This window comes from Bacillus sp. TH19, from assembly GCF_016651075.1.
GTDB lineage: Bacteria > Bacillota > Bacilli > Bacillales > Bacillaceae_G > Bacillus_A > Bacillus_A mycoides.
In genome coordinates, this window is the sequence record NZ_JAEKEO010000008.1 from 1 (window position 1) to 57,671 (window position 57,671).

The 57,671-nt window shown below is 32.5% G+C and carries 56 protein-coding genes, 9 pseudogenes and 1 other annotated feature (1 of these 66 running past the window's edge); of the genes and pseudogenes, 40 read left to right on the forward strand and 25 right to left on the reverse strand.

Going from position 1 to position 57,671, the window contains the following annotated elements; translation table 11 throughout:
* Together JFU54_RS17160 and JFU54_RS17165 are read left to right on the forward strand one after the other, a co-directional pair.
* A partial coding sequence (locus JFU54_RS17160; RefSeq protein WP_201065651.1) for an energy-coupling factor transporter transmembrane component T family protein occupies positions 1–339 on the forward strand: 339 nt, incomplete at its 5' end.
* Between the two features lie 135 nt (positions 340–474).
* Positions 475–573, forward strand: coding sequence for a YjcZ family sporulation protein (locus JFU54_RS17165; RefSeq protein ID WP_000007808.1), 99 nt, complete (start codon positions 475–477; stop codon positions 571–573).
* 99 nt (positions 574–672) lie between these two features.
* Here JFU54_RS17165 and JFU54_RS17170 read toward each other — a convergent pair whose 3' ends face one another.
* The gene (locus JFU54_RS17170; RefSeq protein ID WP_201065653.1) at positions 673–1,992 is read right to left on the reverse strand and encodes a sensor histidine kinase; all 1,320 of its coding nucleotides are present in this window, start codon (positions 1,990–1,992) and stop codon (positions 673–675) included.
* Positions 1,993–2,038: 46 nt separating this feature from the next.
* Positions 2,039–2,920 carry a serine/threonine protein kinase gene (locus tag JFU54_RS17175; protein WP_201065655.1) on the reverse strand — a complete coding sequence of 294 codons (882 nt, stop codon included), beginning with the start codon at positions 2,918–2,920 and terminating at the stop codon, positions 2,039–2,041.
* 126 nt (positions 2,921–3,046) lie between these two features.
* Between JFU54_RS17175 and JFU54_RS17180 the strand changes: the two genes are divergently transcribed.
* From JFU54_RS17180 to JFU54_RS17250, 16 genes and pseudogenes are all read left to right on the forward strand, one after another.
* Positions 3,047–3,565, forward strand: coding sequence for a GrpB family protein (locus JFU54_RS17180; protein ID WP_012261022.1), 519 nt, complete (start codon positions 3,047–3,049; stop codon positions 3,563–3,565).
* A 108-nt stretch (positions 3,566–3,673) separates the two neighbouring features.
* On the forward strand, positions 3,674–4,204 hold the full coding sequence (locus JFU54_RS17185) for a hypothetical protein (RefSeq protein WP_002032426.1): 531 nt from the start codon (positions 3,674–3,676) through the stop codon (positions 4,202–4,204).
* A gap of 12 nt (positions 4,205–4,216) precedes the next feature.
* Positions 4,217–4,891, forward strand: a complete 675-nt coding sequence (locus JFU54_RS17190) for a response regulator transcription factor (RefSeq protein WP_002032425.1) — start codon at positions 4,217–4,219, stop codon at positions 4,889–4,891.
* Positions 4,888–6,306 (forward strand): HAMP domain-containing histidine kinase, encoded by a 1,419-nt coding sequence (locus JFU54_RS17195; protein ID WP_002189762.1) that lies wholly within the window; start codon positions 4,888–4,890, stop codon positions 6,304–6,306. The genes JFU54_RS17190 and JFU54_RS17195 overlap by 4 nt, the downstream gene beginning before the upstream one ends.
* 145 nt (positions 6,307–6,451) lie before the next feature.
* Positions 6,452–7,441, forward strand: a complete 990-nt coding sequence (locus JFU54_RS17200) for a zinc-binding dehydrogenase (protein ID WP_002032421.1) — start codon at positions 6,452–6,454, stop codon at positions 7,439–7,441.
* Positions 7,442–7,714: 273 nt separating this feature from the next.
* Positions 7,715–8,314: an undecaprenyl-diphosphatase gene (locus JFU54_RS17205; protein ID WP_012261019.1), complete on the forward strand. Its 600-nt coding sequence runs from the start codon at positions 7,715–7,717 to the stop codon at positions 8,312–8,314.
* A 224-nt stretch (positions 8,315–8,538) separates the two neighbouring features.
* On the forward strand, positions 8,539–10,677 hold the full coding sequence (locus JFU54_RS17210) for a penicillin-binding protein (protein ID WP_002141977.1): 2,139 nt from the start codon (positions 8,539–8,541) through the stop codon (positions 10,675–10,677).
* Positions 10,678–10,852: 175 nt separating this feature from the next.
* Positions 10,853–11,110: a binding site (T-box leader), on the forward strand.
* 65 nt (positions 11,111–11,175) lie between these two features.
* Positions 11,176–12,413: pseudogene (locus JFU54_RS17215) on the forward strand (MFS transporter).
* A 113-nt stretch (positions 12,414–12,526) separates the two neighbouring features.
* Positions 12,527–12,730: pseudogene (locus JFU54_RS17220) on the forward strand (penicillin-binding protein); the annotation flags it as partial.
* 68 nt (positions 12,731–12,798) lie between these two features.
* Positions 12,799–12,924 (forward strand): annotated as a pseudogene (locus JFU54_RS29810) (GNAT family N-acetyltransferase); the annotation flags it as partial.
* A gap of 121 nt (positions 12,925–13,045) precedes the next feature.
* A pseudogene (locus JFU54_RS17225) lies at positions 13,046–13,677 on the forward strand (VanZ family protein).
* 212 nt (positions 13,678–13,889) lie between these two features.
* Positions 13,890–14,345, forward strand: coding sequence for a DUF1453 family protein (locus tag JFU54_RS17230; protein ID WP_063219001.1), 456 nt, complete (start codon positions 13,890–13,892; stop codon positions 14,343–14,345).
* Positions 14,346–14,424: 79 nt separating this feature from the next.
* Positions 14,425–14,931 carry a DUF3189 family protein gene (locus JFU54_RS17235; RefSeq protein WP_002141972.1) on the forward strand — a complete coding sequence of 169 codons (507 nt, stop codon included), beginning with the start codon at positions 14,425–14,427 and terminating at the stop codon, positions 14,929–14,931.
* 191 nt (positions 14,932–15,122) lie between these two features.
* Entirely contained in the window at positions 15,123–15,929 is an 807-nt protein-coding gene (locus JFU54_RS17240; protein WP_002141971.1) for a DegV family protein, read from the forward strand.
* Between the two features lie 151 nt (positions 15,930–16,080).
* The gene (locus JFU54_RS17245; RefSeq protein WP_201065658.1) at positions 16,081–17,304 is read left to right on the forward strand and encodes a methyltransferase domain-containing protein; all 1,224 of its coding nucleotides are present in this window, start codon (positions 16,081–16,083) and stop codon (positions 17,302–17,304) included.
* A gap of 113 nt (positions 17,305–17,417) precedes the next feature.
* Positions 17,418–18,721 (forward strand): annotated as a pseudogene (locus JFU54_RS17250) (MFS transporter).
* A gap of 205 nt (positions 18,722–18,926) precedes the next feature.
* Here the strand turns inward: JFU54_RS17250 and JFU54_RS17255 are convergent.
* Positions 18,927–19,796 (reverse strand): SDR family oxidoreductase, encoded by an 870-nt coding sequence (locus JFU54_RS17255; RefSeq protein ID WP_201065660.1) that lies wholly within the window; start codon positions 19,794–19,796, stop codon positions 18,927–18,929.
* Positions 19,797–19,939: 143 nt separating this feature from the next.
* On the opposite strand from JFU54_RS17255, the gene JFU54_RS17260 reads away from it, so the two are divergent.
* Positions 19,940–20,323, forward strand: coding sequence for a winged helix-turn-helix transcriptional regulator (locus tag JFU54_RS17260; protein WP_012261013.1), 384 nt, complete (start codon positions 19,940–19,942; stop codon positions 20,321–20,323).
* 91 nt (positions 20,324–20,414) lie between these two features.
* On the opposite strand, the gene JFU54_RS17265 is transcribed toward JFU54_RS17260, so the two are convergent.
* On the reverse strand, positions 20,415–21,113 hold the full coding sequence (locus tag JFU54_RS17265) for a hypothetical protein (protein WP_012261012.1): 699 nt from the start codon (positions 21,111–21,113) through the stop codon (positions 20,415–20,417).
* Between the two features lie 506 nt (positions 21,114–21,619).
* Between JFU54_RS17265 and JFU54_RS17270 the strand changes: the two genes are divergently transcribed.
* Both JFU54_RS17270 and JFU54_RS17275 read left to right on the forward strand, forming a co-directional pair.
* The gene (locus JFU54_RS17270) at positions 21,620–22,420 is read left to right on the forward strand and encodes a GNAT family N-acetyltransferase (RefSeq protein ID WP_002189753.1); all 801 of its coding nucleotides are present in this window, start codon (positions 21,620–21,622) and stop codon (positions 22,418–22,420) included.
* Between the two features lie 60 nt (positions 22,421–22,480).
* Positions 22,481–23,341, forward strand: a complete 861-nt coding sequence (locus tag JFU54_RS17275; protein ID WP_201065713.1) for a glycerophosphodiester phosphodiesterase — start codon at positions 22,481–22,483, stop codon at positions 23,339–23,341.
* Between the two features lie 146 nt (positions 23,342–23,487).
* Here the strand turns inward: JFU54_RS17275 and JFU54_RS17280 are convergent.
* A pseudogene (locus JFU54_RS17280) lies at positions 23,488–23,954 on the reverse strand (DUF2306 domain-containing protein).
* 175 nt (positions 23,955–24,129) lie between these two features.
* Here JFU54_RS17280 and JFU54_RS17285 point away from each other — a divergent pair.
* Positions 24,130–24,660 (forward strand): DUF4269 domain-containing protein, encoded by a 531-nt coding sequence (locus tag JFU54_RS17285; protein ID WP_201065664.1) that lies wholly within the window; start codon positions 24,130–24,132, stop codon positions 24,658–24,660.
* A 45-nt stretch (positions 24,661–24,705) separates the two neighbouring features.
* Here JFU54_RS17285 and pdxR read toward each other — a convergent pair whose 3' ends face one another.
* Positions 24,706–26,139, reverse strand: coding sequence for a MocR-like pyridoxine biosynthesis transcription factor PdxR (gene pdxR, locus JFU54_RS17290; RefSeq protein WP_088039477.1), 1,434 nt, complete (start codon positions 26,137–26,139; stop codon positions 24,706–24,708).
* Between the two features lie 153 nt (positions 26,140–26,292).
* On the opposite strand from pdxR, the gene JFU54_RS17295 reads away from it, so the two are divergent.
* The 14 genes and pseudogenes from JFU54_RS17295 (at position 26,293) to JFU54_RS17360 (ending at position 36,993) form a co-directional block, all read left to right on the forward strand.
* Complete coding sequence (locus tag JFU54_RS17295) at positions 26,293–27,204, forward strand: DMT family transporter (RefSeq protein ID WP_201065666.1); 912 nt, start codon at positions 26,293–26,295, stop codon at positions 27,202–27,204.
* A 283-nt stretch (positions 27,205–27,487) separates the two neighbouring features.
* A complete protein-coding gene (locus tag JFU54_RS17300; RefSeq protein ID WP_113734968.1) occupies positions 27,488–28,411 on the forward strand; it encodes a nucleoside hydrolase in 924 nt (307 codons plus the stop codon).
* Between the two features lie 77 nt (positions 28,412–28,488).
* Complete coding sequence (locus JFU54_RS17305; RefSeq protein ID WP_002032392.1) at positions 28,489–28,953, forward strand: GNAT family N-acetyltransferase; 465 nt, start codon at positions 28,489–28,491, stop codon at positions 28,951–28,953.
* Between the two features lie 183 nt (positions 28,954–29,136).
* Positions 29,137–29,706, forward strand: coding sequence for a DUF4256 domain-containing protein (locus tag JFU54_RS17310; protein ID WP_012261004.1), 570 nt, complete (start codon positions 29,137–29,139; stop codon positions 29,704–29,706).
* Between the two features lie 372 nt (positions 29,707–30,078).
* Positions 30,079–30,525, forward strand: coding sequence for an NUDIX domain-containing protein (locus JFU54_RS17315; RefSeq protein WP_088039474.1), 447 nt, complete (start codon positions 30,079–30,081; stop codon positions 30,523–30,525).
* Between the two features lie 199 nt (positions 30,526–30,724).
* Positions 30,725–31,000, forward strand: a complete 276-nt coding sequence (locus JFU54_RS17320) for a heterocycloanthracin/sonorensin family bacteriocin (RefSeq protein ID WP_002032388.1) — start codon at positions 30,725–30,727, stop codon at positions 30,998–31,000.
* A gap of 113 nt (positions 31,001–31,113) precedes the next feature.
* Positions 31,114–32,142 (forward strand): serine hydrolase domain-containing protein, encoded by a 1,029-nt coding sequence (locus tag JFU54_RS17325; protein ID WP_201065668.1) that lies wholly within the window; start codon positions 31,114–31,116, stop codon positions 32,140–32,142.
* A 31-nt stretch (positions 32,143–32,173) separates the two neighbouring features.
* A complete protein-coding gene (locus JFU54_RS17330; RefSeq protein ID WP_201065670.1) occupies positions 32,174–32,317 on the forward strand; it encodes a hypothetical protein in 144 nt (47 codons plus the stop codon).
* A gap of 278 nt (positions 32,318–32,595) precedes the next feature.
* Positions 32,596–33,804, forward strand: a complete 1,209-nt coding sequence (locus tag JFU54_RS17335) for an L-lactate MFS transporter (RefSeq protein WP_002032385.1) — start codon at positions 32,596–32,598, stop codon at positions 33,802–33,804.
* Between the two features lie 179 nt (positions 33,805–33,983).
* Entirely contained in the window at positions 33,984–34,400 is a 417-nt protein-coding gene (locus JFU54_RS17340) for a GNAT family N-acetyltransferase (protein ID WP_201065672.1), read from the forward strand.
* Between the two features lie 184 nt (positions 34,401–34,584).
* The gene (locus tag JFU54_RS17345) at positions 34,585–35,028 is read left to right on the forward strand and encodes an NUDIX hydrolase (protein WP_002147574.1); all 444 of its coding nucleotides are present in this window, start codon (positions 34,585–34,587) and stop codon (positions 35,026–35,028) included.
* Between the two features lie 30 nt (positions 35,029–35,058).
* Positions 35,059–36,188, forward strand: a pseudogene (gene dnaN / locus JFU54_RS17350) (DNA polymerase III subunit beta).
* A gap of 22 nt (positions 36,189–36,210) precedes the next feature.
* Complete coding sequence (locus JFU54_RS17355; RefSeq protein WP_201065674.1) at positions 36,211–36,708, forward strand: NUDIX hydrolase; 498 nt, start codon at positions 36,211–36,213, stop codon at positions 36,706–36,708.
* Positions 36,709–36,747: 39 nt separating this feature from the next.
* Positions 36,748–36,993 (forward strand): hypothetical protein, encoded by a 246-nt coding sequence (locus tag JFU54_RS17360; protein ID WP_201065676.1) that lies wholly within the window; start codon positions 36,748–36,750, stop codon positions 36,991–36,993.
* Between the two features lie 58 nt (positions 36,994–37,051).
* Here JFU54_RS17360 and JFU54_RS17365 read toward each other — a convergent pair.
* Positions 37,052–38,013 (reverse strand): annotated as a pseudogene (locus tag JFU54_RS17365) (MBL fold metallo-hydrolase).
* 505 nt (positions 38,014–38,518) lie between these two features.
* On the opposite strand from JFU54_RS17365, the pseudogene JFU54_RS17370 reads away from it, so the two are divergent.
* Positions 38,519–39,508 (forward strand): annotated as a pseudogene (locus tag JFU54_RS17370) (hypothetical protein).
* 15 nt (positions 39,509–39,523) lie between these two features.
* Positions 39,524–39,919, forward strand: coding sequence for a RidA family protein (locus JFU54_RS17375; RefSeq protein ID WP_201065678.1), 396 nt, complete (start codon positions 39,524–39,526; stop codon positions 39,917–39,919).
* 711 nt (positions 39,920–40,630) lie between these two features.
* On the opposite strand, the gene JFU54_RS17380 is transcribed toward JFU54_RS17375, so the two are convergent.
* The 6 genes from JFU54_RS17380 to JFU54_RS17400 form a co-directional block, all read right to left on the reverse strand.
* Positions 40,631–41,446, reverse strand: coding sequence for a YwqG family protein (locus tag JFU54_RS17380; protein WP_201065680.1), 816 nt, complete (start codon positions 41,444–41,446; stop codon positions 40,631–40,633).
* Positions 41,447–41,524: 78 nt separating this feature from the next.
* A complete protein-coding gene (locus tag JFU54_RS29455; protein WP_207192678.1) occupies positions 41,525–41,932 on the reverse strand; it encodes a DnaJ family domain-containing protein in 408 nt (135 codons plus the stop codon).
* Between the two features lie 21 nt (positions 41,933–41,953).
* Positions 41,954–43,138 carry an alpha/beta hydrolase-fold protein gene (locus JFU54_RS17385; RefSeq protein WP_307838309.1) on the reverse strand — a complete coding sequence of 395 codons (1,185 nt, stop codon included), beginning with the start codon at positions 43,136–43,138 and terminating at the stop codon, positions 41,954–41,956.
* Positions 43,139–43,225: 87 nt separating this feature from the next.
* On the reverse strand, positions 43,226–43,588 hold the full coding sequence (locus JFU54_RS17390; RefSeq protein WP_201065682.1) for a hypothetical protein: 363 nt from the start codon (positions 43,586–43,588) through the stop codon (positions 43,226–43,228).
* A 270-nt stretch (positions 43,589–43,858) separates the two neighbouring features.
* The gene (locus tag JFU54_RS17395) at positions 43,859–44,230 is read right to left on the reverse strand and encodes a YxiJ-like family protein (protein ID WP_201065684.1); all 372 of its coding nucleotides are present in this window, start codon (positions 44,228–44,230) and stop codon (positions 43,859–43,861) included.
* A gap of 12 nt (positions 44,231–44,242) precedes the next feature.
* The gene (locus tag JFU54_RS17400) at positions 44,243–45,094 is read right to left on the reverse strand and encodes a patatin-like phospholipase family protein (RefSeq protein ID WP_201065686.1); all 852 of its coding nucleotides are present in this window, start codon (positions 45,092–45,094) and stop codon (positions 44,243–44,245) included.
* Between the two features lie 179 nt (positions 45,095–45,273).
* On the opposite strand from JFU54_RS17400, the gene JFU54_RS17405 reads away from it, so the two are divergent.
* Positions 45,274–45,651 (forward strand): PH domain-containing protein, encoded by a 378-nt coding sequence (locus JFU54_RS17405; protein ID WP_002065713.1) that lies wholly within the window; start codon positions 45,274–45,276, stop codon positions 45,649–45,651.
* A 120-nt stretch (positions 45,652–45,771) separates the two neighbouring features.
* Here the strand turns inward: JFU54_RS17405 and JFU54_RS17410 are convergent, their stop codons facing one another.
* From JFU54_RS17410 to JFU54_RS17430, 5 genes are all read right to left on the reverse strand, one after another.
* On the reverse strand, positions 45,772–46,296 hold the full coding sequence (locus tag JFU54_RS17410; protein WP_002085328.1) for a GNAT family N-acetyltransferase: 525 nt from the start codon (positions 46,294–46,296) through the stop codon (positions 45,772–45,774).
* On the reverse strand, positions 46,236–46,757 hold the full coding sequence (locus JFU54_RS17415) for a YfiT family bacillithiol transferase (RefSeq protein ID WP_201065696.1): 522 nt from the start codon (positions 46,755–46,757) through the stop codon (positions 46,236–46,238). The genes JFU54_RS17410 and JFU54_RS17415 overlap by 61 nt, the downstream gene beginning before the upstream one ends.
* 23 nt (positions 46,758–46,780) lie before the next feature.
* On the reverse strand, positions 46,781–47,302 hold the full coding sequence (locus JFU54_RS17420; RefSeq protein ID WP_002013256.1) for a GNAT family N-acetyltransferase: 522 nt from the start codon (positions 47,300–47,302) through the stop codon (positions 46,781–46,783).
* A gap of 63 nt (positions 47,303–47,365) precedes the next feature.
* A complete protein-coding gene (locus tag JFU54_RS17425; protein WP_002013257.1) occupies positions 47,366–48,688 on the reverse strand; it encodes an FAD-dependent oxidoreductase in 1,323 nt (440 codons plus the stop codon).
* 80 nt (positions 48,689–48,768) lie between these two features.
* Positions 48,769–49,548 (reverse strand): undecaprenyl-diphosphate phosphatase, encoded by a 780-nt coding sequence (locus JFU54_RS17430; RefSeq protein WP_002013258.1) that lies wholly within the window; start codon positions 49,546–49,548, stop codon positions 48,769–48,771.
* 155 nt (positions 49,549–49,703) lie between these two features.
* Here JFU54_RS17430 and JFU54_RS17435 point away from each other — a divergent pair, with 155 nt between their 5' ends.
* Positions 49,704–49,910: a hypothetical protein gene (locus JFU54_RS17435; RefSeq protein WP_002127593.1), complete on the forward strand. Its 207-nt coding sequence runs from the start codon at positions 49,704–49,706 to the stop codon at positions 49,908–49,910.
* A gap of 126 nt (positions 49,911–50,036) precedes the next feature.
* Here the strand turns inward: JFU54_RS17435 and JFU54_RS17440 are convergent, their stop codons facing one another.
* The 7 genes from JFU54_RS17440 to JFU54_RS17465 form a co-directional block, all read right to left on the reverse strand.
* Entirely contained in the window at positions 50,037–50,417 is a 381-nt protein-coding gene (locus tag JFU54_RS17440; protein WP_002013261.1) for a nucleotide excision repair endonuclease, read from the reverse strand.
* 77 nt (positions 50,418–50,494) lie between these two features.
* Positions 50,495–51,058, reverse strand: coding sequence for a GNAT family N-acetyltransferase (locus JFU54_RS17445; protein ID WP_002013262.1), 564 nt, complete (start codon positions 51,056–51,058; stop codon positions 50,495–50,497).
* A gap of 68 nt (positions 51,059–51,126) precedes the next feature.
* Positions 51,127–51,699 carry a YybS family protein gene (locus JFU54_RS17450; protein ID WP_201065698.1) on the reverse strand — a complete coding sequence of 191 codons (573 nt, stop codon included), beginning with the start codon at positions 51,697–51,699 and terminating at the stop codon, positions 51,127–51,129.
* A gap of 198 nt (positions 51,700–51,897) precedes the next feature.
* Positions 51,898–53,328 carry a PQQ-dependent sugar dehydrogenase gene (locus JFU54_RS17455; RefSeq protein ID WP_201065700.1) on the reverse strand — a complete coding sequence of 477 codons (1,431 nt, stop codon included), beginning with the start codon at positions 53,326–53,328 and terminating at the stop codon, positions 51,898–51,900.
* A gap of 91 nt (positions 53,329–53,419) precedes the next feature.
* Positions 53,420–55,138: an alpha-keto acid decarboxylase family protein gene (locus tag JFU54_RS17460; RefSeq protein ID WP_201065701.1), complete on the reverse strand. Its 1,719-nt coding sequence runs from the start codon at positions 55,136–55,138 to the stop codon at positions 53,420–53,422.
* A 225-nt stretch (positions 55,139–55,363) separates the two neighbouring features.
* Complete coding sequence (locus JFU54_RS29815; protein ID WP_002141916.1) at positions 55,364–55,558, reverse strand: hypothetical protein; 195 nt, start codon at positions 55,556–55,558, stop codon at positions 55,364–55,366.
* A gap of 493 nt (positions 55,559–56,051) precedes the next feature.
* Positions 56,052–57,671, reverse strand: partial view of an ABC transporter ATP-binding protein gene (locus JFU54_RS17465; protein WP_159146716.1) — the 3' portion only. 255 nt of this gene lie beyond the right edge of the window; 1,620 of the gene's 1,875 nt are visible here — the last part of the coding sequence; the start codon falls outside the window, past its right edge — the gene reads right to left on this strand; it ends in the stop codon at positions 56,052–56,054.

Genomic DNA, 57,671 nt, shown 5'->3' on the forward strand with positions numbered 1-57,671 from the left:
CGTTATATACCAAGTATTCAATCTGAATATATAATCATTAGACACGCGCAGGAAGCAAGAGGCGTACCTTTTGAAAAAGGAGAAGCGAGCTTGTGGATTCGTATGAAAAACCGTGTTTTAATTTTTTGGCCACTTATTATTCATTCATTAGAAAGGATTGATACTGTTTCAAATGCAATGGATTTAAGAGGTTTTGGAAAAAAGGATAAACGAACGTGGTACTATGCAAAAGACGCACAAAAGGAGGATTACATCACACTTTTTGTTGGTATTATCATTTTGATTATTGCAGTTTACTTAAAGCTGAATGTATTCCAAAGCTTCTGGTACCCATTTTAAAGCACTCTCAATAGAGTGCTTTTACTAATTTTTATAAAGACATGCTCAAAAAAGGGAGATATACATACTGTATAATACGAACCAGTTAAAATGATCAACTACCTATTAGTTTTCAAACCAAAAGGAGGAAAAAATATGAGTTTCGGCGGTTCTTGTGGTTTTGGTGGAGGTTTCGCTTTATTAGTTGTGTTATTTATTTTATTAATTATTGTTGGATGTAGCTGTTGGAGCTAAGGGTACTAATTTCTAATTAGTCTCTTCTAAATGTAAATTAAAAAAACATAGCAGATACTTTTTGTATCGAAATAAAAAAGGAGCCATTATGCTCCTTTTTTATTTATTATGCAACGTGCTCTCATTATTATATTTTGGGAATGTAATAGTTAAAGTAGTTCCTTTATTAACGATACTTCGGATTTTTAAACTGCCTCGCATCGTTTCAATAATTTTAACAGCAACCATCGTGCCTAAACCAGTACCTTTCGTTTTTGTACTAAAATATGGTTCGCCAAATCGATTAATTTGCTCTTGCGACATTCCAACTCCACTATCTTGAATCCTTATTATGACCTTATTATTGCTAACAGTTGCAGAAATAATTAGATTACCGCCACATGGCATTGCTTCTATACTGTTTTTTATTAAATTTAAAAAACATTGATGGAAGTGCTGTGTATTACCAATAATTGTTCCCTCTGAGAACTCTTTTGTAATATTAATAGTATTCATGTTACAAAAAGGCAACATCATATTAATAACTCGATTTAACTCGTGCTCCACTGAAATATGATCTAGTTTTTCTGAAGCCGGTTTGGCAAAAGTTAAGTAATCATCAATAATTGCTTGTGCACGATTTAATTCTTCAAGAATATGTTCAATATACTCATCTTTGGATTGTTGAGTTATATTGGGTGTTTTTAAAAGTTGTGTAAATCCTTTTACAACAGTCAATGGATTCCTTACTTCATGTGAAATACTTGCAGCGAGTTGGCTGACAATCTCCATTTTTTCAACTTTTATTAATTTTGATCGCATAAATATTGCATCTTTTAAAACCTCATTAAAATAGACCATAAATAATATTAAAATAGTTGGTAATAGAATGAAATAAATAATGTACAAATTATTCACTTCAAAATCTGATAGAGTTAAAACAATTACTGTTGTAAATATTGCAAGGAAAAAAGTTAAAAACATAGATGAAGTTACTTTTATTTTCCTATTGTATGTATTAAATTTTGATGATACGAATGCTGTAATTATTAACATCGTTCCATAAACAATGATTGTTAACAGGCTAAAACCATAAAACATAAAACGTATTATTAATAAAATCATGAGTAATGCAATACCGACTGGAAATCCACCATAAAGTGTACCAATTAAAAAGGGGATTTGTCTTAAATCGTGAATATAATTTTCATCCATATAGATGGGATACCGCATACATAAAATTAGTGGGATACTCGTACAAAGAATGATAAGTAGTTTCTTATATTTCTTCCCGAAGTACCCACTATCATAAATAAAATAAAAAACAAATATACTGCTTAAAATATAAAGAAGATTATTTAAAACATTTTGATTAATGTAAACAAAGTTCATAATACATGCCCCGTTATCCTGAATTTCAATCCCATATGTATTATACATTATAAAAGTACAAGTTTTACATGTACTTTTACAATGTATTTAGTTTTTATAGATTTTCAGTGTTATAGGCTTTTAACCATGCATTATTAAACTCTTCCATTGACGCATAGCGCTCACTACGATTTTCATTTACAGCACGGTATGCTACTTCATATAAGCCTGCACTAGCTTCCCATTTCATAAAGGAACGATCTTGCCCGCCACCTAATAGTGCGAAAGCTATAGCCCCCATATTAAATACATTAGTTTTCCCGTCTATCATAGCATTAAGTTGAAACTCTTCAGGTGACATAAAACGAGATGACCCCCACATTCGTCCCATCTTATTTACATACGGTTTGTTACTGTATAAATCAATATCACAAATTTTTGTTTCATTAGTTTTAAAGTTGTACAAAATACTACCGTCATAAAAATCAATAGCTACATAGTTTTTGTGTTCAACGTGAGTATGGAAATTAAAAATAGAATTTAATGAAACTAGCCTATTTTTAACGGATAATTTTTTATATTTATAAAATGGTGAGTTAGGATCATTATATTTTGCTGGGGGTGGGAAACTCCAGTGCGAGTGAAGACATTCACCGTCAAACCAATCGAAAATTAAAACATATCCATGCTGTACAGGGTAGTGATCAATTAAATTTATAAGAGAAACGTGTTTTAATTCATTGTATATAGTAACTGAGCTTTTTAATCTTTGTATAGCTTCATTTGTAGAAGCATTATATGCGAGTGTTTGTGCCCCTGCATATTTTATAAAGTTCTTTTTCCCATTCTTTTCAACACCAAAACTTATATTACCGGAATCTTGTTGGTCAAAAACCGCAAATACTGTACCTAGTTTTGTAAGCCAATCAAAATTATGATGTTTTTTTAGTTGGAATGTTATAGTATCTAACTGAATTTTAACTGGAATATCTTTCATAATTCACCTCAAATTTAATATAATTAAGTTGTCCATTACAGTATTCGACATATTTTGTGAAATCCCTATATTTATAAACTTAAATTTTATAAATATAATAATATATAGTTATAAGGAGGAAAGCAAATGGATGGAAAAATCATAATTAAACCGTACCAACAATATTGGCATACAGAGTTTTTAAATGAAAAAAATAAACTTGTGCCGTTACTCCATGAAGAAATTATTGCTATTGAACATATAGGAAGCACAGCCGTAGAAGGGTTAGGGGCTAAACCTCTTATTGATATGATGATCGGCGTAACAAATTTACAAATTACCGAAAATTGGAGGGAAGCCCTAGAAGAAATTGGCTATGAATATGTTCCTAAAAAAACACCTAATTGGCGTTTTTTTAGAAAAGGTAAATGGAGAGCTGGTACCCACCATTTACATGTTTATATTTATAATAACGAGGAATGGAGGAACAACCTTTTATTTCGAGACTTTCTAATAAATCATGAGTGGGCACGTGAAGAATATAGAGTATTAAAAGAGATGCTTGCTGCTGCATATCCTTTTGATCGTGTTTCATATACAAATGCAAAAGCACCGTTTATTTGCAACATATTAGAATTGGCCAAAAAGGAGATAAATAAAATATAAGTAGTTTGCAGATTCTCATTTTATTTTAATCTTTCTCTCATGTTATTCTCTCTTTACTTGATACACTGCTGATTATAGAGCTTTTGAGTCAAAAGGAGATTATATAAAATGAAGAAAATACTTAGAAATAAATGTTTCCATATATATGTTAAAATAATCGGTATTACTTTTATTGTTTGTAGTGTAGAATTGCTATTTATTAATGTTTTGTACGGGAATGTATTAAATGTACAATGGCTAAATAAGAAATTAGGTTCTTTAGGTGAATACGGGGTAATTATAGCTGCATCATTATGGTTCTTACGTCATATATGGTTATTTTTAAAGAAGAAACATATTCACAGATTTAAAATAATTAAAGAGCTATATCTTTTTATAAAACATTTTCACGTATTAATTGGATACGCTGTAATAGCTGTTGCGACTACTCACGGTGTTTACTTTTTAATAAAAGGAAGTCGGCATATTATGCTAGTATACAGTGGTATATTTTCTCTTTTAACCTTAATAGCATTAGGGATTGCGGGATTTGTTTTACAACAAACTAATAAGAAAACGAAATTGATAATGTATCGAAAAACACATCAAATCGTTGCAATTATATTCGGAATAGAATTACTTATTCATTTAATCGTATAGGAGGAAGTATCGTTGCAACATATACTAATTATTGAGGATGAGGAAAGCTTAGCAGATTTTTTAGAATTAGAATTAAAGTATGAAGGATATATAGTAGATATACAACTTGATGGAAGAAAGGGATTAGAAGCAGCACTTGAAAAGAATTACGATCTCATATTACTTGATTTAATGTTACCAGGATTAAACGGACTGGAAGTATGTCGTCGACTAAGAGCAACTAAAAGTACACCTATTATTATGTTGACTGCTCGTGATAGTATTATGGACCGTGTGACAGGGTTAGATAGTGGAGCTGATGATTATCTTCCAAAACCGTTTGCAATTGAAGAACTTTTAGCACGTATGAGAGTGATTTTTAGGAGAGAAGAAAATACAGAGCAAAAGCACGCATCATTTCTTTCGTTTAAAGATCTACAGCTTCAGATTGAATCTCGAACTATAACTAAAGGAAATGAAGAAATTGAACTTACAAATAAAGAATTCGAGCTACTGCTTATGTTTATGAAAAATATTAATCGAGTTCTTACCCGTGATATTTTACTGGACCAAGTATGGGGTTATGATGCAATGGTTGAGACGAATATAGTCGATGTATATGTTCGTTATTTACGTAATAAGTTACATAGTGTGGATAAGGAGGAGTATATCCAAACAGTTCGCGGTGCTGGATATATAATGAAATGATAAAAAACATTGTGCACCGAATTCGAAATTTACCTATAAAGTGGAAATTAACACTTTGGTCCACTACACTAGTATTCATTTTGTTTATTTTGTATAGCACGTTACAATTCATTGTAATTAATAAGTGGACTATAGATTATGAACAGAAACAAATAAACAGACAATTGACAGAAATAGCGGCATATTTTCAAGATAAAAACGAAATGCTCTCGAGCAAAACATTTGAAAATAGTAAAGAATTTCTAAATAATATGATTGATAAACATCAAATGATTCGTATTATCGGAAATGATGGAAAGCCCATTGTTACTGTTTCTCGAGATTTTAATGAAGCTTGGATAAAACCAAAACAGGTTACCCAAGATGAATCCTTAATAAAAAGACATATAGAAGATCGAATATTAGTTGAGCGCATACCAATTCAAACAAAAAAATTCACGGGAACTATTGAACTTACGAAAAACTTAGAGACATTTGATCATTTATTAAAAATTATCTTAGTGGTAATGGTCTTTGCAGGGATATGTGGATTAGTGTTTAGTTTTTTAGGCGGAATACTTATAACGAAAAAGCTTTTATCAAGTGTTCAAAACATAACGGATACGATGAAGCGTATTAAGAAAAACGGACTAAATGAAAGAGTTCCAGTACGAGAAAATAATGATGAACTCGCAAAATTATCGATTCTTTTTAATGAAATGATGGATGAAGTGGAAACTTCTTTTACACAGCAAAAACAGTTTGTAGAAGACGCATCGCATGAATTAAGAACACCATTAACAATTATTCAAGGGCACTTATCAATGCTGAATCGATGGGGGAAAAATGATCCAGCTATATTGGATAAATCTCTTCAATCCAGTTTAAAAGAAGTAGATCGATTAAATAAATTAGTTTCAGAATTGCTAGAGCTATCAAGGGCTGAATCAGAACAGATACATCCAATAGCAGCTGAACGAGTCCATGTTAATAGCGTATTAAAACAAGTTACACAAAACTTTGCAATACTGCAAACTGACTTTCAATTTGATATGAAATTGGATGCAGATGAAGCGTATGTTTCAATACCATCATCTTACTTAGAACAAATAATTATTATTGTAATGGATAATGCAGTGAAATATACAAAAGAAGCTAATAAGTATATTTGCATTGAATCAAGTATGCGGTCAGGAAAAATTAAAATCCGCATAATAGATCATGGGGCAGGAATACCTGAAGCAGATTTACCATTTGTTCTTAACCGTTTTTATAGAGTTGATAAAGCGAGAAGCCGAAAACAAGGTGGAAATGGGCTAGGTTTATCAATTGCAAAAAGGCTTGTAGAAAAATATAACGGAGCTATTCAATTAGAGAGTAAAGAAAACGAAGGAACAATTGTTACAATTACATTTCCTGATACTACACATGAATAGTTAAAGGTAAAAAATTCTTTTTGAAAATACTCTTTAAAAGGAGGAATACATTTTGTATTTCCTCCTTTTTTGATGCTTAGTAATCAAATTATTTTATTTATTTCGATATTTAAAGTACATTGAAAGGATTAAGGGGGAATAATTAATGAAAGCTATTGTACATCAACATAAAAAAGGGTTAGAAGGTTTAGAATATAAATTATCACCGGAGATAACTCCTAATGTGGGGGAAGTTAAAGTGAAATTAAGAGCAGCAGGTTTAAATCATCGTGATTTATTTATAATGAATAATAGAAAAGAAATGGAACTACCATTAGTTTTAGGGTCAGATGGTGCAGGTATTGTTATAGAACTAGGAGAAGGAGTTTCAAATATTTCACTACATACCGAGGTTATTATTAACCCTAGTATTGGATGGAATAATACTCATGAAATACCAGAGTTACCTGAAGTACTAGGTGGACCAGCCGATGGAACGTTTGCTGAATATGTTATTGTACCAGCAGAAAATGTAGTGGAAAAGCCATCATATCTTACGTGGGAAGAATCTGGCGTTTTATCTTTATCGGCATTAACTGCATATAGAGCGCTTTTTACAAAAGGTAGATTAAAACCTGAAGAACATGTCCTAATTCCGGGAATCGGCGGTGGTGTAGCTACTTATGCTATGTTATTTGCTAAAGCAATTGGAGCAAAGGTGAGTGTTACTTCAAGGATAGAGGGAAAAAGAAAGGCTGCTGAAAAATATGGTGCAGACTTTTCTTTTAATAGTTCTGGTAATTGGGAAGAGTGCCTACATGGAGAAAAAGTGGATTTAATTATAGATAGTATAGGTCCGGCGACTTTCTTAAAATATTTTGATATATTAAAACCAAATGGAAGAATCGTTAACTTTGGTGCAAGTTCAGGAGATAAAATCGAATTACCGTTACGAGCATTATTTTATAATCAAATTGATATTATGGGAACATCAATGGGAAGCCGTGAAGAATTTAATGAGATGGTTCATTTTATAGAGAAACATAATATTAAACCAATTATTGATAAAGTATATCCATTAGAAGAAGCAATCCAAGCTTTAAATCGAATGCAGCAAGGAGAACAATTCGGTAATATTGCCCTTCGTATGGAATAAGAATATGATTTCGTAACTAATATATTTAAATGAATATGTTATGTATTATATTCATGCATAGAGTGTTCACCATACTATTTAAAATGGTTTACAACCTTTATACATATTTAGCTCGTGTAAATAGTTACGCCATTGTCAAATGAATAGTAGCAAAATGAGAATTAGATGAGAAAAGTTTAAGTCCATTTTCATATTGATGTTGTATACTGTGTAAATCAAGAACACTTGTATCTTTATTTAAAGTACAATGAGTAATAATAAGGAGAGAGTAATATGAATTACACAGTATTTCAATGGATTAATAACTTTGCTGGATCATCCAAGCTATTAGATACGCTAATGATCGCTATTACAAATAGTGCTGCATATGTAGCAATACTATTTATGCTTATCCTATGGTTCAATAATGGAAAGAAAGAGAATGCAATTAGAAAACAATATACAGTGTTATATACGACACTTTCAGTTAGTATTGCATTATTAGTAAATGTCCTTATACATGCGGTATATTACCATCCGCGTCCTTTTATAACACATCATGTAAATCAATTAGTACCGCATGCAGCAGATTCATCATTTGTAAGTGATCATTCTGTACTCGTATTTTCGATTGCTTTCGTATTTATTCTAAGAGGAGAAAAACTTAAATATATCGCGTTAATATGGGCAATATTAGTCGGTGTATCACGCATGTACGTAGGCGTTCATTATCCTCTAGATATACTTGGTGCTGCGTTCTTAACATTTATTACAAGTGGATTAGTGATGCAAAGCGCACGTATATTTGAACCGTTAGCAAGTTTTATTTTCAAAATGTATTCACTAGTAGCAAAACGAGTTCCTTTTTTAGCGAAATATAACCACATAGCGTAAACTTAAGAACCTACCAAAAAGTAGGTTCTTTTTATTTGAAGATTCGAAAAATTTCACTCACCGTATTTAATATTTAAAAACATAAACAATCAGAAACAAATAGCAACTTAGATTGTTTTCTTATCGTTTTAGAGGAATTCACTGAAAAAACTACGAAAAATATAGTATCTAAAATAAAAAAGTGCATCTTCGCATTAATGCATTGTAAAGGAAAGGAGATTAGTATGCATAAACTTCAAACGAATAAAGGCGCTCGATATATGATGATTGCTTTTATTGTTTTGTTTCTTACTATGCTTTTACGTATATTTTATATTCAAGCAGTAGGAGTCGTGCATAATGTTAATGTAAAGGATCTTGCGAAGGAACAACAAAACAAAAATGGAGTTTTAGAGGCAAATCGCGGGACAATTTATGATCAAAACGGTAAAGTATTAGTCCAAGACTCAACGACATATCGCATCGTTGTAAACCTAAAAGGAAAAGATAAATTAAAAGATAAAGAAGATACCGCACAACGTTTAGCAGATGCGCTTGAAGTTGATAAAGAGGAGATCATGAAAAATTTTCACGAAGGACGTACGCAAGTTGAAATTGGTAAAATTGGACGTAACTTATCTAGAGAAGCGAAGGAAGAGATTAATAATTTGAAAATACCAGGTGTATCTTTCACAACAGAAAAAGCCAGAGTATACCCAAATGAAGATTTCGCCTCGTATATACTTGGTTTTGCAAGACCAGACGATAAAGGTAATGCGGTGGGGAAGTTTGGGCTTGAAGAAAGTTTGGATAAATATTTGCGCTCTACAAATGGTAATGTTTCATATGTAGGTTCAAGAAAAGGAATCCCACTTACAAATGATATAGGAAAAGTAGAACCTGCTAAAAATGGAAATAACGTATACCTTACGCTTGATAAACAAATTAATAGTTTTTTAGAAGACGCGATGAATAAAGCGGCGCAACACTATGACCCTTCTATGTTAGTAGGAATTATTGCAGATCCAAAAACAGGTAAGATTTTAGCAATGTCTAGTAAGCCTAGTTATAATCCTAACAAGGGAGACATTGAATATTTTTTAAACGATCCAATTGCGAATGCATTCGAACCAGGGTCTACAATGAAAGTTTTTACATTAGCTTCTGCAATTAATGAAGGTGTATATAACGGGAAAGAATATTTCCAATCAGGAAAATACGCAGTTGGTTCAGCAGAGATTAAAGATCATAATGGCGGCTATGGATGGGGCTCAATTACATTTGATGAAGGGTTTGAACGGTCATCGAACGTTGCTTTTTCTATTTTAGAAGACCAGTTACTGAAACCAAATAAATTCAAGCAATATATGAATAAATTTGGTTTCAATCAAAAAACAGGGATAGATTTACCTGGAGAAAGTAAAAATACATTATTGTTAAATACTCAAATTCAACAAGTTACTACTTCTTTCGGCCAAGGCTCAACTGTAACTCCTATTCAAATCGTACAAGCGGCCACAGCTATAGCAAATGACGGGAAAATGATGCAACCTTATATTGTTGATAAGGTTGTAAATCCAACAAATAAACAAGTTATTATGGAAAATCAACCTAAAGAAATAGGGAATCCGATTAAAAAAGAAACTGCAGAAGAGGTAAGAAACTTAATGGAGCGAGTTATTACTTCATCAAAAGGAACGGGAACGATGTATAAAATTGATGGCTATCCGATTGGTGGTAAAACAGGGACAGCGCAAATTCCGAATCCTGAAAATGGACGATATATGGAAGGGAAAGATAATTATATTTTTTCATTCTTAGGAATGGCTCCAATTGATGATCCACAATTAGTCGTATATTTAGCCATTAAGCAACCTAAATTAAAGGGGAATGAATACGGTGCTCAGCCTCTTGCTGAAATTTTTAAACCAGTTATGAAAAATAGTCTAGAATATTTAAAAGTGAAACCATATACAGAAAAGCAAATGGTAGATGCAACAAAGCAATCTGAAATAAAAGTACAAAATTATGTAAATCAAACAATGGATACTGTAAAAAATATTGCAGAAAAAGAGAAACTTCAGCCGGTATTATTAGGAGAAGGAAAGATAATAAAACAATATCCACAGACTAGCGAAGTAATGAGTGAAGGAGATCGCATACTTCTAGTAGGAAGTAATGTGAAAATGCCTAACCTAAAAGGTTGGTCAATGCGTGATGTTATGTATTTCTCCAAGCTATTAAAATTAGATTTAAAAACTTCAGGTATGGGCTATGTAACGAGTCAAAGTATTGAAAAAGGACAAGATTTACAAGAGGGTGACACTTTAGAACTAGAATTAGAACCACCGCTACAACCGTTAGTAGAGGCAAACACGAATTAATTTGGAAATTTTGAAGGGCCTATATATAATTGGCTCTTTTTTTTGAGATTCAACTAATTTCACGCACCGTAATTTTTAGAAAAAATAATAAATAAGACTATTAACATTGGCATAGCTTAAAATATCTGATTATTTATTATTTACAGTTAAATAGTTATGTGATAATATGGAAAAACCAAATGCAGTGAAGAGAAGAGTAGATAAAATGAATTTTTCACAGAGAGCTCCATTTAGCTGAAAAGGAGCAAAAATTCTTTATTGAATCAAGCCTCTGAGCAGCACATCGGAACCTTTTAAAAGTGGATGGTGTGACGGGAGCTCCCGTTATAGAGCTAAGGTATAAGCATGAAAATAGTGCAGTACCTGATAAGGTTAATATGGCGACATATTAACAAACTAGGGTGGCACCGCGATGATAAATCTCGTCCCTAAGACTAAAAGTCTTGGGGGTGGGATTTTTTTGTTTTTTTAAAACAATTTAGAAAGTGGGTGCCTAAAGTGAAAAAATTACTTAAAGATTGGAAATATCCTTTATTACTATTGTCCGGAGTTGGTATTGCGAATTTAGGTGCATGGATTTATTTAATCGCACTGAATGTACTTGTCTATAATATGGGTGGCTCAGCCTTAGCTGTCGCTACTTTATATGTGATAAAACCATTAGCCACTTTATTTACAAACGCGTGGTCAGGAAGTATGATAGATCGTTTAAATAAACGAAAGTTAATGATTCACCTCGATATATATCGAGTAGTATTTATCGCTATTTTACCCTTGGTTCCATCCCTTTGGATTGTCTATCTCTTAGTATTTTTTATAAGCATGGCCAGTGCGATTTATGAACCCACTGCTATGACATATATGACGAAATTAATTCCAGTAGAGCAAAGACAACGTTTCAACTCACTACGTAGTTTAATAGGATCTGGTGCATTTTTAATTGGTCCAGCAGTAGCGGGGATATTATTAATAACTGGTACACCAGAGTTTGCTATATATATGAATGCTATAGCATTTCTGTTATCAGGGTTCATTACATTACTTTTACCTAATCTTGATAAAAAGACGATTCTAATACATCCAATGATAAATTTTCACTAACTGTATTAAAGAAAGATTGGAACATAGTTTTAAATTTTAGTAAAAAATCTATGTATATTGTTTGTGTTTACTTCTTATTTCAAGGGATGATGGTTTTAGCTACCGCTATAGATTCACTTGAACTATCGTTTGCGAAAGAAGTTTTATTGTTAACAGATAGTGAGTATGGCTTCCTAGTTAGTATCGCTGGAGCGGGTTTTATTTTAGGAGCCATAACAAATACAATTTTATCAAAAAAATTAGCACCTTCATTTCTAATTGGGATAGGATCATTATTCATTGCAATCGGATATTTGATTTATGCTTTTTCAAGTGAGTTTTTAATAGCTGCTATCGGATTCTTTATTCTATCTTTCTCTATGGCATATGCAAATACAGGATTTTACACATTTTATCAAAATAACGTTCCGGTTCATATGATGGGACGAATCGGGAGTATATACGGGCTCATTATAGCTGTTTTAACAATTTTTATAACGATTCTGTTCGGCGTTGCAACTCAATTCACTTCTATGCAACTTGTGGTCATTGTAGGAGTACTGGTAATGCTACTTATTACTATCATATTGTGCGTGTTTACCTTATTACCATCGCAGTCTAAGAAATATTCCGCTGAATCCATAAAATCGAAATAGTTACCTTGATTTTTATTTGAAACTAAAGGGTGGGTGAATAGGAGGTTTCTTTACCCTATATATGGAAAAATAATAAGGGGAAAGAACAATACCAATAAACAAGGGTGGTTATTATGATAAAAACAAAAGATCAAATAGAGAAAATTGTAAAAGAAATACATCAGAATATAGATTTTTCTGGGGTAGTCTTAATAAAAAAAGATGATGATATTATCTATGAAAATTCATTTGGATATGCTAACCGAAGTGAATGTATAAACAATACACTACAAACAAGATTTGGAATTGCCTCAGGATGCAAATTATTTACTGCTATCATAAAGGGGCAGGACCTGAAAAACTAATGGTAGAAATAGAAGGAGCTTTTTAATTACATGGATATAAAATTAGTGCATATAAAAAAGAAGACGAAATAGGCTAGGTACGTTGCCGTGCGTTATCTTTTTTAGATACAGCATATTATGACAATGTACTTAGAGAGAAAGAAAAATATGAAAATCCCGCAATTGAAGGCTTTTCTTTAATGAATTTACAATAATATAAAGATGCATTATTCCGTATGACAAAACCATCCTGCGAAAAGTCCTATAGAATAGAAGCGAATAATTAAGATAAAGGGATGTGTTAGCGATTTGCATATGATTAACGGTAGTTTATTTATTATTTTTGGGGTTATCTGTTATTTATTTGTCCGAAGTATATTAATTGGGTTCAAAAATAAAAGCATGTGAATTGGTGGAAAGAATTAATTAGTTTTCTATTTGCAGTATACATTTGTATGGTTGTTGCAGTAACCTTATTCCCTTTACCAATCGGGTTTCCTTCTAGTGTTGAAAATCTTAATCGGTCAGTCAATATTATTCCTTTTGCATCAATTATTAAAGATATCGGTCAAATAGGGAGTACTTATGATGGTGATGTCCTATTTATGATTGGTCTAATCGTAAGAAATGTAGGCAGGAATGTTTTATTATTAATGCCTTTAGGGTTTTTAGCACCACTTATATGGAATAAATTCAAAAAAGTTAAAAATACTATTTTATTAGGTTTTATCATATCGGTTAGTATAGAATTGTTACAATTAATCGAGTCATTAGTTAGTGGAGGGGGACGTATTACCGATATTGATGATGTAATCTGTAACGTTCTAGGTTCTATAATTGGATATTCCATTTATAAAATCACTTTAAAATTAGCTGCTACATTTAACATTCAAGTATTAGATAAAACTAACTCTAAAGGTGTAGAATTTATTGATAAATAAAAAGTTTAAACCAGTTTAGGAATGTACTAATAAATCTACTAAAGACGTATGAGTAAAAAGTACGTCTTTTTACTTTTATAAATTATGCTTAAGGCTGATGGGAGATCACATTCCCTATTATACAAATTAAAGTAGCTATCGTATTTCAAGTATGATATGAACAGAGACAAATATAATTTTCAAAGGTAAACAAGTATATAGGAGGACTCTAAATGGATATTCTATTTGTTATTCTTATAATTGTATTAATTCAAGGTAAGGAATACAAAGTGAATATTAATCGTATTTGGCTCATTCCGGCTTTGCTGTGCTTTGTAACAATCCAGTCCATTATTCATATGGGACAATTTAATATATTGCAAGGACTTCTCTTCGTTGCAATGCTTGGAATTGGATTGGGTCTTGGAGTTATTAGGGGAAAAGCTTTAACATTTCGATTAGATAGTGAAACAGGTCATGTATTACGAAAAGGAAATTGGTTAAGTACAATTATTCTCCTTGTTATTTTAGGTGCAAAAATCGTGATTAAGCAAAGTATGTTTCCTGGCAGTACTCACCACACATTAATGGTTGTAACGAATGCCTTTTTATGTATTACATTAGGTACCGTAATTAGTAGACGCTATTATATTTGGAAAAAATATAATGAATTAACACAAAAAGCGTAAATACATTCGTCCCTTGTTTAACAACGATGTGAACGGTAATACTAAATAATATTGAACTTTTACAACAAGGGATGATAATATGATATTCATTTACACAGATTTCGGTGGAACGCATTCAACTGCACTCGCTGCAGCTTATCATTTAAATAAATTACCAACAGATCGTAAGTTAACGAAAGAAGAAATATTAAATGTAGATTACTTTAATAAATTGAAAACAGAGGATATGGGAAAGATTATTTTTCATGGACAAGATGAATATGAAAATCCTGTATATACAATTGGGTGCGGGGCATCCAAAGTCGTTGTACCTGCGATGAAGCATTTAGGAGAGATTCTGCAAAAACATTATCATAGCCATGAAAAGATTATCTTTTCTAATACATCACCAACAGTTCCTTTACCAATGACTTTCGGTGGTCTGTTTTCTAGAAGGTTCCACATCGACTTTATCGGCGTACCATTACTCGTATGGGGAGCAAAACTTAGCTGTGATAACATACAAAGGCTTGTTAATTATACGAAAGAAGCTGGCCGATTGACGAATGATTATGTTGTAATTTTAGATAACGAAACATTTAAGTAATGTTAAAAGAAGGCCGGGAAATTTTGTGGTTTTCTTTTTTTGATTAATAGACAAAAAACATTCACATTTATTATTACATCTACTATAGCCAAAATAATAAAGTCCTGTTACTATTACAGGGGATATTCTCTTTTCGTAAGATAAATATATAGAAAAGTCAGAAAAGAGGAACAGGATAAGGGAGGAACAACATGAAGCGTGTTGCTTGGTTTACTGATAGTACAACTGCGAGTTTTACAACAGATGGTGATAACTTTGTTATCCCAATTGAAGTTATTATTGATGGAGTGTCTTATAAGGATTGTGAAGAAGGAGTTCATAAACGTCTTTATGAAGCGTTAAATGATGGAAGAACAGTTACTACTTCGCAACCTAACATAGGGGAAATGGTAGAATTATTTACTAAATGCAAAGAAGAATATGAAGAAGGCTTTGCAGTTGCTATTAGCGGAAAAGTAAGTGGGACCTATCAAAATATGAAGTTAGCTGCTGATATGGCAGGTTTCCCTTTAACTGTATTAGATAGTGAAACGACAAGTTATCCAATGGATGAACTTTTGAGAAAAGCTAAAACGTTATACAATGATGGTATGACTTTACAAGATATACATAAAACATTAGTAGATGAAAAAAGAAGGCCTTTTTATGTATTTCCAAAAAGCTTAAAAGGTTTATATGCAAGTGGTCGAGTAAAGGGAGTTCAATTTTTACTTGGAAGTTTATTAAGTGTCAACTTAATCTTAGAAGTAAAAGGCGGGGAACTTTTACTTGAAAAGAAAGTGCGTAAAATCCAAAAATGTAGAGAATACATTAAAAATGAGCTTGAAAAAGAATTACCAAAAGTACTTCATATGTTCTATGCTAACGATAAAGATGGAGCTGAAGAATGGATTTTAGATATTAAACAAGCATTCCCTGAAATGGATTTCAAGCTTTATCCATTGCCGATTTCATTTGCTGTTCATGCAGGTGAAGGAACAATAGCAATTAGTTATTAAGAGGAAAACCCGTGAATAATTCGCGGGTTTTTTTATTATATAAAAGCTTCATTACATCATTCTCGTATCATAAATAATAATGTATAGATAAAAGGATTTTCTACTAAAAAAAGAAGTATGTATAAACAAATATTATAATGGTAGTGATATTATGAAAATCGGAAAGTTTGGAGAAAAAAACAATATAAGTATAGATACAATTAGACATTATATGGATCTCGGACTAATTATTCCTGAAAAGAAGGGTAGCCATTATTTTTTTGATGAGTATTGTCAAAAAGATATAGAGCTTATATTAGAGTACAAATGGCTAGGTTTTAGTTTGAATGAAATTAAAGAACTTTTTCTTTATCAAAATTTAGCAAAATCTATGAATTACGAAAAAGATACTCTTTACCAATCTTTATTTAAATCGAAATACGAAATGTTTGAACAAGAAATACAAATTTTAGAGGAGAGAAGGGATAAATTAAAAGAAGTGTTAAATGATTTATCGCTAACAAATGAAACTCCGAATTCTATTATTGGGATAGATTTAAGCGTACTTCATTTACTTACATGTTCTAAGTGTAGCAAAAACCTAATTCTTCAAAATGGAATTATTAATTGCAATCAAATTACAGAGGGAAAGTTAATTTGTAACTGTGGGGAAGAATACATTATTACTTCAGGTATTCTAACAGCTGGCAATTTATTTAAAGCATATGAGCGATCTTCACTTGAAAGTTCTATTTCAGATTATATTCATGAAACTGATACTGCATATTTGGAAAATATGCATAGAGAAGGAGAATGGGCGAAAAAGAAACTAATGCAATTAGATTTAAATAACAAAATACTACTTGATTTAGGATCGGGTCTTGGGTTCTTTTTACGAAATATTTATGAAGAACTACCAGAAGATTGTTTATATATTGCTGTTGATCGAGATTTGAATAAACTTCTATTTTTAAAAGATGTAATTGAAAAAAGAAATTCCAAAAGAAACATTCTTTTTATTTGCGCTGATTTTTTAAGTATACCTATTCAGAATCATTCTGTTGATATTGTAATTGATCAGTCTGGTACAAGTAATTACAGTTTTGAGCATGAAAATTTTTTATTGCACGAATTAAACTATCTATTCAAACCTGATTGTTATTTATTAAGTTCATTTATTGTGTTTAAAAATTTTAGCATAAATAGCCAAATTACAACTAGATTAAGAGATAATTTTACGTTTTCAAAAGTCAAGGGAGAAATCCAAAAGCTACAGTTTAATTCCATAGATGAAAGAACTTCAGAATATATAGAGCGAGGAGGAAAATACGAGGATTTCTTTGTTCAAGGAGAAGAAATTTATACATATTCATTTTTCGGAAAAAGATGGGGTTAACCCCATCTTTTTTAATTTTTCTTTTAAAAGTTTTTAATACTAGCATATTGATATTGGGTTGACCCGAGAACTTACACTGTACGTAATACAAAGTTCAGCGGGAGGGAAATGTTATGGGAAGTTTACGATTACATATAGAAAATAAAAAAAGAAACCAAGAACTAAGAAATATTTGTTTATATTCAATTGCAAAAACAGTATCAATATCCGGTAGCTCTATATATAGTTTCGCATTAGGATTATATGTTTTACAAATAACCGGATCTGCGTTAAATTTTGCGATTACGCTCATTTTAGGAACGATTCCAATGATTGTTATGAATCCATTTGCCGGTGTAATTGCTGATAAGGTTGATAAAAAGAAACTGGTTATTTGTATGGATTTACTAAGTGGATGCTTATTAATAACTGTTTATATATTAAGCAGCTATTATGGATTAAACTTATTCATCGTTTATACTACTACCTTTCTTATGACGGTATTTACAACATTTTTTGGAATAGGATTAGAAGCCGCAAAACCAAATATCGTCTCTAAAGAGCGGCTTATGAGTATTAACTCTATAAGTAAAATTATCGATTCTGTATCTTTAATTCTCGGTCCTATGTTAGGTGGCATCGTTTTTGCAGTCTTTGATATTAAAATTTTTATAATTATCAACGGTATTTCATTTATTCTTTCGGGTATATCCATATTATTTATTCATTTTAAACTGTTCGAGTTCAACATAAATGAGGAATGCCCAAAAAGGAGAATTAATTTTATTAAAGATATAAAAGAGGGGTTTTCATACTTTATTGAAAAGGAAAGCTTAAAGAATACGTTTCGAATTTTAATTTCACTTAATTTCTTCTTAGGGTTTGCTTTAACTGTTCCATTGCCATACATTATTAACACAGTTCTCAATCTTAGTTCTAAGCAATTTGGTATCATTCAAGGGACTTTTCCAGTAGGGATGATAATTGGTGCAATTTTAGTAAAAAAGATAACTAATCGTTTTTCTTACTCTTATCTTTTGAAAAAGCTAAGTTCAATGTTGGCAGTTTTTATGATTATTTCAGGAATTCCAGTTCTATTCAAAAGTTTTGAAGTAAATGATTTTGTATACGTTATTACGTATTGTGTTGTTATGTTCTTTTTAGGGCTAATAATAGCGTTAATTGATATTCCTTTAATTTATTTCATGCAAAAAGAGATTCCTGATGAATATAGGGGAGGGTACTCAGTATTGGATTAAGTATAGGTAAAATGATGCAGCCAATAGCATTGGCATTATCAGGATTATTATTAAATTATATCCCTGCTTACACGCTTCCAATTACAGGAGGGATAGTATTTCTTATTTTGAATAAGGCTTACTCAAATAAGTTAAATTTAGAAATTCATTCAAAAGATTATAGTGTTTTGCGTAGCTAAGTAAATTTGTTAAGTAACAAAAAGATGTTTATTTTGCAATAAAGTCCTTTGAAAAATAATAATGTTGTTTAAAAATCCTTCTTTAACTAAAGTGATAGATGGTCGAAATAAAGGCAGTAATAAAGAAGTGCCAGTCCTAATGTGGACTGGCACTTTTTTAAATACAAAATTTATTATTTGATTTCGGCTGTGGAATTTGATTTATCTATTTTGTATTTACTAATAAATGTGTTAATGCTTGCTTTAATGGTGTAGCCTGACGTTCTAATAAGAAATTCAAATGGGTATGTGTTGATTCTAATCCTCCTTCACGAATCCCTTTTTGAGTCATTACTAACATTGGAAGGTAGGCTTCAGGTACTCCAGCACCTTTTAACATTTCTTTATAAGAAGAGTCATCTACTTCTAATAAAGGAATTTCTTTTCCTAATACTTCACTTAATGTATCAACAAATTGCTGTTGTTTTAAATTTTCACCAGAAAGTTCATAAATCTTATTTTTGTGACCATCAGCTACCAAAACATTCGCTGTTGCTTCAGCTAAATCCGGACGATATACCCAACCGATTTTCCCTTCTCCTGCAGAAGTCACCCAAGGGGCACCAGCCATACAGCTTTGAATTGTACCAAGTTCATTTTCTACATACCAGTTGTTACGCAGAATCACATAAGGAATACCTGATTCAATAATTGCTACTTCACGTGCTCTATGCATGCCCGCTAGGAAGAAGTCATTTCCTTCTGCTCTTGTAACACTTGGATAAATAATTTGTTTTACACCTGTTGCTTTGGCAGCTTCTACTGCATTTGTATGCTGACGTATAACTGTATCAAAGTCACTAAATGTTGACATGATGAATAAACGATCAACATCTTTGAATGCTGAAAACAAGGTTTTTTGATTTTCAAAATCCGTTACACGTACTTCTAAGCCTTGTTCCTTATAACTAAGTGCTTTTTCAGACTTGTCATCACGTACACCAACAATTATTTCTTCAATTGATAATCTGGTAAGTAAATACTCAACAATTTTAGAACCTAAATTTCCGCTTGCACCTGTTACTAAAACTTTCATACAATCTCCTCCGTTACATACAGCGTTATTTTTGATTTTTGTATACATTACATATACTATTTCTTTAGAAGGATTTATGTAAGTAGGCACAATTTAATAACACAGTCATAAAAATAGTACTTAGAGAAAAAGGAGATTTTATTATGGCACGTTTTAGTTATCAAGATGAATCGGTTTCTGAAGAAACACAGCAAGAAATTTGTCCATTAACAGTTACCCAAAATGCAATTGCAGGAAGATGGAAAATCGTGATTTTGTGGCATTTAAGCAAAAATGAAATTATTAGGTTTAATGAATTATTGAGGATGTTACCTGGCATCTCAAAAGGAATCTTAACTAGACAATTAAGAGAGCTTGAAGAGGACGAGCTAGTACACAGAGAAGTTTATAAAGTTGTTCCACCAAAGGTAGAATATTCTTTAACAGAGCAGGGGGAAAAGTTTATACCTGTATTAGAAGCAATGCAAATCTGGGGTAAAGATTTACTAAATAAAAAAATAGAGATGTATGAAAAGCATAAGGGCTAATAAATTATTAATACCTTCCTATTGGCAATAGGAAGGTATTAAGTTTAAATTAAATACTGAACAATTTATTAATGTGAGTTGTACTGGAAAACTATCGTAATTCAGCCGTCTTTCTAATAACAATCTTATCAATATCATCCTCTTCATCACCAATAAATAATCCACGTTCTTTTAAATATGTTTCGAAGTATAAATCTGCTTCTGCACGTTCATCGTATGGCTTTACAGAAAGAACGAAACCTAATTTATTTTGCTCCTCTAAATGAGAAGTGGAGATGTAAGCCGGTACATTGTGGCGTAAAAAGAGCTCTTTAACCGGAATAATCATATCTTTCATTAATTTCGTTAGCATACCCATTTCAAACTCAAAATTAAAGCGATCTATACTAGATAAATCCGCGAATACTACACCAATAAAACCTGTATTAAATACTTCTTGATATTCTACTTCTTCGTTACCGTAAAAATTCTTTTCAATTAAATAATTTATAAAATAAGAAACACCATCACTTTGTTCAAAAGGTTTTGTTGAAAGAACGAAGCCGATTTTCTTTTGTTTATGTAAATACACACATGACATGTATGCAGCGGTATTATGTTCTTTAAATAATGCACTCGTTGCTCCAGATAGACCATCTAGTACGTGATGCACAATTTGAAGTTTTTTACGAGCGAAATAATAGGATTTCTTTTGTAACTCCAATGTATCAATAAAGACAGAGCCGATAAAGCCTGTATTTGAAATAATAGGTGTTTGCTTTTTTCTTCCTCTGCGCTTTGCTTGAGTCATTGTTGAAATCATCCCTTCATGTACAAATAAATTAAAAAGAACGTTTGTTCGTATATTTATATTTTACTATTAAAACGCACTAAAGTAAAGGGTTTTTGACGAAAAAACAATAAAAAAGACACCTATAAAAGGTGCCTTAAACGTTGCAGGGAAGAGGTTTCATCCCATTATTTATATTAAGATACAGATACAATCTCTTCTGTATCTTCTACATCTAAATGACAGTCCATAGTACGAACATCTTGATCTTCATGACTTCCGAAATAAATAGTAATTTTCATATGTATCGCTCCTTTATTCTAGGAATACCTAAAATAATTACTAGTAATGTTAATATTTATTATATACCACTTTTTTCATTCCGACAACGTTATATCATTTTTAATTCTTTTAGGGCGCAAAGAGTGATTTATAGAGATATTTTTATAGAAATAGGTACATTTCTTATATGATATATTTAATACTGAAGGATTCGAATACGAATTTTTATGAAAGGAGCAAAATGAATGAATTATAAACAGTTACTAATAGACAATTTTACATATAAAACCTCATATATTGCGCGGCAGGTAAATGGAATGGATGTAAAAGAAACGAAGGATTACATTACTGTCGACTGCGGATTACCTGCAGATACATTTAATATTATCACACTACTAAATAGTAATGTAACGGAAGGAATCGAGAAATTATATAAGGAGGTAGAATACTATAATCAAAAGAAATTTCCAATGAGTGTTTGGTTTTGGGATGATAAGCAAGAGCAGACTATAAAAAGCGAATTAATCAAACTTGGTTTAAAAGAAGCTGAAAAGAATATCGCGATGGTAGCAGAATTAAAAACAATTCATCCAAGAATAAACATGCCAGTAGGTTTTACGATACAAAAAGCATCTTCTTCAGGACAAATCAAAAAGTTTGGAGAAACGTTAGCTAATCTATTTGGTACATCAGAGGAAGGTAAAAATGTACAAGCATACTATAATCAAATTTCTTCTTTAAATTTATGGAATAGCGATAATATGAAACTATACTTAGGTCTTTATAAAGGTGAGGTAGTATCTGTTGGCTCTTTAGTATGTACGAAAGATAGTGTCGGTATTTATGATATAGCGACTAAAGAAGAAATGAGAGGAAAAGGTTTTGGCTCTACTATGTTTAATTTCCTGCTGCAAGAAGCAAAACAATTAAAAAATACGTATTGTGTATTACAAGCTTCACCTGATGGAATAAATATTTATAAAAAATCCGGCTTTCAAGTTGTAGGACAAATGACTGTTTTTGAAAATCGGCATTTATTTGAGTAAATCATCCAAGTCAAATTGTTTTAAATATAGGAGTTAACATACCGTTATGAAAAAACATCTATAATTACAATCATTTGTTTCTTCACAGTAATAAGCATTTTTGTTTTTCAACAAGTAAATGAACATAATTATATAAAAGCTACTAATCAATCAAATCATATAAAAAACATTGCGCATAGAGGTGCTTCTGCATATGCACCAGAACATACAATAGTGGCTTATACATTAGGACAACAATTAAAAGGTGACTATATAGAAATAGATCTCCAAATGACAAAAGATGGACATTTAATAGCTATGCATGATGAAACATTAAACCGTACAACAAACGGTACTGGTTTTGTAAAAGATCATACATTAGATGAAATAAAACAACTGAATGCAGGTTCTTTTTTCAATAAAAAGCATCCAAATTTAGCAAAGAAAGAATTTGAAGATACTAAAGTTCCAATATTAGAAGAGATTATTGAAACGTTTGGACATAATGCTAATTATTATATCGAAACAAAATCACCAGATGAATATCCTGGAATGGAGGAAAAACTATTAGAAATTATTAATCACTACCAAATAAATGATAAAGTTATTATTCAATCATTTAGTGAAGAAAGTCTGCGAAAGATTCACAATTTAAATGATAATATACCGTTAGTACAATTATTATCATATAAAAAAGCAGTTCAATTAACAGACTCAGAAATAGAAAAGTATAAAACATACTGCATAGGTCTAGGTATGAATTATAAATATATTGATGCAGCCTACGTAAAAAAAATAAAGAATTATGGATTAGAAGTTCATCCATTTACAGTAAATAATGAAAAAGATATGAAAAAGTTACTTTCTTGGGGCATCGACGGGATGTTTACTAATTATCCGGATCGTTTACATTCAGTATTAGATTTGAAAAGTCATAATTAAAAAGTATTATTCTTAAGGGAGTAATAAACAAAAAAGAATCCAATAAACATATTGGATTCTTTTTTAGTTCTATACGCCAAACTTGATATAATACAATATTGATTATTATTTTTCATAAGTTTTGTCAGAAAGTAATCAAAATGTAATTAATTTTTCCTTTCTTTTTTATATTTTTTTGATACACTGGCTACGAGAGGAATACCGATTATAGTAGGTAAGAACCAAAACCATATTGGTGGAAGTAGATTTAAAATAGGGATATACATACCAATGTTTACTAAAAGTGCGGTAACTGCACCAATATAAGAGCCTAACATACCTCTAATATGGTGTTGCAACCAATTTCTCCATCGTTTTTTTCTTGCGAGATATCCGTAAATCGCAAATGAATAGGAGATAATTGCTACATAAAATAAATATGCGATTTTATCCCAGTTTAAAATAGACAATATAATTGCAGTAAGGGTTATGACAACATAGGACGCATGGTATATTTCGCCCCATTCCGTATGTTTTCCTTTCTTTTTTGAGCAACCATCGCTACAATACCAGTAATTAAACATATGGTTCCAAATAATATGTGTATGGTCAAAAGAATGTTGAAAATGCTCATAAAAGTTCCTCCTTTTTTATTTTTATAGTATTGCAGTATAGGAGAAAAGTTGAACAATATAGTTAGTTTGCCTTAATATATTGAAATAAAGGTACTCCTAGAACAAAATGGAATGATTAAATTTTTTCTCAAATTTAGTGAGACGAGTATTACGTTAAATGAAGGAGAGACTTCTATGTTTACATCTATTACATATTTACAATCTGGGAATGATAAGCAACAAAAAGTTTACGAAGTTATTAATAAACTAAACATAATGGAGGATTTAGCTTTATATAGCCCTGTACTTTGCGGGACAATCCCTATTAGAGTTGATACCCTTCATTCTGACTTAGACATTGTAATGGAAGTACATAATTATGATTTTTTTGAACAGGAAATTAGATCATTGTATGGCTCATACGAAGGATTTGAAATGAAAAAGAAAATCATTAAAAATATCTTAACAATAAAGGTGAATTTTCAATTTGAAGGTTTTGAATTTGAATTAGTCGCTCAACCGCGGCCAGTACGTAACCAAAATGCATATAAACATATGATAGTGGAGCACATGCTATTAATGCAGCACCCACACATTAGAGAAGAAGTAATTGAATTAAAAGAACAAGGGTTAAAAACAGAACCGGCTTTTGCTCAAGTATTAAACATTGACGGTGATCCCTATAAAGAACTTATTTTATTAGGACAGGAAATGAGATTATGGTAAAAAAGGCACACAAAAAATCCTCTTTATAAAAAGAGGATTTTTTTATTATGCCATTAACTTACGAATCAAATTACTTAATATAATAATACCTTGAGTAATTTGTTCAGGGGAAGAATACCCATAAGATAAACGTATAAACTGATCTGATTCTTCTTCATAAATACGTCCCGGGTTAAAAAGAACTCCCTTTGATTGAGCCTCTGAAAATAGTTTTTTCATCGAAATGTTAGGCACTACCCTTAGCCATATAAAAAATCCACCACTAGGAATATCCCATGTAGTAATGTCAGCGCAGTACGTATTTAGTGCTTGTATCATTATTCGTCTTCGTTTTTTTAGGTGAATCCTTACGTTCGCTACGTGATCCTCATAAAACCCTTTACTTAACCATTCTGCAGCAACTCTTTGAGATAAAGAACTTGATCCATAGTCAGTTTGCATTTTTATGTCTGATAATCTCTCAATAACAGGCTCTGGTCCGATAATCCAACCAATCCTAAGTCCTGGGCTAAGTGTTTTAGATAGACTACCGATATATAAAACATGTCCATATTTATCCATCGACTTTAAAGGAGGGGGCGGTAGTTCATCCATCCATAACTCACGGTAAATATCATCTTCAATGATAGGCAATTGTTCTTTTTCGCATATTCTTAGTATTTCTTTTCGTCGATCCTTGGACATTAATACACCCGTCGGATTTTGAAAACAAGGAATCGAATATAAAATATTTTTCTTTTGACTATAATTAATTTTTCTTAACAAATCATTAGGGATAATTCCATGTTGATCCATCTGTATTCCAGAAAGGTGAATATTCGCCGATTGAAATACGTGAAGAGAATATAAGTAAGAAGGTCGTTCAAGTAAAACAGTTGACTCTCTATGTAAAAGACCGATTGATATTAATTGTAATGCCTGTAATGCACCAGAGACTATTAATATAGAGCTTGGTGATGTATTTATTCCAAATGATTTTACATAATTACTTATTGCTTCACGTAAAGGGAGATATCCTTTTTGTTCTTCATATCCGAAATAATCTAGTTCCTCACATACGTTACGCATAATGAATTGCATAGTTTCTAACGGGAAAAGATGAGGTGCAAGTTCACCTTTACTAAGATGAATCAATTTTTTATTTGCTTCTGCTTCATTTATTTCCCGTACCATTAACTTGCTTGGTTTATGAATACCAGCCTTTACATATTCACTCCAATCGGGCGGGGGATTGGTGGCTAATAATGACCATGTATTATTCGTTACAATTGTTCCTGACCCGATTTTCCCTTGAATTAAGCCATCTGCCATAAGTTCTTCTAGTGCGGTTATTACAGTACTACGATTTACATGAAATAATTTCGCTAACTGCCGCTGGCTAGGAACCTTACTTCCAATCGGCCATTCTCCGTATTCAATTTTTTCTTTCATATAGTCTATTATCTGCCGATATTTAGGCAGTTTTTTATCAGTAGACATATTAAAAACTCCCTCATTCATTTTAAAAATGCAAAGTGGTTGGTTTTTTTCGAGGATTAACTGGTTGAAGACATTGTATCAACTATTAAATATGATGAAAAGAAATAATTGGTAATTAGAAAATGGCTGGTTTATTGGAGAGGGAGAGAAAATATGCATAATAAAAAATGGGATTTTCGTATTGTATGTGCTCACGCTTTTACGATTCTTATATGGGGAACAGCTTTTCCAGGAATTCGGATGGGGCTTGAAGCTTACACCCCTGAACACCTTACTTTGCTACGATTATTAATCGCTTCTTTGATTCTTTTTCTGTTTTCGCTTATATACAAATTACGTTTACCTGATTTGAAGGATATTCCAGTGATTTTTATATTTGGTGCTCTTGGATTTACAATTTATCATATTGCACTGAACTACGGTGAAAAGAGTGTGAATGCTGGACCTGCTAGTTTAATTGTATCAGTAACACCTATATTAACGGCAATTCTTGCTTCTGTTTTTTTGAATGAAAAAATGAAATTAAATGGTTGGATCGGTGGTGTAATTAGTTTAGTAGGAATTGCTTTTTTATCGTTAAGTCAAGGAGATTCCATTCAATTGAATAGTGGGGGATTACTAATATTATTAGCTGCAATTTCAGAAAGTCTATTTTTCATTTTTCAAAGGCCATACTTAAAAAAGTACGGTTTCTTGCCATTTACAATATATACAATTTGGTCTGGCACTGTATGTATGCTTATTTTTTTGCCAGGGATTTATCAAGAAATCGTAACAGCTCCTATAGAAATTACTTTGAGTGTTATATATTTAGGTTTGTTCCCAACAGTACTGCCGTATATTGCATTAGCGTATATTACATCCCATGCCAGTGCTTCTGAGGCAACAAGTTCTCTATATTTAACACCAGTAACTGCATGTTTTATCGCTTGGATATGGTTAGGTGAGGTGCCAACCTTTGTTTCGATAATTGGAGGGGGAATTACTATACTTGGAGTTGTGATTGCTCATTTAACATTTAATAAAGATAATTATAAGCAAATTGAGAGTGAAAAAGTATGGTAAGACATCCCTGCGAGTATTTGCAATTTAAATGCAAAATTTCGGATTAATAACAGGCTTTCCATTCTATAAATATAGTGAAAAAAATCTATATTAAAATCAGCTAGTCCAATATTTGTACGAGATTTAATTAAACTGGTAGATTATTTATCTGCAAAAGAACTAGCATAATGCTAGTTCTTTTTTATCAATACATTACTCACCATTAATATTTGCTTAGAACTGTATAGATTTAAATTATTTCCACATATACATAATTATCTTACCTATGAAAGGAGTGCATTTCTTGGAGAAGGTTTTATTTTTTGGAGACCCAGGTATTGATGATTCGTTTGCAATTATGTATGGCTTACTGCATCCTGAAATTGAAATCGTTGGTATCGTAACTGGATATGGAAATGTTGAACATATACATGCCGCTCATAATGCCGCATATATTTTACAGTTAGCAAACAGACAAGATATTCCTGTAATTAGCGGTGCAACAGGCCCACTTACAAATGAAATTACAACGTATTACCCTGAAATTCATGGACCAGAAGGATTAGGGCCCATCCATGTACCTGAAAGTGTGTTGTCTATTCCTATATACAATTTTGGTAGTATTGCTGCGATTCTTGTAAAGTATGGAGAAGATTTAACAATTGTCGATGTAGGAAGATCTACTTCGTTAGCGATTGCTTTTAATTTATGGAACGACTTGATGTTAAATATAAAAGGAATTTATTTTATGGGTGGTGTCTTTTTAGAAGCAGGGAATGTTACTCCATTAGCAGAGGCAAACGTGTACGGAGATCCTATAGCAAGTCAAATTGTATTTCAGCAAGCGAAAAATATAACGTTATTCCCTTTAAATGTAACAAATAAAACGGTTTTAACCCCTAGTGTATTTACTTATATTTTAGTTAATACACAAAATCCATTTAAGTCGATTATGAAACCCCTGTACGATTATTATTTATCAGCATACCAAAAACTCAATCCATCTATTGAAGGGCCATTATTACACGATGTACTTGCTATAAGCGGTTTAGTGAATCCTACATTTTTAAATTATACATCCCGAAAAGTGACTGTGGATATATGTGGCGAAACGAAGGGACAAACTTTTGCTGATTTTCGCCCACACTCTAAATCTGAAGGGGCGCGTATAGCGTTACAATTAGATGAGGAAAAATTTATTCAGGATTTTATGAAAATCATGTTATAAGTTGATGTCGAAAAAGGGAATCATTTCACTCCGTTGAATATAAAAGATAAATTCTCTTTTTAAAGGAGCTTAAAATAGTGAACGTCCAATTAAAAATTGTTACGAGAGAAAATTGGGAAGACGCATTAAAGTTACAAGTTAAAGAAAACCAAATACACTTTGTTCCGGCAGTGGCAGTATCACTTGCTAAAGTATACATAAAACCAGATGGTGAAAATGTCGAATATATTCCATTCGCTATATATGATGGTGACCTTATAGTTGGTTTTATTATGCATGCTTTTGTGCGAGAGTCAACAGATATGTATTGGATTAACGGATTTATCATTGATGAAAAAGAGCAAGGAAAAGGATATGGAAAAGCAGCATTACAGGAAATCATTAACTTAATAAAAAATAACTTTAAAGAGTGTGAGGAAATTAGATTAACTGTCCATAAAGATAATATTTCTGCAAAGAAACTATATGAATGTTATGATTTTAAACCATTAGGAAATGTATATGACGGTGAGGAAGTATATCGCTTATTGTTATTGAAATAAAGATATACTGTTTTGAAACAATAAGTTGTTCCGTTAAAGGGTCATATCGCGGAGAATTGGTTGTACTAATTCATATAAATTATCGCAAACTCAATTCACGCAATTATTTAAACATTTTATTATAAAACAGTATTTATATATACTTAAACTATCATTAATAAAAACATCAATGGAGGAACTAATATGAAAGAAAGCAATAAAAAAGAGTTGTCACTAGAGCAACGTGAAGAATTACTACAAACATTGAAAGATCGTTTTGAGAATAATATGAACCGTCATAAAGGTTTAGAATGGGCTAATGTTCAAGAAAGGCTGGATGCTAATACTGAAAAGTTGTGGTCGCTCAACGAAATGGAACGAACTGGTGGCGAACCTGATGTTGTTGATTTTGATAAAGAAAAAGGCGAATATATTTTTTATGATTGTTCAGCAGAAAGTCCTAAAGGTCGTAGAAGTGTTTGTTACGATCTTGAAGCGCTAGAATCAAGAAAGAAACATAAACCAGAAAATAACGCTATTGATATGGCAACTGCCATGGGTATTGAACTATTAACGGAAGAAGAATATCGTACATTACATAATCTTGAAAATTTCGATATGAAGACGTCGAGTTGGGTGGAAACACCTTCTGATATTAGAGAACTTGGCGGTGCCCTTTTTTGCGATTATCGCTTTGGACACGTCTTTGTGTATCACAATGGGGCAGAATCTTACTATGCCGCAAGAGGCTTTCGTGGTTCGTTAAGAGTCTAAAATTTGTACAGGCAGGTAAATTTGAAGTAGAGAATAGATTTGCTTAGGGAATAGTAGTGATTGCATGCTTTAGCTACGGATTCGATTTTGAGGCCGCAAAGAATAGGGCTAATCAAACCTTATTGTAAAAGAATGAATCAACTAAAAATATTAAGAGTATGTTTTGATAATTTTCTTCATAAACATACTCTTTTTTAGAATCATTTATCAAAATTATTAGTTTTAATTAACGTATAAACGAGAACTTGTAAAAGGTACTCTTGCAATTATCAATGAAATTCACCCATATGAAACACCTATGATTTATATTATCCCGCTTTTAAATGAAAATTTTCGAGCAAGTATAAAGTGAATGATTAGGAGGAATACAAAATGAAAAGTAAATTCCATCATATTGTACGAGCTATCATGATAAAAGATGAAAAACTACTAGTCGCTGAATACATAGGCCATCACTATTTTTTACCCGGTGGCCATGTTGAAATTGGGGAATCAGCAGAGAATGCACTAATAAGAGAGTTACGAGAAGAACTTGGAGTAACTTGCAATATAAAACAATTTTTAGGCGTCATAGAAAATCAATGGCAAGCCAAAGAAACCCTCCACCATGAAATTAACCACATTTTTGAAATAGATTCAAATGAGTTAAAATCCGATTTCACTCCAATATCTAAAGAGTCCCATTTAGCATTTCACTGGATTGATTTTAATAAAGAAAATATAAATTCCTATACAATAATGCCGACACCTTCAGTAAAAGAATTACTAGAAAGAAAATTAAGTGATGAACTATTAACTTGCTGGATTAGTAACTTTTAATTGTCTCTATTTATATTAATTCCGTCCACTAAAAGAATATAAAGAAAATAGGCTCATAAACAAGGTACATCACCTAGTGTAAAGTCATATTTTGTTGATGTACGCATTTAGTCTATAGCCTTATTTCTACTTTATTTTTAAAAGTAAATAAACTCGGAAATTTGGACGGAATTTACATTTGTAAATGGAGGGTTTCATAATGAATGAGTTTCAACAAGAACTACAAGCGTTAAACCTTAATGCATATCAACCTGGTAATGTTGTGTATTGGGATCAGCAACAAAATCAATATCCATATTACTACATTCAAGACGATGCACGTCGTTGTGGCGGATGCGGTGGCGGCGGACGTTGTGGCGGTTGTGGTGGTCGCTGTGGTGGTTGTGGCGGCGGACGTTGCGGCGGTTGCGTAGGTTGTGTAGGCTGTGTTGGTTGTTTCAGCTGTTCTAATTGCTGGAACTGGTGGATTATTTAAGTACTATAGATCAATAATATTTCACATGAAAGAAAAGTGCAGATGCAAAGTTATAATGTATTGAAACTTTTCTTTCATGCTGTTATTTTTATATGTTTTAGGGGGATATTTATTTGTACAAATATAAAAAATTAATTTCATGGGTAGAAAACATTAAAGAGACCAATCAAAGTTCTGCGGCAGCACTTTGTATTATTAAAGATAATAAGATTGTACTAGAGCATTATAGTGGAACTCATTCAAATACTCCTACTAGTAAAAAAGTAACCATATCTTCACAGTTCAATGTCGCTTCCGCAAGAAAAAGCTATTTAGGATTAATGGTAGCTTATGCTGTTTATGAGGGGAAAATAAAATCTCTTAATGACGAGGCAGTAAATTATTTTAAAGAATATGATCCTTCATTACTTGGAAAGACAACGATAAGACATTTAGTAACTCATTCACACGGTTTAAATGAAACCGATGATGGGACAGCTTTTCGTGAATTTGAGCCGGGACAAGCTTGGGCGTACAGAGATATTAATGTAAGAATGGTGACGCAGCTTATTTATCACTTGTATAACAAAAGTTTTCCTGAACTATTAAAGGAGCGTGTATTCATACCTGCTGACTTCAAGGAAACTGGATGGAGAATAAAACAAGATGATAATTTAGTTAAGGTTGTTGTAAATCCAGATGAAGATGCAATAAGTAGTGTTGGTGCAGTAGATGACGGCTCCGAGAAAAATCTTTTTGTCTCTGCGAGAGAATTTGCATTTTGGGGTAACCTGCATTTAAATAAAGGGTTTTTAAATGGTAAACAAATTGTGCCAAAAGAAGTTATAGCACTTGCTACGAGCTTACAAAGTCCAGAGTATACAAATAAAGAACTACCTCAAAACGGGTTGTTTTGGTTCGTTCAAAATGAACCTTCTTTATTTAGCGAACTTGGTGAGCGAGTTCCTAAAGGTTCCTATCAAATATTAGGAATTACAGGACCAACGATATTAGTCATTCCAGAATATAATGTCGTCGTTGCTAAAATGTACAATAAAAGATACAACTATGGTGGGGATAATTATTTATATTATTTACGTGAATTTAGCAATTTAGTCGCTGATACATTTAGTAGCAGTAAAAATACTATGGTTAGGGTATAACTACTCCTATAATAAAAAGGAGTGAACTTTAATGAAAAATGAAGTGAATAAAAATAAAAAGCAAAATATAAAGGATGTAAACACAGAACAAAACGCGATTTATAGCGATCCGAAAGATGCAGCTAATATGCAAACTGTACCGCAGCCGAAAGACTTTGAGGAAATTAAATATTAATTTTCTCTCCGACTTATTTATGAAAGAAAAATACGTCTTAAGTCTCATCACTTTCAGCAAATTATTTGATAACATATATACATAAGCATTCGAAAATGTCTTATCTTAACAAAGCTTTCTTTAAATGCTGTATATAACCTACAAAAAGGCACTTCTTGATGAAGTGTCTTTTTGTGTAAGCTAACTCAATTTCCATTTTCCGTACAGTATCTTGCAATTTATCATGGATATACTAACTGTGAAAATTCATGTCATGATAAAAGAAGGGGACAGTTAGCATGAAACAAACATCTATAAATCCATTGCTAATTGTTCTAGGTACAATCATTGTTCAAATTGGCCTAGGAACAATTTACACATGGAGTTTATTTAATCAACCCCTTGTAAGTAAGTTTGGATGGAACCTCAATTCAGTCGCGATCACGTTCTCAATTACGAGTTTTTCTTTATCATTCTCAACTCTATTTGCAGGAAAGCTACAACAAAAATTTGGACTTCGTAAACTTATCGCTACTGCAGGAATTGTTTTAGGACTCGGTTTAATACTTAGTTCACAAGTTTCCTCATTACCATTACTTTATTTATTAGCCGGTGTTGTCGTTGGATACGCTGATGGAACAGCGTATATTACATCACTATCTAATTTAATTAAATGGTTTCCAAACCGTAAAGGACTTATTTCTGGTATATCTGTTTCGGCATATGGAATGGGAAGCTTAATCTTTAGATATATAAACGGAAATCTTATCAACAGTCTTGGAGTATCACAAGCATTTTTATATTGGGGTATTATCGTCTTACTATTAGTGTTGATAGGATCATTCTTCTTACGTGAAGCAATTGTAAGTAACACTGCAACTGAAACATTACACAATGATTATACGCCGCGTGAAATGATGAAAACGAAACAAGTATATCTCTTATTTTTCATGTTATTCACATCATGTATGGGCGGACTGTATTTAATCGGTATGGTAAAAGACATCGGGGTGCAGCTCGTTGGTCTTAGTGCAGCGACTGCCGCAAATGCCGTCGCAATGATCGCAATCTTTAATACAATAGGTAGAATTATTCTTGGAACGTTATCAGATAAAATAGGTCGATTAAAAATCGTCTCTGCTACATTTATTATTATTGGATTGTCCGTCTTCACTTTAAGTTTTATTCCACTAAATTACGGAATTTATTTTGCTTGTGTAGCAAGTGTTGCCTTTTGCTTTGGTGGTAACATCACTATCTTCCCAGCAATTGTCGGAGACTTCTTCGGATTAAAAAACCATAGTACAAACTACGGGATTGTTTACCAAGGTTTCGGATTTGGTGCACTTGCAGGATCATTCATTGGAGCACTACTTGGCGGATTTCAGCCAACCTTCATTACAATCGGTGTTCTATGTGTTATATCTTTCGTTATCTCTATAGTAATCCGCCCTCCAAATGCAGAAAAGAAGAAGGAAATCAAATCGTTAAATCGAAAAATAGCTTAATGCTAAGAAAGAGTCCTTATGCTAGGGCTCTTTTTCATTACAACATAATGTATAAACAATGGATGCCATTCAAAAAATCTAATTTTGTCCCTGTACTTACTACATAACTAACATTAAAGAAGATAGGAAATTCCGATTATTAAATTGAATAAATAACATAAAGGAGCGTGCTAGTTAAAATGAAAATAGTAAAGCAATGGGTACAAGAAGATAGTGATTACATAAGAGAAAAAGTAATTGAATATAACCAAAAACAACTTTCAAATGAAGAAAAAACACCTTCAGAAAAGGTTAGTTTTATAGTGAAAAACGAAAAAGAAGAAATAGTAGGAGGAATAACAGCAATAACATTCTGGCATCATTTACATATCGACTTTCTATGGGTTTCTGAAGAATATAGATACGAAGGATACGGTAACAAATTAATGGAACTCATTGAAGAATTTGCAATTAAAAAAGAATGTAGGCTAATCAAATTAGATACTTTTAGTTTCCAAGCCCCCAATTTTTATAAGAAGCATGGGTATAAAGTGATAGGAGTAAGTGAAGATCATCTTAAAGGGCATAATCATTACTATTTAGAAAAAAGGTTATAAATGAATCATTAAAGAGTGTATTATGATTAATCTTTTTCAAAATATGCTCTTTTCTTTTGTGTGTCTATGAACACGATATCGTTTCGTATTAGTTATTTACTCAAATTACTTTTTATGAATCCAAACAATTTAATGATAGAATAAAATAAAGACAGAAAATTTTTACCATTCAAGGGGGTTACATATGAAAAAAGTAAATGTTACATACGCACTTCTATATGATGAAACTCATGAAAAGCTATTAATGGTTAAAAACAAAGGGAAAAATGGTTCTTATTACACTTTACCAGGTGGAGCAGTTAAATTCGGGGAAACGTTAGAAGAGGCAGCAATTCGTGAAGTGAAAGAAGAAACAGGGCTAGACATATCCGTAAAAGGGGTTTGTTCCATTAGTGAAGCCTTTTTTGAGGAGAGAGGACATCATGCAATCTTCTTTAATTTTTTAGGAGAAATAATCGGAGGGGAAATCTGTATATCACGGCCAAAAGAGATTGAGGAGATTACCTGGATGGAATTAGATTCAGCAGAACCTTATTTACGTATACCAGAACACTTAAAAAGCCTTTTACAAAAGAAAGAAACAGTTCCTTATATTTTTAATGGAACTATTATTCATCAATCTTCATAAAGATAGTATTTCATTTAAGGCGGGGGAAAAATGGAGTTTATCGTTAATCACAAACAATTTACACAAGCTCTTTCAGAAGTAAGTAAAGCTATCTCAACAAAAACTTTAATTCCTATATTATCCGGAATAAAGATAACAGCAGATCAATCTGGAATTACTTTAATCGCAAGTAATTCGAATATTTTCATTGAAAAATTTATACCTATTTCAATTGAAGACGAACAAATTACAACTATTTTAAAAGCAGGGAGTATTGTTGTACCAGCAAAGTATTTCATTGAAATTATTAAGAAAATGCCAAGTGAGATTTTAATAAAAAGTATGAATGAGCAGTTGATTACAATTCAATCAGATGAAATTACTTTAAACTTAAATGGACTCTCGGCAAATGAATTTCCTAATGTACCATTTTTAGACTCACATACAGAAATACAAGTAGAAACGGAACAGCTGATTGAGGTATTCAAACAAACTGTCTTTGCAACTGCTAAAAATGAATCTAGACCAGTTCTTACTGGCGTACATATCGTTTTTGAGCATAATAAATTAATTTGCGCTGCGACTGATTCACATAGATTGGCTTTACGTGAAATATTAATTTCATCTCATGCGAAAGCAAATTGCATTGTACCAAGTTCCACTATTAGTGAACTACTAAAATTAATGAACAATAATTCAAATTTAGTATACATATATCTTTCAGAGAGTCACATTATTTTTAAATTCGGTACAATTACGTTGTATTCAAGGCTAATTGAAGGGAAATATCCTAATATATCCGGCCTAATTCCAAATGAATCCCAAACGATTATTAATATAGATAGAAAAAGATTTTACAAGGTGTAGATCGGTCAAGTTTATTGGCTAATGAATGGGCAAACAACAACGTTAACTTAGAAATCATCGACGAATGCACAATACAAATCTCTTCTAATGCTTCTCAGATTGGTAAAATATCCGAGACACAACAAATAGATGCTATTCACGGTGAAAAGCAATTAAATATATCTTTCGACGGACGATATATGGTCGATACTTTAAAAGCAATAAAAGAAGATAGAGTTACTTTAAGTTTTGGCGGTTCCATGAGACCGATATTAATTGAAGCAGGTGAACAATCTGCAGCAGTATATTTAATATCACCTGTTAGAACTTATTGAGAACAAAGGAAGGAATTAAATTATGTACAAGCACACTTTATGTTTTATAAAAAGAACTGAAGAAATACTTATGCTAAATAGAGAATATGATCCTGTAAAAGGATTATGGAATGGCGTAGGAGGGAAGATAGAAAAAGGAGAAACACCGTTAGAAAATGCAATTCGTGAAATAAAAGAAGAAACAAATATAGATGTGGAACAAAATCAAATTCAATTTAAAGGCATTATTAAATGGGAGGATTCCTCATATTCTGGTGGCATTTATGTCTATTTAGTAGAGCTACTTAATGAATTTACATATCACACTCCAAAAAAAGTCTCAGAAGGAATTCTAGATTGGAAAGAGGTATCTTGGATTCTAAGTGACTATAATTACGGCGTAGGAGAGATGATACCTAAATTTTTAACTGAAGTACTTTATAATGAATTAATATTAGAGCACTCTTGCGTTTTATCAAATCATAAATTAATAGAGTATAAGAATAAAGAATTAGCTAAGCAGACCAGCATAGTAAAGTAGTAATTAGGGGAGATTAGTATGTAATAGAAGGAGGAGCTCATGAAAAAAGGAAATCAATTATTTTGGATATATATAACTAGTATTACTATTATAATACCTTTAATTATTTACTTAGCATTGGCAGCCTCTAGCGAAAAAGATACTCTTACTCAAGTGAAAAAAGCTCCCAATATCCCATCTGTTATTCAAGATTCAAACGATATGGAAGACCCTACAGGATATTGGACAACAGAAAAGATGAAAAATGCAATTCCAGTAGATAAAACAAAGAATTTTAATAGATGAGTCATAAATGAATAAAAAGCGAACCATCAATATTAAATTGGTTCGCTTTTTATTATACTTACACTTCTCGCCACCAAGCAGCCGTAGGATAATCTTTAGATTGTAAGGTAATAGCTTCACCGATTTGTGGCGTTGCAATATTAACCCTAAACGATTTGCTTCTTTCGTAACACGTTCAATAGGATCACTCCATTCATGTAATGCTAACGTAAAAGCACCCCAATGAATAGGAACGAGCAATTCTCCTTTAACGTCAATATGAGCTTGTACTGTTTCTTCTGGCAACATATGAATAGCAGACCATCTCGTATCGTACTGCCCGCATTCCATTAAAGTAAGATCGAATGGACCATAATTCTCACCAATTTCCTTAAAGTGAGGAGCATAACCGCTATCACCACTAAAGAAGACTTTAGTTTCTTGACCAAGAATAAGCCATGAACACCATAACGAACAATCTCTATCTGTCATACTTCGTCCAGAGAAATGCCTTGCAGGAGCGCAAACTAACTTAATATTATCAAACGTAATTTCATCCCACCAATTATGCTCACTAATTTTACTAGGTGAAATACCCCATTTAATAAGATATTGCGCAACTCCCGTTGGAACATAAAAGTGCTTTGCGCGATCTTTTAACTGCATAATACTTTTGTAATTTAAATGGTCATAGTGATTATGCGAAATGATAATCGCATCAATTTCTTGAAGTTCATCATGTTCTAAAGAAAAAGCACCACTATACCGCTTACTATTAAACACAGGAAATGGGGAAGAGGCATCTCCAAACATAGGGTCTAATAGCAATTTTTTACCTTCTATTTTCAAAAGAGAAGCAGAGTGCCCAAACCATGTCACACTCTCTAAAGATTCATTATTTTTATTCGATAAAACAATAGGTAAATTCTTTACAGGACGTAGCTTTGTTTTCATTTTAAAGTAATCAGTCATTAAACCGATAATATCTTTCGGATTAAAACTTACATCAGTCGGAATTTGATTCCTATATTTCTTTTTCATTAGTTCTCCTTTTTACGTTTAACAATATACGTATGTTGTTATTGTAGCTAATTGTAGTTTAAACGAAATCATTTTACCTTTCATCTTAAATGCAGTACATTTCATAAATTCTTCAAACTTATTATTTATATATAAAAAATAGAATTCATTTAGCAGCAGCTAAAACTAATATTATGTATTTGTGAATTGTTTTGTTTAAGTAAATTCTTTCTTATAAACAACAAAGACCGTATGTTTCTTTATATGTTATAGAAGCAGATAGGTAACTAATTATCCACAGGAAGGAGAGTCTATAAATGCTTGAAGAAAGAAAAAGAAGTCTAAATACAAACTATTAAATAGCAATAACTAAATATAGAATTCTAGATAACCTTAGTATAGGTATTAACATAGCTATACTAAGGTTTTTTATTTGAAATCATTAAAGGATACTTATTTTTATTTATAGAACATAGTAAATACATAGATTTTACAATTAAATTACTAAAAAAGAAGGGATTTTAAAATGCTTGCTAATTATACTTCGGAGAAAAATACTTAAAACAACTTATGAGACAAAAATGATTTCATAAGTTGACAATTATCCAACTTTAAAAATAAGCAGAACAAACCTTCAATATTTACTTGTAATGCTCCATCTGGGCATAGAATCAAATACTATAAAAACAAAGCTAAATTGGACTAACGAGGAATTCGAAAAACAAATGCACGCATTAGAACTAGAAGGTTTATTGAATAAGACAGAAGGGAGTTACTATCCAACATGTATGGTTATAACAGCTAATGAAGGAGAAAAGCTGTATAACCTATGTGAGCCTCTAATTAAACCTACACTTAACATAATTGAAAAATATTCTAATCAAATTGATGCTATGTCTAAAAGAATCGAGACATTTAATTATTTATCTAAAGAATCGTATAGTCTTTTACTATATAGTGGTGTGTTATTAGATTTTGGACAAATAATCAACATTGAAGAAAACTATTTAGAAACAGAACGGCCTTTGAGAAACAATAAAAGATATTATTATGCGATTCTAGAACAAGAACAAACAGACAAAGAGTCCTTTGGAATGTATGTTAATACATATTTAGATTTAGGGGAATATCAAATTGGTCTTTATGGAAACACTCGATATACAACTTTGAATTTAATAACTGCGAATGAAGAAACGTTTGAAGCATATTTTCACGATGCTATTATCGATATTAATTATACGAAAAAGCAATTAGTTGAAAATTTTGTAGCAGTAGATAGACAAGTAGACTTAAATTCAAATGTATTATACGAAAAATTAGGCTTATATAAAAAATTCACAACCTGTTATCCCAGTGTTTACAGCCGTAAATTTATCTATACTTAACGAAATCGCGAACACGATCAGTGAAGATTTGATTTTATTATGTAAAGAAAATGAAAAGCCTTTAAAAAGAATACTTTGCAAGCAGCAGATACTCAAAAGAAATAACTTACATGAAGAAAATAAGATATTAAAAGGAGAGAAGAGCCATGCAAAAGAAATTTATCAATCCAGAAACAATGCCAGCAACTTTTGGATACTCACATGTAGTCGAAGTTAGTAATGCTAAACGAACCATTTACATATCAGGACAAGTAGCAATTAATACTGACGGTCAAATAGTTGGAATTGATGATTTAGCTACACAAACACGACAAGTATTTGAAAATATTAAAATCGCATTAAAAACTTCAGACTTAAATTTTAATGATGTAGTAAAATTAACATTTTTCTTGACGGACATTTCTCAAATGGCCATTGTTAGAGATACTCGAGATCAATACATCAACACAAACAATCCACCAGCAAGTTCAGCTGTAGAAGTTAACAAATTGATTAACAATAAATTATTAATCGAAATCGAAGCAATTGCTGTAGCAAACTAATTTTAAAAACTTATTCTTAATCATATCAACGCAATTCGTTCACTTTAAATGAATTGCGTTTTTTTATTAACTAAAATATAAATTATACACAGAAACATTCTTATCAATAACACAACATAAATAACTTTAAAAAACAAATAACCACACAATCTACAACACATTATGAACCCAATTAAAAAGGGGAGACTAATAACCGCGACTAACATATAATAAGTTTGTTACTTTTTACTAGTTAACATAATATATATTATACGAAGTTGTATAAAGTAAGTGTTTATCTGTATCAAAATCCAAGTAAACTATACTTAATGAGACGAAACAGGGATTTTTAATGAGATTCACATAAAATCTTATCTAAATGAATTTCTACAGTTTTTATCGTTTATTTTGCTATAAATTAATCACAGCAAATCTTAATCGATTAATTATCGTTTAACGAGTCAAAAATAATTTTGATTAGCACGGAATTTTTTATGCGAAATAAATTTTTCTATACAAATGATAAATTTCATTTTATGTTTTGCTTTATAGATTTATTGCTAATTACATATGTTTTATTATTTTATATTTTTGTTGTTATTTCTTTTATTTACGCTTGACTTTCATTGTATCCTTCACTCTAGTTAACATAACGTTTATTTTTAACGTAAAAAAATCCTCCTCACCTTCAGGAAGATTTCTTTTGCTAGCTAGTAATCCATTTATCTATTTTTAGTAACAATCCCAATTGTAAATAACATTGGAAAAATCTAGATTTAATAAATCGTCTTTCTTTATAAAGAAATTAGCAACACCAGAATCTCCCCACATAATATTTAATGAATCATCTGTATCGATTTGCAGCAATAATATATCATGTTGCTGGTATTTTTCTTCCCATTCCCTTGGATCTGTCTGTGTGAAAAATGGATAACCACCAATTTTATGCCCTTGATCTTTACATAAATCATCATACAGTTCGCCTAATTCTGTATTATTTTTTTCATCAACAATTTCTTCCCAATCAATTTCCTCACTAAACATCTTTTCAAATCGATAATCCCTTGATGTTACGGGTTGATAACCCAATTCAAACTTTAATTTCGCTGCTTCAGGTATGATAAATTCCTCTAATTCTGAAGTGTTTAAATAACTAAAATCAGTAATAACCTTATTTAAATCTTCTATAATTGTAGAATGATAAATAATTCGAAAGTCTCTTTGGATTGTTGGATGATCAAAATCTGCTCCGTAAAGCTCATCTTCAGCACTTACGAAAAACTGTAGCATACCCTTTTGAGGCATATATTCAACATGCGGCATTTCTTCAAAGTTTAGCTGCGCAAGTAACATCATAGGTTGTCCATTTGAATCTTTAGGATGCTCTTGATCTATAGGTAAATACGGATAACCACCAAATTTACTCTCAAAAAGCGTTGTCTCTGCTAATGTTCCAGACGCTTTAATATAAGGTTTCACACTTTCTTCTAAAATACTACGATACTGCTCTAGTTCTTTCGGAATTTGAAGTTGATACGTATTCTTCATTACATTTGCCTCCCCTTAATAATGAATTGAAAATGCCCTACTTAATTATATAGCAACAGATAACTTCATTGAAAATCGTTAAATATCCGTTTTAACCCTCATTTTTTGCGCACTTGGCGGACAAAGTAAATTATGTTCTGAGACCTTTTTATTAATAGTTGTAATTAACATAGCTGCTTCTACATTATCCGTTAGTTCTTTTAAATTTTCTTTTAGATGATCTATTTCCTTTGAAAGTTCAATCCACCTAGGCAAAACATGATTATTTTTCAAAGTTCTATAAAGTTGCTTGTCAGGATTATACGAAAGATCTTTATCAAGATTAAGAGGTTTCCCTTTCCCAGGTAAATCATTAAACGCTCCTGTCTTTTCTGCCTGTTTAACGATAGAGCTAATATGATCCTCATACGTGAACGACCAAACTTTTTCATCTTTAACTAAAATTTCTTGTTTTTCAAGTTTTTTATCTAGCTCATCTTGATTCATAGATTCTCTCTCCTTTTTATTTTATAGTGTGGTTTTTGTAGATTTTAATGCTTTCAACCCATCAAATAACTTTTCTTGCCACCAAACACCGTCATGACCGCCTTGAAACTCTTCATAAGTAATTTGGTATCCTTTTTCTTTTAAAGCTTTATACAGGCGTCTATTAGTCGTTAAAAGAGGTTTGTTTTCAAGTTCTCCTGCTGCTATGTAAAAATGAGGTTGACTCGTATTAGAATCTATAGATGAAATTTGATTTTCAATCCAAGGAATTTGATTTTCATAACCATCCTTTTTCCAATGCACGGATCCAGACATTGACAACACGTTTCCGAAAACATGTGGATTTTGAAGCGCTGCATAAAAAGCTGCTAAGCCACCAAGACTGAAACCAGCAATTGTTGTATGATTCTTTTCTTGATATACGTGATACCTAGCTTGAATCCATGGAAGTAGTTCCTCCGTTAAAAATGTATTCTTTTTATCGTTATAAGTTAGCTCTTCTAGTCGATCAACGGGTTCTATTGCAACAGCAATACAAGATGGGATTTCTTTTTCGTATATTAAATAATTGAGTGTTCTTGCGATTGAAAGGTTATTAATGAATGAATTCCCATCAAACACAATGAGAAGTTCTTGAAGATGTGAAGTGTGAGAATAGTCATGAGGCGTATAAATATAAATTTTACGTGTGTCATTTAAAATCGTACTTTGAAAAGAATATGTTTCAATTTTTCCAGATGGATAATGATCTGAAGGAAAACGACTGCTATACTGTACTTCCATTCCTATGTTTAACACAGACGCTTTATTGGCATCTTCTCCAAATGTATTTTTTAGTTGGTACTTTTCACTGCGCTTTATCCAATCATTTTCGAAAAAATCGTTTACTGAAAAATAGTACGTTGAAATAAAACTCTCATCCGTCCTAAACGTTACATACCAAATATCTGTCTGTAACAACCGTTGTAGTTGATTTACAGACAGATCCCAACCAGGAAAACTACCGAATACATAAACGTTTTCAGTTTTTTGATCCCCTAACCATATATACGTTATAAGCTTATACTGATTTTCTACAGGACATTGTTCTATTAGTGGCGTATTATTTGACTTTATTTCATACAAAAAAGTATAAATTGCTTTCTCGTTTCCTTTTTTTAATTGATTATTAAGCTCCTCTAACTTAGGACTAATTATTGAAGTCACCCATCTGCCTCCTTTGTATTTCTTTCTTTTCACTAGATTGCTTTTATAAAATTTAGGATTATTATGTTATGTATTTAGATGATTTATTTATTTAGAAGGTTTATCAATTGCCTGAATAGAAAGTTCCAACGCTTTTATTCTTCTTTCTAAAAGTGTTCTTTGAGGACTACCAGCCTTAGACTTATCATAGGCTCTCTCAATTGATGGAAGCAAACCAGCAAGGATATTACGAGCTTCTGCTAACTCTTCTTGGCTATACCGATGACTTTCTTGATTCCACACGTTCTCTAACACTGCTAGCCCTATACAAACGGCTTTAAGCCTTTTTCTCACTAAGGTAGTATTTGCTCCTTTTTGAGTCATCTGTGAAGAAGCATTTTCAAGTTTACGAATTGTCGATTGTAAAGATTTTATTGATTCCAATTTATCTATATTTGACACGTTTTCCATGTTACTATTGTTCCTCCTGGCTTAACTTGTTTAATACTGGATATAATAAGTACTTGATTTCACTCGAAATATTTTATCATAAATAACTAACTATATTCGAATTGGATAATGGATTAAAGGAAAACGGTATCTAAACGCCTCTCCCTCCTTTACATCATTCTATATGTACTTCTTTCTTCGTATTAGAATCCCTATATAAACAAGGTATTAAAATTGTATTTTTTATGAACAAGAAAACGCACAAGCAGCATAACTTGTACGTTTTTATTTTTATTCAGTAAGATAATACAGTAATAGTTTCCGGGCCTTCTCATAATTCATGAAATCTCTATACAAAATGGGATACTTCACAATTTCTGTTTCTATAAAACGATATTGCGGAAACCATTCAAAAAACGATTTCTTTAGCCACTTTATTTGATCAAACACAATCTCCTTTTCGTTGTTATTAAGTATGTAACTTAAAGTACCTGCTGTATGCATCCAATAATAAATTAAATCAGCATTTATACAGTCATCATCTGTAAATTTACTTTTTAAGTCTCGTTGCAATTTTCCTGTAGCACGATACGGAAACGGTTTATGCAGCGGACTATGCATTTTCTGCAATTCATTAAAAATAACCTTTTTACCTAATAGCAACTTTCCACCCCTTTATTTCTCTATCCAATTTAATAATTTTTCATAATGATATTGAGCATCTGTATAGCCGAGATTATATAAATTAACGAGTTTTTCTTTATTTCTTTCTATTCCGCTTATAGGAAGCTGTACGCTAGGCTGAATGATATAAAAATTGTCTTTTTGTTCTATTTGATTCATATAAGTTATCGTCTCATTATAAAAACGATAATGTTCTACTAAAGATTGTGCGATATTCGGATATTTTCTATATAACATTTTAGCTAGCCCAGAAAATTTATTCCGCTGCTTCTCGTATCCATCCTGCTTTGTCATAATAACAACATTCTTTTGGTAACCATCATTTTGCGCTTTTAATACTGGAATAGGATCTATAATCCCTCCATCTAACAATTTTCGATTATCATATTCTACAGCAGGTGCTATAAACGGCACAGAGCTTGATGCACGAATAATTTTTAAAATATCATTTCCGTGTTCTATTTTATTATAATAAACTGCTTGTCCTGATTCGCAATCAGTCGTTCCGATTACAAACTGTTCATTTGAATTTAGGAAAGTTTGAAAATCAAACGGTACAATTTTGTTTGGTACTTCATCAAATAAAAAATCCATTCCAAATAATTCACGTTTTCTAATTAAGTTTCGATAAGATATATACCTGTGATCTGCTACTAGCTCTGTATTCACTTTCTTATTTCTTCCTTTTTGACGTGATAAATAGGTTGCTCCCATACACGCTCCGGCGGATACACCGACTACATACGGAAAGAATAAGTCCCTTTCCATAAAATATTCGAGTACTCCTGCAGTATATAATCCTTTCATTCCGCCGCCTTCTAATACTAAACCGATATTTTTCATGCTATATCCCTCTACTTCTGTTTTCTTAATTACATGTTAGCACAAGATTTTAGGATGAGGTTATATAAATTAGTTGCAATAATAACAAAAAACTATTGAAGCAATGTCATAATCTATTAGTCATTCGCATGGTACAATATAAGAAACTCATTCCACATATTATAAAGGAGGAATTTCATATGGGTTTATTTAGTGGTATTTTAGGAAATGCATCAAGTGCGAGTACAGAAAGCGTTGAACGTGATTTAGAAAAGATTATGCTAGATGATGAAAAAGTTGAGCATGCTTATAAATTAATTCGTGATTTAATCGTATTTACAAATCGTCGTCTTATTTTAGTTGATAAACAAGGGATATCAGGTAAAAAAACAGAGTATCATTCTATTCCTTATAAAAGTATTACACAATTTAGCATTGAAACAGCTGGGCATTTTGATTTAGATGCAGAGCTTAAAATTTGGGTATCTAGTATGGATGATCCAATTACGAAAGAATTTAAAGGTGACGATAGTATTTTAAGCATTCAAAAAGCGTTAGTAACATATACGACGAAATAACGCCTTTCCGTATATTTATTCATTATCGAAATTACTAACCCGATTATTTTGGAAGAATATGCGTTATTTTTGTATATTTAATCCAAAAAACATAAAAAGGTAAAGCGTATTTCAAATGCTTTACCTTTCTTTTTTGTAATAAATAAGTGTAGTTTTATCATTTAATTTCTTTATTACTTCTGTTCTTTTATACCCCATTTTTTCGTATAGAAAACAATTTCTTTCTTCTTCTAAAATCGTAGCAAGTTCAAAACTCCGTGCTTCTGGAAACATCTCTTCAATTAAAATAAGTACCTTCTTAGCGATTCCTTTCCCTTGATAGATTGGATGAATGAACATTGGACTGATCCAAAATTTATAAGGTCTTTCTTTTTGGGATATACATATCGCTCCAACAAGGTTCGAATCTATTATCATCTTATAAAAGTTGTTGCTCGGATTATTTATTCTTAAAATAGTTTTTTCAATAGATTCATTTGCTGGATTTGTTTCATAGTCTTTATATTTATTTAATAAAGGACTAAATGAGTCTATTTGCATTTGAAATAAAACTGCTGCATCAATTTCTGTCGCCTTCTCTAATGTTACCAATTTAAACGCTCTCTTAAAGAAGTAATATGAGCTGTATGATGACGACCGTGCCATGCATATAGTCCAATTGCAGCAGCAAGTTTTGTTTCTCCTGATTCAGGATGATTAAATGTCTTTTCTAAATCTGCCGGTTCTAAAGAATATAATAAGTTAATCCATCTTTTATGTAATGAATCTAGCATTACAAGTGAAACATCTACTGGTAATTTCGAGTCAGGTAGCTCTGCCCATTTTTCTTCTTTGTACGGTTTAATAGTTGGATTCTTTTCTGTCAGTGCTAATTTAAAGCGTATGTAGCTATTCATATGACTATCAACAACATGATGAACAACTTGGCGAACAGTCCATCCACCGACGCGATACGGTGTATCTAACTGCTTCTGATCTAAATCTTTTATCGCTCTTGCTAGTTCATTAGGTAAATCCTCTATTTCTTGAATCCATTTATCAATTATTTTTTCTGTAATAGTTCCTACGTAAGTAAATTGACCTATTGGATAACGTAAATCCTTCATGTACATGTCCCTCCCTATTATTTTTAACCCTTAGTGGTCCTCCAAATATAATGTACGAAATTTACGTTTTCCCCGTTTAAATCTACAGTAGTTGTCTCCGCTTCCTTTTCACGAGAAAATCCGTTCTTTTCTAATACAATTTGTGAAGCTATGTTATTTGTTGTTGTCATAGCATGTATTTCATTAATTTCATAGACTCTTGCTTGAGCCAAAATCAATTTTACAGATGATGCTGCAACTCCTTTTTTAGTAAACTTCTCTCCAACTCGGTAGCCTAACGACCCAATTCGTTTTTCCTTATCTACATCAACTAAATTGATACGTCCTACAATTTCTTTTTCTGTATTACGTATGAGATGAAAATAAGAAATCCCCTCAGTTTGTTCTTTTAATAGTTCGTCAAGTTGCTTTTGAAAGTATTCATACACGTAATAATTAGAGCCACGACTTGGTACCATTGTTTCAAAAAATGATTTGTTCGTGAGTTCAAAATTAAATAAATCTTCAGCGTCTTGATTCTTTAATTGTTCTATGTATATTTCCATCCCGTTTACCCCTTCTTGATTTACTAACTGTTATACATTCTTTTTTAAACGATAATTTTCCTGCTATTTCTTTCGTCTGAGTAATACAGTAAGTAATACTCTAGGATGAAAAAGATGAAATGGACTACGAATTAAGTTCATAACTCTGACTAACCGAATATAGATATCAGAATCACTTGCAGAAAGTTGATATATTTGTTTCGTATACCATTGCTGAAATTTTTGTTTCGTAGTTAATTCTTTCTGTAACTTAGGATGACGTGCTATCTCCGTTGTGGTCATTTCCCAAGGTGTTTTGATAATCATAGCAGTCTTCCTATAAAACTCTCGAGTTAATGTTTTATCAAGCCTTTTTCTCCCTTGAAGAATTAGTTGCAATTGGTGAGCTTCCATAGCTGCAACTGAAACACCTTGTCCGAAAACTGGATCAAAACGACAATGCGCATCTCCAACTACTAACAATCCTTCAGGCAAATTATTAACTAGATCAAATCGCCTGCGTACTTGATATGGAATTTTGTACGTTTTTATATCGGTAATCGCCTCAGATTTGTTTAGAAACTCTGTAACATTAGTGATTGATAGGTTTTCAGCAAAATCATAAAATTCATCATCTGTTTGCGGTGCTTTTTCATTTGCATATCCACTAAAAGTAACAAAATAACGATCATCTTCAATCGTTTGAATTAGAACACCATAAGGATTCTCAGGAAAACTTGGAGACATAAGCATATTACAGCAGTCTAATTTCTCTTTTTCTTTGAGCCTAAACATTCTAGTTGCGTAAAACAAATCAATTCTTACTTTCTCTTCTTGTACTTCGAAATTGTATTCTTGTAACCAATCTATACTTTTCGAACCAAATCCACTTGCATCAACAACAAGATCTGCATGAAATTCTTCTTTCATTCCTGTTTTCAAACATTTAGCTGTTATTCCATAGACCTTATTAAGTTTGTTATCTACTAGTAATCCTTCAACCAACATTTCATACTTCGAAGTAACATTTGAAACTTGTTCAATTCGTTTTTGAATATGCGATTCTAACAGAAGACGACTTTGTTGAATCATATTTATTTCGCCTTTGAAAGGCTGCTTCCATAGGCCGAACTGATGCCATTTTAAATCGCGAGTAAAGTTATTTACGATGCTACCTGCTTCAATTAATTCATTAGTAATGTTAGGAAACAACTCCTCAAGTGCTTCTTCGCCGCCTTTTAATAACACATGCGGATGATTACTTTGCGGAACTCTTTTTCGCGGACCATTTCCATCCCATTCTTCACCAGCTTCTACAATGATTACTTCTTCAAACGTATTTGATAAAGCCTTTGCGGCGAGTTTTCCTGCGATACTTCCACCAATAACAATAGCCTTAGTAAACATTTTTTCCCCCTTAATGAAAAGAGATCCTGTCGTGTATGAATGGAACAGGATCTTAACTAATAATTCCTTGATAATTATATTTAAAACACCTGTGTGAATTGCAACATTAAAATTAAAATACCTAATCCCCATACGTAATACGCGAATACTTTTAAAGAATGACGTTTTAAATATTGAATCATCCATGAAACTGCTATGTAACCAAAGAACGCTGCTGATAATGTTCCGACAATTAGTGATGTACTAGAAATAGATTCAGCTTTCCCTTGAAAAACATCTGCAAATTGCAAGATGATAGCTCCGACAATAGCTGGTGTTGATAATAAAAAGGAAAAGTACGCCGCTGTTTCGCGGTCTAACTTTCTCCATAATGCAGCGACAATTGTCATTCCAGAACGGGAAATTGCTGGAAATATAGCTACTGCTTGAAATGAACCAATTATGAATGCATCTTTATATGTAATATCATTCATTTTTTTACGACCGTTCTTTTGTTTATCGGCCATATAAAGAAATAAACCCGTCACTAAAAACTCCCAACCTATTGTTATACCTGTTTTTGAAATATCTTCAAAAAAGTCTTTAAATAATAAGCCGATTACAACCGCAGGTATCGTCCCGACAATAAGTAATAGCATAAGCTTTGAAAATGGATTTTTTATTAAATAAATAAATTCTTTTCTATAATAAATAAACACCGCAAGTAACGTCCCTATATGCAGCATCGTATCTAAAAACAAACCTGCCTCATCTAACTGAAAAATATGTCGCCCTAAATATAGGTGACCTGTACTGCTTATAGGTAAAAACTCTGTCAGCCCTTGAATAATTCCTAAAATAAAAGCTTCTAGCCAATTCATGATGATCTCCTTTCTCATTTGCTTGTACCAATATATGATGCTTTAATTTTTGTTATGAAAGAAAATATATTTCTCTTGGGGATTTACTTTAACCTTTATTTAGAAGTTATGGATTGCGATAAAGATGGATATATATGTAAAAAAGGAGGGTTTACATGGAGAAACACACAAAATTAGGCAACATATTACTTTGGATTGGACCAATTCTTGTGTTCTTAGGTTTATGTATGACAAATGTAATTACAGACATACCTTTCTTCGAAGGAAAGCATAAAACTTTTGGAATTATTATGTTATTTATAGGGGTACTTTGTTTAATTGCCGCTCATTACTTTAAAATACGAAAAAATTCTGCCGATTAAATAATCTATTCCCTTATAAGGAGGAACAAATGCGAGGAAAATCATTACGGACAAAAATTACAAAGCTATATAAATAAAAACAATCCTAGTGTATGTACTAGGATTGTTTCATTTCGCTAATGTTGTTTATTTATAAAACACTTTATCAACGTTATATTTCGCTTTGTACTTATTAATGATGTATGTTTCGTAAATTTCTCTTTCAGTTGGATCTTCTACGATACATGCATCGATACGGTATACTTCATCACGATTATTTTTGATTGGTGAAACATTATCTTCAAAATGCTTTTTAATACGTTGTCTAATTTTACGAGCTTTACCTACGAAAAGAAGTTCGTCATTAATATTGTAAAACATAAAAATGCCGCCTTTATCTCTAGGGAACAAGTGGAAATCGATAAAACCGTTAATTGGAGTAATTAATGGCTCGTCTCCTTTAATAACTTGGTTACGTTCAGTAATTGAAACATCAGCTTCAGGAATATTAATTTTAATCAAGTTCATTCACGTCCTCTTTTATTATAAAGATAAATAATAGCATAAGTATGTAAGAAAAGCTATGTTAAGAGAGATATTTCATTTTATAATTCAAATATTATAGGTATATCATGTAAACTTTTTTTCCAAATCATATGATCGTTTGATTCGCCCCAATAATCCTTCAGCACATAACTAGGTTTTCCAAACTTTTTTGTCCATATACTTTGTGCTTTTTTGTATCCACTATCTAAACAGCATTCGATTATTCCTCTGCTAAGTAATGTAAGATACATTGTATTTAGTAGTAAACTCCCTATACCTTTTCTTTGATACTCCGGAAGTATAAATACAGTTCCTATTTCATACAAATCCTTAAGTACACCGTCTGTACAACTATTAATCAATGCACTTGCTGGACCGATTTCAATCGTTCCAATGATTTTATCGTTACTTGTATCTATCGCTAATAAAAAGTAACGATTTTCTCCATTACTATCAAAATCATTTTTTAAATATTTCTTTTTCGAGTTAATTTCATTTTCTATGTCATCTAATAGATGTGATAACCCTTCGTTTTTAAATGTATTAGTAATAACAAGACGAAAAAACAAATGTAATTCATCTAAATCATTCGAATTCGGCCTTCTAATTTCAATGTTATACATGGCTTACATCTCCAATTTTTAAAAATATATGAGAAAGTGTATTTGTTCAAAAAGATTTTATGCAATTGCTAAGACCATACTTTATATACTCTATTCATTATTATTCTACACAACTCTGCATAGATCCAGCAGTATAAAAAACTCAGTATAAATATTAATGTAATAACTTTTATATCCATAGTCGTATGAATACTAGGACCAAATACAGGAAAACGGAAGATATCGAGAATGATCATAATTCCTATAAGTAGACATATCGCTGAAAAGGAAATTACCCAAATCCTCCTCTTGAATTGTAAAAAGGATACTCCTAACGCTATACCTAATAAGCCTGTAGTAAAGGGAAAGACAATTAGTTCACTTGGCTCAATAATGAATAGTAGGAAAATAGTAAGAATATAAGAAAGTACTCCCTCACGAATAGAATAACAAATAGCCAGAAAAATCGGTAGCGTCGCGAAAGGACTAATAAATAACCCAATTCCAGGGATTAAGTTCCCCGCAGATTGAAAAATAGCAGCAAATGAACCGAGTAATGCTGTAATGACTAATCTACTTGCAGGCGTCACCTTTCTTTTATGAACAAAATTCGCATCCTGCTCTATCATCCATTGATACCAATAGCTTCTAAAGCGATTCATCAAATTCCCCCCTAAAGAGACTTAATTCACCACTTTCTATTTTTATTCAAATACTTATTGGTTATGTTTTACTTTCTGCTTGTTAGGAATCACTATACAATAGATGTTTATCCATAGAAGGTTTTTTAAGAGGCGCTAAGTCGTGCGTTTGAAAAAGTGTGAATTCCATATATTTTTAGACTAAGAGTTTATACCGTATCATGGAACAATTTCAAAAATAGTACCTTTGTTAAAATCCGTTACTTTCATAGATCCATAGACCCCTAAATATAATCTAGTTTGATCTCCGTTTGTTCCCAAGCTCATATAATAAGCTGCTTGAGAACCAAAATCATAATTGGTTTCAATAACATGAAAATCATTACGTTTCCCGTCTAGAGCTGTTCTAGTAAAAGCTAACACTCCCTTTACTGGAGATTGAAATCCTTCTTTCTTAGCAAGATCAGTAAACACGATACTACCAGTTAAACTAGGAATTGTAGTTCCCATATATGGTTGTACTCCTGTAAGTGAGGTTCCTCCAAACTTATCTGCTCTGGAATCTTTATGAAAATAACTAATTAGGGGCTGCATGCGCCTCACTGATGTTTCTATTGTTTCATTATAATAAGCCATTGTTCTCTCATCCAAAGTAGGGTTCTCAGAACAGTGCCTTATAAAAGAAGTAGGAAATTCTCCTTCCCATCCTCGCCAACCAAAATTAATAAATCCATCTTGATTGGGAGTGGATCTCATTAAATGCGTTTGAACAAGTTCGGTAACCGGTATGGGTTTATAATGAACAAACGAAAAAACAGACTCTACAATATCCTGCCCGACATTTCCAGCATATTTGATATACTGATTATAAAACCTTTGAAATGAAATACCTGTTATATTCCGAACTCCTTTCGCAATTACTGTAAGTGTTTCTTGTATAGATAAAGGAAACTCATTAAAGCGTGTAACTACTGGAGGGTTATTTATGAATGTATTTTTACTTACATCAATTTCAATTATTTTACCCGCTATTTCTAAATCATCCTGGCTTAAATTAAATGGATCATAACCCGATCCACCATCTCCATTTGTAAAAACAAGTTTTCCACTCTCAGGTGAAAAGTTTAAACTATTGACTCCGTTATGATTAAAAAAGGGCCTTCTTATGTTAAGTAATGTCCGTCGTTTTTGAGGTTGACTATGTGATTGTAAAATCCATTCCTCAACCGTATCAATATGATCATATTGAGTATCTCTATTTACCCACTTTAAGTTTAAAGTTTTCGGATCACACGGATTAGGTTTAAAAGGTTCAGAAAGGGCACCCGGACCTTGAGTGCCAGCTACTGAATAATGAAGGTAAAATAAACCGTTTTGATAAAATTGTGGATGAAACGCTAGTCCTAGCAATCCGCGTTCATCATAACCGCTACTAGAGACACCTTCTTCAAACGTGCCTAATTTGATAATTCGCGGGCGAATATCTAAAAAAGTCCTTATAACTCCGTCTCCTATGTAAAAGATTTCTCCTACCTGGGTTGCAATAAATAACCTTTCAATTGAGTCACCTGGTAGTATAGTTGTTTTCAAAACAGTAGGTAAATTGAACTTACTTGCAATGGGCCGTAAACTAACCTTAACTTTTGTCAACTCACTTTACACCCCTTTAATTGCGTTTTATTAAAAGAATATGATTAGAACTGTTCAATTAGTATCCAATTAGGGACTAGAGAATTGGATACTATTTCTGACTGCGCTGCTTTTCCTGCTTCTCCATATAACTACGCATCCGTCGCATATATTCAGGTGCGTCCATTCGATTCCCTGCGATCATTTCAATTATACAGAGTCTTTCGGCGCTTTCCTTTTCAGCATGGATTATAGCCTGATCAAGCTCTCCATAGGTCCGGACCGTAACGGTAAACGCGTTACCTCCAAAAACTTCGGCCAGCTTGGTGTAAGACCATCGAGGGATTTGGTTGTACTTTTGATCCTCTGTTTTGACATTTAAATATTTCTCAATTGTATAACCATCGTTGTTCAAAACAAAGATTATAGGCTTGCAGCCGTAATAGAGCATAGAACTGATTTCCTGTACCGTTAGCTGCAGGGCACCGTCACCTGTAAACACCAATACTCGGCGTTCCGGCGCGGCCATAATAGCACCAAACGCCGAAGGGATTGCGTAACCGATGGACTGCCATCCACCTTGTCCAATATATGTTACATTGCCCGGCAGTCTTACCTCTCCCATTCCATAATAGAACGTTCCGGTCTCGGCGATTACAATATCACCCTCTTTCAGCATACGCTGAAAACGCGGATAATAGCCGTCAGCCATTAGAGGTCCGTCGGCAGTAGTTGTGAATTGCTCATAAGGGAATGACAATTTTTTTGTCAAACCTTTGCCCTTATAATTCACCTTCTGAACGGCAAGTAGCATGTCGGCTGCAAGAACATTCGGATATTCCGCCTCAGCGATTTTAACTATATCTGGTTGAATATTGACAGTTATCAGTGGGTTCAGCTTTGCGGTAAAACTTGCGGTGTTTGTATCCGCCCATACCATACCAATCGCAATGATACAATCTGCATTCTCCACTGTACTTTGGACTTCAGTCCTCCCGAAAGAGCCTAAATACATTCCGATATAATTTGGATGGTTCTCGTCGAATCCACCCTTCCCGTAAATCATCGTTACAACAGGCACATTCATTGCATCGGCTAGCTGCTGAGTCGCTGTCTGAAGGCCGAATCGCATCGTTTTCACATCCACCAGGATAACCGGTCGTTGGGCACGTTCCAAAAGCGGACGGACATGATTCACTGCAGCCTGAAGGGTATTCGGGTTGGATGTTGGACGTGGTGGTACCGGTTCTGCCCAGACTTTAATTGGCTTGGTCACTAAATCATTAGCCACAACCAGGTATACCGGCTTTTTCTTTTCCTTAGCAATGCGAATCGCAGTCTGAATTTCAATCTTGGCATTTTCCGGCGTAAGCACCGCGGTATATGCCGTAATCTGCTCATACACCTTGCGAAAAACGTCAAAATTCCCATCCATTAAGGTGTGATGCATAAGCTTATGCTCTTTTTGATCCTTCTCAGGAGGCGCACCCACAATGTGTATAATTGGCACATGCTCGCTGTTGGCTCCCGCTATCGCATTGCAGGCACTGAGCTCCCCGACCCCAAATGTCGTAATAAGAGCCGATATTCCTTTGATTCTTGCATAGCCATCTGCAGCGTAGCCCGAGTTTAGTTCATTTCGTCCTTCTATAAAACGGATGCCGTTATAACACTCCAAAGTATCAAGAAGTGTAAAATTATAGTCCCCTGCGACACCAAAAATTTCGGTAATGCCCTCGAGTTTTAGGCAATCGAACAAATACTGGCCAACCGTTTTTTGAGCAGGTCCCCTTTGTAAACCAAAGTTGCCCGTATTAATCATGTTGTCCATCGCTTGCTCACTCCTTATCCATTTCTTTTTAATAGTACTACCCTTTTTGATAATGCCCTTTAATTAAATCGGTTATCCGTTATGCAACAATTAATGGGGAAGATTTTTGTACAACCATATATTACAACTACATTCTTCGTATTTTATATATCATCAATAAAGAGTTCAGAAAACCCATAAATAAAAAAACGAGTGCTGTGAAGAAACGCACTCATTGAAAGGAATTTACCATTCTCGACGATTATCGCGATCACAGTCACGATCATGATTACGTCTGCGACGGCATTCATCACAATCGCAGTCACGGTCACGTCTACAACGACGGTCATCACAATCTCTATGTCTGCGTCTGCAGAACATTAAATCATCCCAAAATCTATCACAATCTCGGTCACGTCTGAAATTACCATTACATCCCATAAATATAATTACCTCCTCTTAACTCTTGGATTCATCATATTCTATGCTAAAAAACAAAAATAGCTTGTTTACTAGCCTGCTTTCTGCATTTTAAAGTAATAATATTATTATCTAATCTTTAAGTTTCAAATCTATTTCATCCCTTAACAACAAACAAGACGCTAAACCGATCACGGCAGCGCCTAAAACAGTAAATATAAATTTAATCAAAAATCATTTATCCTCGCATTTACTTATTCCTTTACTTCCATAGCTCATTCATGAAGTCAGCTGTATTACTAGGAACGCTATATTTCTCATTCTTTTGCTTAGCCTTTTTCTTCAGCCTTTTCTCTTCTTGAAAAGCTTGCAAATATCATGCTCCTCACTCTGTTTTGCAAATGTCTAGCTTACTTTTAAAAACTTTGTAACAGAACCTTAAAAATGATAAAAACCCACGAAGAAAATGCATTTTCTTCGTGGGTTTAGTTATTTAAATGGACTTTCACCTAACTCAAGAAGCATCCGCACCTTCAAACTGACTATTATAAAGCGAAGCATAGAAACCATCAGCTTTCAATAACTCTTCATGATTACCTTGTTCTACAATATCTCCGTCTTTCATGACAAGGATTAAATCTGCATCACGTATTGTTGATAATCTATGAGCGATAATGAAGCTTGTTCTACCTTCCATAAGGTTTTCCATCGCTTTTTGAATCAGTACTTCTGTACGAGTGTCAATGGAGCTTGTTGCTTCATCGAGTATTAATATTTTCGGATCCGCTATAAGGGCACGTGCAATTGTTAGTAGTTGCTTTTGTCCTTGGGATACGTTGCTTGCTTCTTCGTTTAGTTCCATTTGATATTTATTTGGTAATGTTTTTACGAAGTTGTGAACGTGAGCTGCTTTCGCTGCTTCAATTACCTCTTCGTCTGTAGCATCGAGTCTACCGTAACGTATATTTTCCATGATAGAGCCGTTAAATAGCCAAGTGTCTTGAAGTACCATACCAAACATGTTGCGCAGGTCTTCTCGCGTGAAGTCTTTTATATCGTGACCGTCGATACATATTGCACCGCTGTTTATGTCATAGAAACGCATTAACAGTTTTACAATCGTTGTTTTACCAGCTCCGGTTGGTCCGACGATTGCTACCTTTTGTCCAGGTTTAATGTTAGATGAGAAATTATTGATGATGATCTTATCTGGATTGTATCCAAATTGAACATCTTGGAAGGTAACTTCTCCTTGAACTTTTTGCAGCTTCACTGGATTTTCTGCTTCTGGCACTTCCTCTTCTTCTTCTAAAAATTCGAAGACTCTTTCTGCAGCAGCTGCAGTAGATTGAAGTACGTTCGCGATTTGTGCTACTTGAGCGATTGGTTGCGTAAAGCTTCTAACATATTGCACAAAGGCTAAAATATCTCCAACTGCGATGGTTCTCTTTACCGCAAGCCATCCACCTAAAATAGATACAGCGACGTAACCGATATTACCGATAAATGTCATAATCGGCATCATCATTCCAGATAAAAATTGAGATTTCCATGCGGAATGGTAAAGGGTATCATTTACCTTTTCAAATTTTTTTACTTCTTCTTCTTCTTTGTTGAAGGCTTTTACGATATTGTGACCACTATAAATTTCTTCGACCTGACCGTTTACGTGTCCTAAATATTCTTGCTGGGATTTGAAGTATTTTTGTGATCGTTTTACGACTGCCATGATGAGAATCATCGATACTGGCAATATTAAAAGCGCCACTAATGTCATTTGCCAGCTGATTGATAACATCATGATAAGTACACCGATGATTGTAATAACGGATGTGATGATTTGCGACATACTTTGGTTTAAAGTTTGGCTCACCGTATCTACGTCATTTGTAATTCTCGATAATACTTCGCCGTGCGTTGTTTTATCAAAGTATTTCAGCGGCATACGGTTAATTTTTTCATCGATTTCTTTTCTGAAGTTATAAGATACTTTTTGAGCTACTCCAGAAATAATGTACCCCTGGATAATACCAAACACAGTGCTCAGTATATATAATCCAAGGAGTAAAATGACAATGTTTCCGATATAGGTAAAGTCAATGGCCGCACCGGGTGCTCCTGATACTTTGCTTAC

Bases quoted from the DNA above. Each gene is read 5' to 3' on its own strand.
- JFU54_RS17165 (WP_000007808.1), top strand. From the start codon at position 475: ATGAGTTTCGGCGGTTCTTGTGGTTTTGGTGGAGGTTTCGCTTTATTA.
- JFU54_RS17170 (WP_201065653.1), bottom strand. From the start codon at position 1,992: ATGTATAATACATATGGGATTGAAATTCAGGATAACGGGGCATGTATT.
- JFU54_RS17175 (WP_201065655.1), bottom strand. From the start codon at position 2,920: ATGAAAGATATTCCAGTTAAAATTCAGTTAGATACTATAACATTCCAA.
- JFU54_RS17180 (WP_012261022.1), top strand. From the start codon at position 3,047: ATGGATGGAAAAATCATAATTAAACCGTACCAACAATATTGGCATACA.
- JFU54_RS17185 (WP_002032426.1), top strand. From the start codon at position 3,674: ATGAAGAAAATACTTAGAAATAAATGTTTCCATATATATGTTAAAATA.
- JFU54_RS17195 (WP_002189762.1), top strand. From the start codon at position 4,888: ATGATAAAAAACATTGTGCACCGAATTCGAAATTTACCTATAAAGTGG.
- JFU54_RS17200 (WP_002032421.1), top strand. From the start codon at position 6,452: ATGAAAGCTATTGTACATCAACATAAAAAAGGGTTAGAAGGTTTAGAA.
- JFU54_RS17205 (WP_012261019.1), top strand. From the start codon at position 7,715: ATGAATTACACAGTATTTCAATGGATTAATAACTTTGCTGGATCATCC.
- JFU54_RS17210 (WP_002141977.1), top strand. From the start codon at position 8,539: ATGCATAAACTTCAAACGAATAAAGGCGCTCGATATATGATGATTGCT.
- JFU54_RS17230 (WP_063219001.1), top strand. From the start codon at position 13,890: ATGGATATTCTATTTGTTATTCTTATAATTGTATTAATTCAAGGTAAG.
- JFU54_RS17235 (WP_002141972.1), top strand. From the start codon at position 14,425: ATGATATTCATTTACACAGATTTCGGTGGAACGCATTCAACTGCACTC.
- JFU54_RS17240 (WP_002141971.1), top strand. From the start codon at position 15,123: ATGAAGCGTGTTGCTTGGTTTACTGATAGTACAACTGCGAGTTTTACA.
- JFU54_RS17245 (WP_201065658.1), top strand. From the start codon at position 16,081: ATGAAAATCGGAAAGTTTGGAGAAAAAAACAATATAAGTATAGATACA.
- JFU54_RS17255 (WP_201065660.1), bottom strand. From the start codon at position 19,796: ATGAAAGTTTTAGTAACAGGTGCAAGCGGAAATTTAGGTTCTAAAATT.
- JFU54_RS17260 (WP_012261013.1), top strand. From the start codon at position 19,940: ATGGCACGTTTTAGTTATCAAGATGAATCGGTTTCTGAAGAAACACAG.
- JFU54_RS17265 (WP_012261012.1), bottom strand. From the start codon at position 21,113: ATGACTCAAGCAAAGCGCAGAGGAAGAAAAAAGCAAACACCTATTATT.
- JFU54_RS17270 (WP_002189753.1), top strand. From the start codon at position 21,620: ATGAATTATAAACAGTTACTAATAGACAATTTTACATATAAAACCTCA.
- JFU54_RS17285 (WP_201065664.1), top strand. From the start codon at position 24,130: ATGTTTACATCTATTACATATTTACAATCTGGGAATGATAAGCAACAA.
- pdxR (WP_088039477.1), bottom strand. From the start codon at position 26,139: ATGTCTACTGATAAAAAACTGCCTAAATATCGGCAGATAATAGACTAT.
- JFU54_RS17295 (WP_201065666.1), top strand. From the start codon at position 26,293: ATGCATAATAAAAAATGGGATTTTCGTATTGTATGTGCTCACGCTTTT.
- JFU54_RS17310 (WP_012261004.1), top strand. From the start codon at position 29,137: ATGAAAGAAAGCAATAAAAAAGAGTTGTCACTAGAGCAACGTGAAGAA.
- JFU54_RS17315 (WP_088039474.1), top strand. From the start codon at position 30,079: ATGAAAAGTAAATTCCATCATATTGTACGAGCTATCATGATAAAAGAT.
- JFU54_RS17320 (WP_002032388.1), top strand. From the start codon at position 30,725: ATGAATGAGTTTCAACAAGAACTACAAGCGTTAAACCTTAATGCATAT.
- JFU54_RS17330 (WP_201065670.1), top strand. From the start codon at position 32,174: ATGAAAAATGAAGTGAATAAAAATAAAAAGCAAAATATAAAGGATGTA.
- JFU54_RS17335 (WP_002032385.1), top strand. From the start codon at position 32,596: ATGAAACAAACATCTATAAATCCATTGCTAATTGTTCTAGGTACAATC.
- JFU54_RS17340 (WP_201065672.1), top strand. From the start codon at position 33,984: ATGAAAATAGTAAAGCAATGGGTACAAGAAGATAGTGATTACATAAGA.
- JFU54_RS17345 (WP_002147574.1), top strand. From the start codon at position 34,585: ATGAAAAAAGTAAATGTTACATACGCACTTCTATATGATGAAACTCAT.
- JFU54_RS17355 (WP_201065674.1), top strand. From the start codon at position 36,211: ATGTACAAGCACACTTTATGTTTTATAAAAAGAACTGAAGAAATACTT.
- JFU54_RS17360 (WP_201065676.1), top strand. From the start codon at position 36,748: ATGAAAAAAGGAAATCAATTATTTTGGATATATATAACTAGTATTACT.
- JFU54_RS17375 (WP_201065678.1), top strand. From the start codon at position 39,524: ATGCAAAAGAAATTTATCAATCCAGAAACAATGCCAGCAACTTTTGGA.
- JFU54_RS17380 (WP_201065680.1), bottom strand. From the start codon at position 41,446: ATGAAGAATACGTATCAACTTCAAATTCCGAAAGAACTAGAGCAGTAT.
- JFU54_RS29455 (WP_207192678.1), bottom strand. From the start codon at position 41,932: ATGAATCAAGATGAGCTAGATAAAAAACTTGAAAAACAAGAAATTTTA.
- JFU54_RS17390 (WP_201065682.1), bottom strand. From the start codon at position 43,588: ATGGAAAACGTGTCAAATATAGATAAATTGGAATCAATAAAATCTTTA.
- JFU54_RS17400 (WP_201065686.1), bottom strand. From the start codon at position 45,094: ATGAAAAATATCGGTTTAGTATTAGAAGGCGGCGGAATGAAAGGATTA.
- JFU54_RS17405 (WP_002065713.1), top strand. From the start codon at position 45,274: ATGGGTTTATTTAGTGGTATTTTAGGAAATGCATCAAGTGCGAGTACA.
- JFU54_RS17410 (WP_002085328.1), bottom strand. From the start codon at position 46,296: ATGGCACGGTCGTCATCATACAGCTCATATTACTTCTTTAAGAGAGCG.
- JFU54_RS17415 (WP_201065696.1), bottom strand. From the start codon at position 46,757: ATGAAGGATTTACGTTATCCAATAGGTCAATTTACTTACGTAGGAACT.
- JFU54_RS17420 (WP_002013256.1), bottom strand. From the start codon at position 47,302: ATGGAAATATACATAGAACAATTAAAGAATCAAGACGCTGAAGATTTA.
- JFU54_RS17425 (WP_002013257.1), bottom strand. From the start codon at position 48,688: ATGTTTACTAAGGCTATTGTTATTGGTGGAAGTATCGCAGGAAAACTC.
- JFU54_RS17430 (WP_002013258.1), bottom strand. From the start codon at position 49,548: ATGAATTGGCTAGAAGCTTTTATTTTAGGAATTATTCAAGGGCTGACA.
- JFU54_RS17435 (WP_002127593.1), top strand. From the start codon at position 49,704: ATGGAGAAACACACAAAATTAGGCAACATATTACTTTGGATTGGACCA.
- JFU54_RS17440 (WP_002013261.1), bottom strand. From the start codon at position 50,417: ATGAACTTGATTAAAATTAATATTCCTGAAGCTGATGTTTCAATTACT.
- JFU54_RS17445 (WP_002013262.1), bottom strand. From the start codon at position 51,058: ATGTATAACATTGAAATTAGAAGGCCGAATTCGAATGATTTAGATGAA.
- JFU54_RS17450 (WP_201065698.1), bottom strand. From the start codon at position 51,699: ATGAATCGCTTTAGAAGCTATTGGTATCAATGGATGATAGAGCAGGAT.
- JFU54_RS17460 (WP_201065701.1), bottom strand. From the start codon at position 55,138: ATGGACAACATGATTAATACGGGCAACTTTGGTTTACAAAGGGGACCT.
- JFU54_RS29815 (WP_002141916.1), bottom strand. From the start codon at position 55,558: ATGGGATGTAATGGTAATTTCAGACGTGACCGAGATTGTGATAGATTT.